The 57,123-nt window shown below is 70.6% G+C and carries 50 protein-coding genes, 1 tRNA gene and 1 pseudogene (1 of these 52 cut by a window edge); 38 read left to right on the forward strand and 14 right to left on the reverse strand.

What is annotated here, in order from left to right:
- From ACZ562_RS23480 to ACZ562_RS23525, 10 genes are all read left to right on the forward strand, one after another.
- On the forward strand, positions 1–1,461 hold the 3' portion of the coding sequence (locus ACZ562_RS23480) for a glycosyltransferase (protein ID WP_471182380.1). The gene continues 732 nt to the left of window position 1, outside the view; only the last 1,461 of its 2,193 coding nucleotides appear in the window; its start codon lies off the left edge, out of view; it ends in the stop codon at positions 1,459–1,461.
- Positions 1,458–2,651 (forward strand): acyltransferase family protein, encoded by a 1,194-nt coding sequence (locus ACZ562_RS23485; RefSeq protein WP_471182383.1) that lies wholly within the window; start codon positions 1,458–1,460, stop codon positions 2,649–2,651. Before ACZ562_RS23480 ends, ACZ562_RS23485 begins: the two co-directional genes overlap by 4 nt.
- A 174-nt stretch (positions 2,652–2,825) precedes the next feature.
- On the forward strand, positions 2,826–4,208 hold the full coding sequence (locus ACZ562_RS23490; protein WP_471182385.1) for a nitrate/nitrite transporter: 1,383 nt from the start codon (positions 2,826–2,828) through the stop codon (positions 4,206–4,208).
- A 120-nt stretch (positions 4,209–4,328) separates the two neighbouring features.
- On the forward strand, positions 4,329–5,480 hold the full coding sequence (locus ACZ562_RS23495; RefSeq protein WP_471182387.1) for a uroporphyrinogen-III synthase: 1,152 nt from the start codon (positions 4,329–4,331) through the stop codon (positions 5,478–5,480).
- Between the two features lie 414 nt (positions 5,481–5,894).
- On the forward strand, positions 5,895–6,488 hold the full coding sequence (locus tag ACZ562_RS23500; RefSeq protein ID WP_471182390.1) for a CGNR zinc finger domain-containing protein: 594 nt from the start codon (positions 5,895–5,897) through the stop codon (positions 6,486–6,488).
- Between the two features lie 339 nt (positions 6,489–6,827).
- Complete coding sequence (locus tag ACZ562_RS23505) at positions 6,828–7,349, forward strand: sigma-70 family RNA polymerase sigma factor (RefSeq protein ID WP_010039908.1); 522 nt, start codon at positions 6,828–6,830, stop codon at positions 7,347–7,349.
- Positions 7,349–8,170, forward strand: coding sequence for a zf-HC2 domain-containing protein (locus ACZ562_RS23510; RefSeq protein ID WP_471182393.1), 822 nt, complete (start codon positions 7,349–7,351; stop codon positions 8,168–8,170). The genes ACZ562_RS23505 and ACZ562_RS23510 overlap by 1 nt, the downstream gene beginning before the upstream one ends.
- Positions 8,171–8,399: 229 nt before the next feature.
- The gene (locus ACZ562_RS23515; protein ID WP_471182395.1) at positions 8,400–10,718 is read left to right on the forward strand and encodes a HelD family protein; all 2,319 of its coding nucleotides are present in this window, start codon (positions 8,400–8,402) and stop codon (positions 10,716–10,718) included.
- A 400-nt stretch (positions 10,719–11,118) separates the two neighbouring features.
- Complete coding sequence (locus ACZ562_RS23520) at positions 11,119–12,534, forward strand: NAD-dependent malic enzyme (RefSeq protein ID WP_471182398.1); 1,416 nt, start codon at positions 11,119–11,121, stop codon at positions 12,532–12,534.
- 339 nt (positions 12,535–12,873) lie between these two features.
- The gene (locus ACZ562_RS23525) at positions 12,874–13,155 is read left to right on the forward strand and encodes an HU family DNA-binding protein (protein WP_007498188.1); all 282 of its coding nucleotides are present in this window, start codon (positions 12,874–12,876) and stop codon (positions 13,153–13,155) included.
- Between the two features lie 135 nt (positions 13,156–13,290).
- On the opposite strand, the gene murA is transcribed toward ACZ562_RS23525, so the two are convergent.
- On the reverse strand, positions 13,291–14,637 hold the full coding sequence (gene murA / locus ACZ562_RS23530) for a UDP-N-acetylglucosamine 1-carboxyvinyltransferase (RefSeq protein ID WP_471182400.1): 1,347 nt from the start codon (positions 14,635–14,637) through the stop codon (positions 13,291–13,293).
- 251 nt (positions 14,638–14,888) lie between these two features.
- Here murA and ACZ562_RS23535 point away from each other — a divergent pair, with 251 nt between their 5' ends.
- The 8 genes and pseudogenes from ACZ562_RS23535 to ACZ562_RS23570 all read left to right on the forward strand — a co-directional run bounded on the left by ACZ562_RS23535 (position 14,889) and on the right by ACZ562_RS23570 (position 24,075).
- Entirely contained in the window at positions 14,889–15,461 is a 573-nt protein-coding gene (locus ACZ562_RS23535; protein WP_471182857.1) for a YqgE/AlgH family protein, read from the forward strand.
- Between the two features lie 30 nt (positions 15,462–15,491).
- The gene (locus ACZ562_RS23540; RefSeq protein ID WP_351570613.1) at positions 15,492–15,776 is read left to right on the forward strand and encodes a DUF3039 domain-containing protein; all 285 of its coding nucleotides are present in this window, start codon (positions 15,492–15,494) and stop codon (positions 15,774–15,776) included.
- A 213-nt stretch (positions 15,777–15,989) separates the two neighbouring features.
- Positions 15,990–16,208 (forward strand): annotated as a pseudogene (locus ACZ562_RS23545) (carbohydrate ABC transporter permease); the annotation flags it as partial.
- Between the two features lies 1 nt (position 16,209).
- Positions 16,210–17,838 (forward strand): beta-N-acetylhexosaminidase, encoded by a 1,629-nt coding sequence (locus ACZ562_RS23550; protein ID WP_471182403.1) that lies wholly within the window; start codon positions 16,210–16,212, stop codon positions 17,836–17,838.
- A gap of 246 nt (positions 17,839–18,084) precedes the next feature.
- A complete protein-coding gene (locus ACZ562_RS23555; protein ID WP_471182406.1) occupies positions 18,085–18,978 on the forward strand; it encodes an FAD binding domain-containing protein in 894 nt (297 codons plus the stop codon).
- Entirely contained in the window at positions 18,975–20,642 is a 1,668-nt protein-coding gene (locus ACZ562_RS23560) for a (2Fe-2S)-binding protein (RefSeq protein WP_471182408.1), read from the forward strand. Before ACZ562_RS23555 ends, ACZ562_RS23560 begins: the two co-directional genes overlap by 4 nt.
- A complete protein-coding gene (locus ACZ562_RS23565; RefSeq protein WP_471182410.1) occupies positions 20,639–22,945 on the forward strand; it encodes a xanthine dehydrogenase family protein molybdopterin-binding subunit in 2,307 nt (768 codons plus the stop codon). The genes ACZ562_RS23560 and ACZ562_RS23565 overlap by 4 nt, the downstream gene beginning before the upstream one ends.
- 275 nt (positions 22,946–23,220) lie before the next feature.
- Positions 23,221–24,075: a hypothetical protein gene (locus ACZ562_RS23570; protein WP_471182412.1), complete on the forward strand. Its 855-nt coding sequence runs from the start codon at positions 23,221–23,223 to the stop codon at positions 24,073–24,075.
- Between the two features lie 172 nt (positions 24,076–24,247).
- Here the strand turns inward: ACZ562_RS23570 and ACZ562_RS23575 are convergent.
- Positions 24,248–24,319: transfer RNA gene (locus ACZ562_RS23575), tRNA-Cys, on the reverse strand.
- Between the two features lie 217 nt (positions 24,320–24,536).
- Between ACZ562_RS23575 and ACZ562_RS23580 the strand changes: the two genes are divergently transcribed.
- From ACZ562_RS23580 to ACZ562_RS23605, 6 genes are all read left to right on the forward strand, one after another.
- A complete protein-coding gene (locus tag ACZ562_RS23580; protein WP_471182414.1) occupies positions 24,537–25,991 on the forward strand; it encodes an MFS transporter in 1,455 nt (484 codons plus the stop codon).
- 32 nt (positions 25,992–26,023) lie between these two features.
- Positions 26,024–26,221 carry a hypothetical protein gene (locus ACZ562_RS23585; RefSeq protein ID WP_449349615.1) on the forward strand — a complete coding sequence of 66 codons (198 nt, stop codon included), beginning with the start codon at positions 26,024–26,026 and terminating at the stop codon, positions 26,219–26,221.
- Positions 26,221–26,589: a type II toxin-antitoxin system death-on-curing family toxin gene (locus ACZ562_RS23590; RefSeq protein WP_471182417.1), complete on the forward strand. Its 369-nt coding sequence runs from the start codon at positions 26,221–26,223 to the stop codon at positions 26,587–26,589. Before ACZ562_RS23585 ends, ACZ562_RS23590 begins: the two co-directional genes overlap by 1 nt.
- Positions 26,590–26,780: 191 nt before the next feature.
- Positions 26,781–28,583 (forward strand): DEAD/DEAH box helicase, encoded by a 1,803-nt coding sequence (locus ACZ562_RS23595; protein WP_471182419.1) that lies wholly within the window; start codon positions 26,781–26,783, stop codon positions 28,581–28,583.
- A 306-nt stretch (positions 28,584–28,889) separates the two neighbouring features.
- Positions 28,890–29,531 (forward strand): IclR family transcriptional regulator, encoded by a 642-nt coding sequence (locus tag ACZ562_RS23600; protein WP_471182421.1) that lies wholly within the window; start codon positions 28,890–28,892, stop codon positions 29,529–29,531.
- Between the two features lie 86 nt (positions 29,532–29,617).
- The gene (locus ACZ562_RS23605; RefSeq protein WP_471182423.1) at positions 29,618–30,409 is read left to right on the forward strand and encodes a S16 family serine protease; all 792 of its coding nucleotides are present in this window, start codon (positions 29,618–29,620) and stop codon (positions 30,407–30,409) included.
- 297 nt (positions 30,410–30,706) lie between these two features.
- Here the strand turns inward: ACZ562_RS23605 and ACZ562_RS23610 are convergent, their stop codons facing one another.
- From ACZ562_RS23610 to ACZ562_RS23625, 4 genes are read right to left on the reverse strand one after another with little or no spacing between them, the layout of a single operon-like run.
- Complete coding sequence (locus ACZ562_RS23610) at positions 30,707–31,519, reverse strand: ABC transporter permease (RefSeq protein WP_471182425.1); 813 nt, start codon at positions 31,517–31,519, stop codon at positions 30,707–30,709.
- Positions 31,516–32,799 (reverse strand): ABC transporter ATP-binding protein, encoded by a 1,284-nt coding sequence (locus tag ACZ562_RS23615; RefSeq protein ID WP_471182428.1) that lies wholly within the window; start codon positions 32,797–32,799, stop codon positions 31,516–31,518. Before ACZ562_RS23615 ends, ACZ562_RS23610 begins: the two co-directional genes overlap by 4 nt.
- Positions 32,792–33,439 (reverse strand): ABC transporter permease, encoded by a 648-nt coding sequence (locus ACZ562_RS23620; RefSeq protein ID WP_471182430.1) that lies wholly within the window; start codon positions 33,437–33,439, stop codon positions 32,792–32,794. The genes ACZ562_RS23615 and ACZ562_RS23620 overlap by 8 nt, the downstream gene beginning before the upstream one ends.
- Before the next feature lie 38 nt (positions 33,440–33,477).
- Complete coding sequence (locus ACZ562_RS23625; RefSeq protein ID WP_471182859.1) at positions 33,478–33,960, reverse strand: Lrp/AsnC family transcriptional regulator; 483 nt, start codon at positions 33,958–33,960, stop codon at positions 33,478–33,480.
- A gap of 122 nt (positions 33,961–34,082) precedes the next feature.
- On the opposite strand from ACZ562_RS23625, the gene hppD reads away from it, so the two are divergent.
- A complete protein-coding gene (hppD, locus tag ACZ562_RS23630) occupies positions 34,083–35,228 on the forward strand; it encodes a 4-hydroxyphenylpyruvate dioxygenase (RefSeq protein ID WP_471182433.1) in 1,146 nt (381 codons plus the stop codon).
- Between the two features lie 192 nt (positions 35,229–35,420).
- Here hppD and ACZ562_RS23635 read toward each other — a convergent pair whose 3' ends face one another.
- On the reverse strand, positions 35,421–36,854 hold the full coding sequence (locus ACZ562_RS23635; RefSeq protein ID WP_471182435.1) for a tetratricopeptide repeat protein: 1,434 nt from the start codon (positions 36,852–36,854) through the stop codon (positions 35,421–35,423).
- A 92-nt stretch (positions 36,855–36,946) separates the two neighbouring features.
- Here ACZ562_RS23635 and ACZ562_RS23640 point away from each other — a divergent pair, with 92 nt between their 5' ends.
- Positions 36,947–38,353: an FAD-binding oxidoreductase gene (locus ACZ562_RS23640; protein ID WP_471182437.1), complete on the forward strand. Its 1,407-nt coding sequence runs from the start codon at positions 36,947–36,949 to the stop codon at positions 38,351–38,353.
- Positions 38,354–38,392: 39 nt separating this feature from the next.
- Here the strand turns inward: ACZ562_RS23640 and ACZ562_RS23645 are convergent, their stop codons facing one another.
- Entirely contained in the window at positions 38,393–38,866 is a 474-nt protein-coding gene (locus ACZ562_RS23645; protein WP_471182440.1) for an SsgA family sporulation/cell division regulator, read from the reverse strand.
- A gap of 285 nt (positions 38,867–39,151) precedes the next feature.
- Between ACZ562_RS23645 and ACZ562_RS23650 the strand changes: the two genes are divergently transcribed.
- Together ACZ562_RS23650 and ACZ562_RS23655 are read left to right on the forward strand one after the other, a co-directional pair.
- Complete coding sequence (locus ACZ562_RS23650) at positions 39,152–41,203, forward strand: RDD family protein (RefSeq protein WP_471182442.1); 2,052 nt, start codon at positions 39,152–39,154, stop codon at positions 41,201–41,203.
- Positions 41,204–41,292: 89 nt separating this feature from the next.
- Positions 41,293–41,955, forward strand: coding sequence for an RDD family protein (locus tag ACZ562_RS23655; RefSeq protein WP_471182444.1), 663 nt, complete (start codon positions 41,293–41,295; stop codon positions 41,953–41,955).
- A 7-nt stretch (positions 41,956–41,962) separates the two neighbouring features.
- On the opposite strand, the gene ACZ562_RS23660 is transcribed toward ACZ562_RS23655, so the two are convergent.
- On the reverse strand, positions 41,963–42,253 hold the full coding sequence (locus tag ACZ562_RS23660) for a hypothetical protein (protein ID WP_471182446.1): 291 nt from the start codon (positions 42,251–42,253) through the stop codon (positions 41,963–41,965).
- Between the two features lie 478 nt (positions 42,254–42,731).
- On the opposite strand from ACZ562_RS23660, the gene ACZ562_RS23665 reads away from it, so the two are divergent.
- Together ACZ562_RS23665 and ACZ562_RS23670 are read left to right on the forward strand one after the other, a co-directional pair.
- On the forward strand, positions 42,732–45,098 hold the full coding sequence (locus ACZ562_RS23665) for an immune inhibitor A domain-containing protein (RefSeq protein ID WP_471182449.1): 2,367 nt from the start codon (positions 42,732–42,734) through the stop codon (positions 45,096–45,098).
- Between the two features lie 121 nt (positions 45,099–45,219).
- Positions 45,220–45,549 carry a hypothetical protein gene (locus tag ACZ562_RS23670; RefSeq protein WP_471182451.1) on the forward strand — a complete coding sequence of 110 codons (330 nt, stop codon included), beginning with the start codon at positions 45,220–45,222 and terminating at the stop codon, positions 45,547–45,549.
- A 38-nt stretch (positions 45,550–45,587) separates the two neighbouring features.
- Here ACZ562_RS23670 and ACZ562_RS23675 read toward each other — a convergent pair whose 3' ends face one another.
- Positions 45,588–46,172 carry an isochorismatase family protein gene (locus tag ACZ562_RS23675; RefSeq protein ID WP_471182454.1) on the reverse strand — a complete coding sequence of 195 codons (585 nt, stop codon included), beginning with the start codon at positions 46,170–46,172 and terminating at the stop codon, positions 45,588–45,590.
- 174 nt (positions 46,173–46,346) lie between these two features.
- Positions 46,347–47,708 (reverse strand): nicotinate phosphoribosyltransferase, encoded by a 1,362-nt coding sequence (locus ACZ562_RS23680; RefSeq protein ID WP_471182456.1) that lies wholly within the window; start codon positions 47,706–47,708, stop codon positions 46,347–46,349.
- 110 nt (positions 47,709–47,818) lie between these two features.
- Here ACZ562_RS23680 and clpS point away from each other — a divergent pair, with 110 nt between their 5' ends.
- The 7 genes from clpS to ACZ562_RS23715 all read left to right on the forward strand — a co-directional run bounded on the left by clpS (position 47,819) and on the right by ACZ562_RS23715 (position 52,642).
- Entirely contained in the window at positions 47,819–48,136 is a 318-nt protein-coding gene (gene clpS / locus ACZ562_RS23685; RefSeq protein ID WP_471182458.1) for an ATP-dependent Clp protease adapter ClpS, read from the forward strand.
- Positions 48,137–48,176: 40 nt separating this feature from the next.
- Positions 48,177–48,776 (forward strand): DUF2017 domain-containing protein, encoded by a 600-nt coding sequence (locus ACZ562_RS23690; RefSeq protein WP_471182461.1) that lies wholly within the window; start codon positions 48,177–48,179, stop codon positions 48,774–48,776.
- 345 nt (positions 48,777–49,121) lie between these two features.
- Complete coding sequence (locus ACZ562_RS23695; protein WP_471182463.1) at positions 49,122–50,555, forward strand: amino acid permease; 1,434 nt, start codon at positions 49,122–49,124, stop codon at positions 50,553–50,555.
- 130 nt (positions 50,556–50,685) lie between these two features.
- The gene (locus ACZ562_RS23700) at positions 50,686–51,108 is read left to right on the forward strand and encodes a M67 family metallopeptidase (protein WP_471182466.1); all 423 of its coding nucleotides are present in this window, start codon (positions 50,686–50,688) and stop codon (positions 51,106–51,108) included.
- Between the two features lie 79 nt (positions 51,109–51,187).
- Positions 51,188–51,283 carry a putative leader peptide gene (locus ACZ562_RS23705; RefSeq protein ID WP_471182468.1) on the forward strand — a complete coding sequence of 32 codons (96 nt, stop codon included), beginning with the start codon at positions 51,188–51,190 and terminating at the stop codon, positions 51,281–51,283.
- A gap of 112 nt (positions 51,284–51,395) precedes the next feature.
- The gene (locus ACZ562_RS23710) at positions 51,396–51,674 is read left to right on the forward strand and encodes a MoaD/ThiS family protein (protein ID WP_471182470.1); all 279 of its coding nucleotides are present in this window, start codon (positions 51,396–51,398) and stop codon (positions 51,672–51,674) included.
- A gap of 17 nt (positions 51,675–51,691) precedes the next feature.
- Entirely contained in the window at positions 51,692–52,642 is a 951-nt protein-coding gene (locus ACZ562_RS23715; RefSeq protein ID WP_471182473.1) for a PLP-dependent cysteine synthase family protein, read from the forward strand.
- Between the two features lie 4 nt (positions 52,643–52,646).
- On the opposite strand, the gene ACZ562_RS23720 is transcribed toward ACZ562_RS23715, so the two are convergent.
- A complete protein-coding gene (locus ACZ562_RS23720) occupies positions 52,647–53,114 on the reverse strand; it encodes a type II toxin-antitoxin system PemK/MazF family toxin (protein ID WP_471182475.1) in 468 nt (155 codons plus the stop codon).
- A gap of 240 nt (positions 53,115–53,354) precedes the next feature.
- Between ACZ562_RS23720 and ACZ562_RS23725 the strand changes: the two genes are divergently transcribed.
- Positions 53,355–54,107 (forward strand): MBL fold metallo-hydrolase, encoded by a 753-nt coding sequence (locus ACZ562_RS23725; RefSeq protein WP_471182477.1) that lies wholly within the window; start codon positions 53,355–53,357, stop codon positions 54,105–54,107.
- A 166-nt stretch (positions 54,108–54,273) separates the two neighbouring features.
- Here ACZ562_RS23725 and ACZ562_RS23730 read toward each other — a convergent pair whose 3' ends face one another.
- Positions 54,274–55,521, reverse strand: a complete 1,248-nt coding sequence (locus ACZ562_RS23730) for a PTS transporter subunit EIIC (protein ID WP_471182479.1) — start codon at positions 55,519–55,521, stop codon at positions 54,274–54,276.
- Positions 55,522–55,702: 181 nt separating this feature from the next.
- Positions 55,703–57,007, reverse strand: a complete 1,305-nt coding sequence (locus tag ACZ562_RS23735) for a PTS transporter subunit EIIC (protein ID WP_471182481.1) — start codon at positions 57,005–57,007, stop codon at positions 55,703–55,705.
- Between the last annotated feature and the right edge of the window lie 116 nt (positions 57,008–57,123).

The raw sequence follows: 57,123 nt of genomic DNA on the forward strand, positions 1-57,123 counted from the left end.
GGGGCGATCGTCCTGATGCACGACTCGGGCGGCGACCGCCACCAGACCGTTCAGGCGCTCGACCGGTTCGTGCCGCAGATGAAGGCCCGGGGCTACGAGTTCGACAACCTCACCGAGGCCCTCGACGCACCCAGCGCACACACCCCGGTCACCGGAGCCGGCCTGTGGAAGGCCCAGGCGTGGATCTTCGTGGTGCGGGCCTCGGACGAGACCACCGGCGTACTGGTGGCCGGCCTCGCGGTCATCGGCTTCCTGGTCATCGCGCGCTTCGGCTTGATGCTCGTCCTGTCCGGCGTCCACGCACGCAGGGTCCGCCGGCCCGGCTTCCGCTGGGGCGCGCCGGTCACCGAACCGGTGTCGGTGCTGGTCCCGGCGTACAACGAGGCCAAGTGCATCGAGAACACGGTCCGTTCACTGACGGCGAGTGAGCACCCGATCGAGGTGATCGTCGTCGACGACGGCTCCGCCGACGGCACCGCACGGATCGTGGAGGCCATGGACCTGCCCGGCGTACGGGTGATCCGCCAGCTCAACGCGGGCAAACCGGCGGCCCTCAACCGCGGTCTGGCGGGCGCCAGGCACGACATCGTCGTGATGATGGACGGCGACACGGTCTTCGAACCGTCCACCGTCCGTGAGCTGGTGCAGCCCTTCGGCGACCCGCGCGTCGGCGCCGTCGCCGGCAACGCCAAGGTCGGCAACCGCGAGACCCTCATCGGCGCCTGGCAGCACATCGAGTACGTGATGGGCTTCAACCTCGACCGCCGTATGTACGACGTCCTGCGCTGCATGCCGACGATCCCGGGCGCGGTGGGCGCCTTCCGGCGCACGGCCCTGGAACGGGTCGGCGGCATGAGCGACGACACGCTCGCCGAGGACACCGACATCACCATGGCGATGCACCGCGACGGCTGGCGCGTCGTCTACGCCGAGAAGGCCCGCGCCTGGACCGAGGCCCCGGAGTCGGTCCAGCAGCTGTGGTCCCAGCGCTACCGCTGGTCGTACGGCACCATGCAGGCGATCTGGAAACACCGCCGCGCCCTGGTCGAACGCGGCCCCTCCGGCCGTTTCGGCCGGGTGGGTCTGCCGCTGGTGTCCCTGTTCATGGTGGTGGCCCCGCTGCTGGCCCCGCTGATCGACGTCTTCCTGCTCTACGGCCTGATCTTCGGCCCCACGGGCAGGACGGTGGCGGCCTGGTTCGGCGTCCTCGCGATCCAGGCGGCCTGCGCGGGCTACTCCTTCCGTCTGGACCGCGAGTCACCGGCCCCGCTGGTCTCGCTGCCCCTGCAGCAGATCCTCTACCGCCAGCTCATGTACGTCGTCCTGCTCCAGTCCTGGATCACCGCCCTCACCGGCGGCCGCCTGCGCTGGCAGAAGCTGCGGCGCAAGGGCCAGGTCGCCGCGCCACCGGGCGTACCCGCCCAGCGTGGTGAGGCCATGGAAGAGAGGCCGGTCCGATGAGCACCCCGCCGTTCACACAGGCCCCCGCACAGCCGGCCGACGAGCGGACCCGGCCGGCACCCGTCCGCGACCGCTACTTCGACCTCCTGCGGGCCGTCGCCCTCTTCCGGGTCGTCTTCTACCACCTGATGGGCTGGGCCTGGCTGCCGGTGGTGTTCCCCTCGATGGGCGTGATGTTCGCGCTCGCCGGCAACCTCATGGCCCGCTCTCTCGGGAAACGGCAGCCCCTGCAGGTCATACGCGGCCGCCTGCGCCGACTGCTGCCCCCGCTGTGGCTGCTCGGCGCGGTCGGCGTGACCGGCATGCTGCTGCAGGGCTGGGGCCCGGACTCCGAAGGGCATCCGGGCTGGTGGTGGCTCCACCTCACCTTCTGGGTCCTGCCGCTGAGCGAGCCGCCCGGCGCCGAGGAACTCCAGGGCATCCACGGCGTCATCGGCGGGGACTGGGCCTCGGAGCTCGCGGTGCCGCTCTGGTACATCCGCGCCTACCTGTGGTTCGTCCTGCTCTCCCCGCTCCTGCTGAAGGCCCTGCGCGCCCTTCCGTGCGCGACGATCCTGGCGCCGGTCGTCCTCTGCGCGGCCCTCGAGTTCGGCTACGTCACCATCCCCAGCCCGCGGCTCGACTCGGCCGTCCTCGACTTCGCCACCTTCGGTGCCTGCTGGATCCTCGGCATGGCCCACCAGGAGGGCATCCTCCAGCGCATCCCCCGCTACGCCGTCCCCTCCGTGGTCCCGGCCGTCGCCCTGCTGGGCCTGTGGTACGCGCTGACGCACGGCTTCAAGGCCGGCCACGACCTCGACGACATCCCCTTCGGCCAGGCCCTGTGGTCCCTCTCGACGGTGCTGCTGCTCCTGCACTTCAGCCCCTCGTGGTCCGAGTGGCCCCGCCGGCTGCGTCCCTGGGACGGGCTGATCACCCTGCTCAATTCCCGCGCCGTGACGATCTATCTCTGGCACAACGTGTGCATCGTCGCCGCCCTGACGATGTGGGACCAGCTGTGGGGCTTCCAGGTACTGGAGCTGCACGTCCCGTGGCTGCTGGAGAGCTCCTGGCCGGTCCTTGCCCTCACCTGGATCCTCGTGGCCGGCTGTATCCTCTGCTTCGGTTGGACGGAGGACGCGGCGGCCGGGCGAAAGCCCCGGTTGTGGCCGAACGGGGTCCGGCGCCGGGGGGCACGCCGAAGGCCTTGACTGCCCGTAGCGAGCCCGCGAACCTCACCTCCCGCTTTCGCGGAAGGTGAGAGCAACGTTCCTTTCCGGTCACTCACAGCCACAGCCAGGAAACGCGCCCTCTCTACCTTCGGGACTCATCACCGCTCAGTACCGGCAAAGAATCACCTAGCCCCGGAGCCCCGTGGAGGCGTCATGACAGCCCCTAGCACAGCCCCCGCACCCCCGAGCAGGGGCCGTCGCTGGATCCAGAAGTGGGATCCGGAGGACGAGACCTTCTGGAACGAGACCGGAGAGAAGGTCGCCCGCCGGAACCTGATCTTCTCCGTCCTCTCGGAGCACATCGGATTCTCGATCTGGACCATGTGGTCCGTGCTGGTGCTCTTCATGGGCCCCGAGTACGGGCTCACGCCGGCGGACAAGTTCCTGCTGACATCGATGGTGACGCTGGTCGGCGCGGTCGTGCGCGTGCCCTACACCTTCGCCATCGCGATCTTCGGTGGCCGGAACTGGACGATCGTCTCGGCCGGCCTCCTGCTCGTCCCGACCATCGCCGCCTTCGCCGTGATGGAGCCGGGAACGTCCTTCAACACCTTCCTGCTTGTCGGTCTGCTGGCCGGCATCGGCGGCGGCAACTTCGCCTCCTCCATGACCAACATCAACGCCTTCTTCCCGCTCAGGAAGAAGGGCTGGGCGCTCGGCCTCAACGCCGGCGGCGGCAACATCGGCGTGCCGGTCATCCAGCTGATCGCGCTCGCGGTCATCGGCGCCAGCGCCGGCCCGCGCGTGCTGCTCGGCATCTACATCCCGCTCATCCTGGTCGCCGCAGTCCTGGCCGCGCTCAAGATGGACAACCTCGCGACGGTGAAGAACGACACCGGCGCCGCCAAGGACGCCGCGAAGGACGCGCACACCTGGATCATGTCCTTCCTCTACATCGGCACCTTCGGCTCCTTCATCGGCTTCGCCTTCGCCTTCGGTCAGGTGCTCCAGGTCCAGTTCGGCCGTACGCCCCTGCAGGCCGCGTATCTGACCTTCATCGGCCCGCTGCTCGGCTCCCTGATCCGACCCGTGGGCGGCTGGCTCGCCGACAAGTACGGCGGCGCGAAGATCACCCTGTACAACTACGTCGGCATGGCCGCCGCGACCACCGCCCTCGTGTTCGCGAGCATGGAGAAGTCGCTGCCGCTGTTCGTCGGAGTGTTCGTCGTCCTGTTCGTCCTCAGCGGCCTCGGCAACGGGTCGACGTACAAGATGATCCCCGGCATCTTCCAGGCGAAGGCTCTCGCCAAGGGACTCCAGGGCGAGGAGGCGGCCATCTACGGGCGCCGGCTCTCCGGTGCCTCCATGGGCCTGATCGGCGCGGTGGGCGCACTCGGCGGCGTCGGCATCAACCTGGCCTTCCGCCAGTCCTTCCTGACCTACGGCTCCGGCACCGGCGCCTTCGTGACCTTCCTCTCCTTCTACGGCCTCTGCTTCGCCGTCACCTGGGCCGTATACCTTCGCCGCCCGGCCGCCAAGGCGGAGGAGACGACCGCCACAGAGGCGAAGCCGCAGCTCAGCTACGCGGAAGTGTGACGTAACACTGCCGACATCAAGCCGAACCGAGCCTGTCACGAGCCGTTGACAGGCTCGTTCGGCATGAGGGTGAGACAACACCACATGTAGTGCAAACGACTCGAGTGCGGGACGAGAGCCATGTACGACGAACAGCAGCGACCGGACCACGGCCCCCTGGCGGGCTTCACCGTGGGAGTGACCGCAGCGCGCCGGGCCGATGAGCTCGGGGCGCTGCTCCAGCGCCGTGGTGCCGCCGTGCTGCACGCCCCCGCCCTGCGCATCGTGCCGCTGGCCGACGACAGTGAGCTGCTCGCCGCGACCAAGGAGGTCATCGACCAGGCTCCGGACGTCGTGGTCGCCGCGACCGCGATCGGCTTCCGGGGCTGGATCGAGGCCGCCGACGGCTGGGGACTCGGCGAGGACCTGCTCACCCGGCTGCGCGGGATCGAGCTGCTCGCCCGCGGACCCAAGGTCAAGGGCGCGATACGGGCCGCCGGCCTGACGGAGGAGTGGTCGCCGTCCTCCGAGTCCATGGCAGAGGTGCTCGACCGGCTCCTGGAGGAGGGCGTCGAAGGCCGCCGGATCGCCCTGCAGCTGCACGGCGAGCCGCTGCCCGGTTTCGTGGAGGCGCTGCGGGCCGCGGGAGCGGAGGTGCTCGGGGTGCCCGTCTACCGGTGGATGCCGCCGGAGGACGTCGCGCCGATGGACCGGCTGCTGGACGCGACGGTCGCGCGCAGCCTGGACGCACTCACCTTCACCAGCGCGCCCGCCGCCGCCTCACTGCTGTCGCGCGCCGAGGAGCGCGGCCTGCTGCCCGAACTGCTCGCCGCCCTCAGCCACGACGTGCTGCCGGCCTGCGTGGGCCCGGTCACCGCACTGCCGCTCCAGTCCCGGGGCGTCGACACGGTCTCGCCCGAGCGCTTCCGGCTCGGTCCCCTCGTCCAGCTGCTGTGCCAGGAACTGCCCGGCCGGGCGCGGTCCTTGCCGATCGCCGGTCACCACGTGGAGATCCGCGGCCACGCGGTGCTGGTGGACGGGGCGCTCCGCCCGGTGCCGCCGGCGGGGATGTCGCTGCTGCGGGCGCTGTCGCGGCGGCCGGGCTGGGTCGTGGCGCGGGCCGATCTGCTGCGGGCGCTGCCGGGATCGGGGCGGGACGAACACGCCGTCGAGACGGCGATGGCCCGGCTCCGCAGCGCGCTCGGCGCGCCGAAGTTGATCCAGACCGTCGTCAAGCGGGGCTATCGGCTGGCGCTGGATCCGGCGGCGGACGCCAAGTATTCGGACGTGTGAGTTCGCACCCTGCGCCGGTGCGTGCGTCGCTCGGGGCTGCGCCCCAGCCCCCTTCGGCCTGAACGGCCTCGTCCTCAAACGCCGGTCGGGCTCGCATTGCCTGCCCTGCGCCGAATCCGGCGTACGGCACCAGCGCCCGCGCCAGGCACACCAGTGCCGGCGTCGACGGCAGCGTCCGAACGACATTCCACGCCACTCACGTTGTGTTCTCCGTCATGCCGATCAGTCAACCGGCGGGAGCACGGGCGGGACATGGCCCGGACGCGCGGCCGCATACGCCGTCGTCCACGTGCGCCCGAGGGGTTCCGGCCGCGCCAGCGGGCATGCACTGTTGGAGGGAACGCTTCACCAGCCCCTCACCGGCAACTCGCCGACCCCTCATGACCGGGGTGACCCCTAGGCGGTGACAGGCACATGGCACTGGGTACGGCCACGGCCTCGTACGAGCTGCGGTTCGATGCCGGGCGGATCTGCCTGGATCTCCTCGCGACCACCCATCCCGAGGAACGGCTCGGCTCCGTCGAGGTCCTGCGCGCCTGGATCACCGCGTCCGGGCTCGTCCCGGCGGACACCCCGCTGGCGCACACGGACGCCGCCTGGCTCGTGGGCTTCCGTGAACTGCGCGGCCTCGTGGGCCGGTTGGTGCCCGGCGGGCTCGCCTCCGAGACCCGCCCGTACGACCTCGCGCTGGCCCGCGTCAACGAGCTCGCCCGGGCGGCGCCACCCGCCCCGCGCGCGGTGCGCGGCGAAGGCGGGACGCTCGTACGGGAGTTGGACGGTCCGCCCGACTGTGCGGGCCTGCTCGGCACGATCGCCCGGGACGCCGTGGAACTGCTCACCGACCCCGTCGCCCGGGCCGGCCTGCGCCAGTGCGAGGGCGACAACTGCCCGATCGTATACGTCGACACATCCAGGGGACGCAGGAGGCGCTGGTGCTCCAGTGAGGTCTGCGGGAACCGCGAAAGGGTGGCCCGACACCGCCGACGAGCGGCCCTCGCCCGTACCTGAGTGAGGCGAGCGACCGCCTGGCGAGCGGTATGCGGCTTCTGTGAATCGACCGTCGAAGTGATTTGGATTACACGCCGTTTACCTTCAGCCTCACGAGGGCAGCGGTCGCGATCTTGCTTGTGCGGTGGAAATGTAAATATCGCGCGGTGGGAATGTGCCCCCATGTCCGAGCTCGTCACGACACCCCGCCGAAAACTGTCGCGCCACATTGAACACACAACTGCCTCCGTCCGTACCCGTGGGCGAGCGACCGACTGGGGGAACCCCGGGACATCGGAGGTGGGCGTGCGCAAGGATTCCGTCGTGGCCAATGAACGTGGATCGAGGGCCCGACATCGCATGTCCCAGCCCTCGGAACCAGATGAGGAGCTGATGCGTGCCCTCTACAGAGAGCACGCCGGACCTCTCCTTGCGTACGTCCTTCGCCTGGTCGCGGGCGACCGCCAGAGAGCCGAGGACGTGGTGCAGGAAACACTCATCCGTGCCTGGAAGAACGCCGGCCAGCTCAATCGAGCGACCGGATCGGTACGCCCCTGGCTGGTGACGGTCGCCCGGCGCATCGTCATCGACGGCCACCGCAGCCGGCAGGCCCGGCCGCAGGAGGTCGATCCGTCGCCGCTGGAGGTCATCCCCGCGGAGGACGAGATCGACAAGGCGCTGTGGCTGATGACGTTGTCCGACGCGCTCGACGACCTGACCCCGGCCCACCGGGAGGTGCTCGTCGAGACGTACTTCAAGGGGCGTACCGTCAATGAGGCGGCCGAGACGCTTGGTATCCCCAGTGGCACGGTGCGCTCACGGGTGTTCTACGCCCTGCGTTCGATGAAGCTGGCACTGGAGGAGCGGGGGGTGACGGCGTGATGAGTGTTTACGGGGGAAACCAGGGATTCGGTACAGGTGGTTCGGGTATGTCTGGCCCCATGATGGGATCTTCGGTGCCGAACGAGCACGAGACCGTCGGCGCCTACGCCCTCGGCATCCTCGACGACGCCGAAGCAACCGCTTTCGAGGCCCATCTCGCCACCTGCGAATGGTGCGCCCAGCAGCTCGACGAACTCTCCGGGATGGAGCCGATGCTGGCCGCTCTCGCGGACCTGCCGGGCTCCGGCACGCCCTCGATCGGCGAGTCGCTGTCCGCCCGGCCCAGCCCACGGCTGGCGGAGAAGCTGGTCGACGAGCTCTCCGAGCGTCGCGCCGTCAAGCGCCGACGCAGCTTCTACCTGGTGGCGGCCGCTGCCGCGCTGATCATCGGCGGCCCGCTGGCCGTGGTCGCGGCGACGGGCGGCGACTCGGACACCGGTAACCAGGCGGCGCCCGCGAGCCCCGCCAAAACCCTCTTCGAGAGCCTGCCCGACAAGGTCACGGCCACGGATCCGACGACCGATGTCACCGGCACGGTCGCCTCGGCGAAGAAGGACTGGGGCACCCAGGCGGTCCTCCAGCTCAAGAACGTCAAGGGTCCGCTCAAGTGCTCCCTGATCGCCGTGGGCAAGAACGGCGAGCGCGAGACCGTCTCGTCCTGGTCCGTCCCGAACTGGGGCTACGGCCTCCCGAACGCCAAGACGGAAGAAGCCAAGAACCCGCTGTACATCGGCGGTGGAGCGGCCTTCAACCCGAACGAGATCGACCACTACGAGGTCATGACCTTCGAGGGCAAGAGGCTCGTCGAGATCGACGCGTAGCCTCGGCCACCGACGGCCACCGACGGCCACCGACGGCCACCGACGGCCACCGACGGCAACGCGGCAGATGGGCGTGCCAGGCCCCGTGTCTCCGGCATGAGCCGCCGGACAGACCCTCAGCACGTGCGACCATCACCTGCCCGGCGGGATACGTCGGGCAGGTCCGTAGCCTCCGGGGGTCCCCTTCGCGTACGGTTGACGGCTGCCCAGCACGTCAGAAGGGGGCCCGGTGGCCGCTCAGGCTCAGCAGGAAACCGCGGTCGGCTCGGTTCAGGACGCCGTACAGGATTCGGTGCGGGACCGAGAGATCAGCGTGGAACAGGAACACCTGGACCGGGTGTACCGGCGGCTCGAGGAGAAGATCCACGAGGCCGAGTTCCTCATGAACGACGCGGCCAAGCGCGGGCACGTCGGCACGCCGGGCGCGCTGGCTGAGCGGGACGCTCAGGTCTTCCGGGCCGGCGTCCACCTCAACCGCCTGAACAACGAGTTCGAGGACTTCCTCTTCGGCCGGATCGACCTGCTGCTCGGCAAGGACGGCAAAAAGGGACCCGACGGCGCCTACACCGCCGTGGAACCCGCGGAAGGGACCGTGCGGCCCGACAACACCGCCGACATCGCCGAGACCCTGCACATCGGCCGCATCGGCGTCCTCGACGAGGACTACGCCCCGCTGGTGATCGACTGGCGGGCACCGGCCGCGGCCCCGTTCTACCGCTCGACCCCCGTCGACCCGGGCCGGGTCGTCCGCCGTCGCGTCATCCGCTCCAAGGGCCGCCGCGTCCTCGGTGTCGAGGACGACCTGATGCGGCCCGAGCTGACCGCGTACCTCGACGGCCACCGGCTGCCCGTCATCGGCGACGGCGCCCTGATGGCCGCCCTCGGCCAGGCCCGCAGCCACACCATGAGGGACATCGTCGCCTCCATCCAGGCCGAACAGGACCTGGTGATCCGCGCCCCCGCCGCCTCCGTGACATACGTGGAGGGCGGCCCCGGCACCGGCAAGACGGCCGTCGCCCTGCACCGGGCGGCCTACCTCCTCTACCAGGACCGGCGCCGGTACGCGGGCGGCATCCTCATCGTCTCGCCGACCCCGCTGCTGGTGGCGTACACCGAGGGCGTGCTGCCCTCTCTCGGTGAGGAGGGCCAGGTCGCCATCCGCGCGATCGGCTCACTCGCCGACGATGCGGCCGGCGCCGAGGCCACGCTGTACGACTCCCCGTCCGTGGCCCGCGCCAAGGGGTCGTACCGCATGCTCAAGGTGCTGCGGAAGGCCGCGCGCGGAGCTCTCGAGCTGAACGATTCACCCGCCCGGCTCCGGGTCGTCGCCTTCGGACGGCGCCTGGAGCTGGAGGCCGAGGAGCTGAACCGCATCCGCCACAGCGCCCTCGGCGGCACCGCGCCGGTCAATCTGCTCCGCCCCCGTGCCCGCAGGCTGCTGCTCGACGCCCTGTGGGCGCAGTCCGGCGCGGCCGGCCGGCACGCGGACCCCGAGCTGGCCGCCGAGCTGCGCTCCTCCTTCGACGAGGACGTCAGCTCGGAGGACAGCTTCATCGGGTTCCTGGACGCCTGGTGGCCCGAGCTGACCCCGAGGGCCGTCCTGGAGACGATGGCCGACGAACGGCGTCTCGGACGCTGGGCCCGGCGCATTCTCAACCCCGGCGAGGTCCGCAGGACGGCCCGCTCGCTCAGGCGCGACGGGTTCTCCGTGCACGACATCGCCATGCTCGACGAGCTCCAGGCGATCCTCGGCTCCCCGGCCCGTCCGAAGAAGCGGCGTGAGCTGGACCCGCTCGACCAGCTCACCGGCCTGGAGGAGCTGATGCCCGTGCGCGAGGAGTCGCAGCGCGAGCGGGCCGAGCGGCTGGCGCAGGAGCGCGTCGAGTACGCCCACGTCATCGTCGACGAGGCCCAGGACCTCACCCCTATGCAGTGGCGCATGGTCGGCCGGCGCGGCCGGCACGCCACCTGGACGATCGTCGGCGACCCGGCCCAGTCCTCGTGGTCCGACCCGGACGAGGCGGCCCAGGCCCGCGACGAGGCCCTGGGCACGCGCCCGCGCCGCCGCTTCGAGCTGACAGTGAACTACCGCAACCCGGCCGAGATCGCCGAGCTGGCGGCGAAGGTGCTGGCGCTGGCGATGCCGGGCTCCCCGTCCCCGTCAGCCGTCCGCTCGACCGGCGTCCGGCCCCACTTCACTGTCGTACGGGATTCCCCGGCGCAGACCGTCCGCGCGGAGGCGGCCCGGCTCCTCGACCTCGTCGACGGCACCGTCGGCGTCGTCGTCGCCATGAACCGCCGCGACGAGGCCAGGCGCTGGCTCGCCGGGCTCGGCGACCGGGTGGTGGCACTGGGCAGCCTGGAGGCGAAGGGCCTGGAGTACGACGCCACGGTCGTCGTCTCCCCGGCCGAGATCGCGGACGAGTCGCCCGCGGGGCTGCGTGTGCTGTACGTGGCGCTCACCCGGGCGACCCAGCAGCTGACGGTCGTCTCCGACAAACGGGATGAACCGGACGCGAGTGGGGTTCCGGATCTCCTCCGGGACTGACCCGCGACAGGTCGGGGGCCGGTCGGGGGCCGGTCGCGGGTTGATCCACACGGACTCCCGGGATGGGAATGGCCTTACGGGATCCGTTTGTTAGCCTGGGTGTGGCACCGGCCCGATCCAAGCCCCCGGGCCCAACCTTCGTCGCTACGAGCGACCACTTGCCGCGAGGCGAGCATGGCGGGTCGGTGTCACTGAGCATCCCGGAGGCCCGCGTCACGATGTGACGCGGGCCTCTTTCGTTGTGAACAAAACGATCGCAACCCCGGGCGGCTTTCACGTACTCAGGGGTAGGTGCGACGATCGGACGGCAACCCGCACCCCACGCGCTACGCGCGGTACAACGCGGCAGCCGCAGTGCACGCAGTGCACGCAGTACACGTGAAAGCAGAGGAAGTCGGCCATGGCAACGGCGCCCAGCGTCTCCTACTCGATGACGGTCCGGCTGGAGGTGCCCGCGAGCGGAACCGCCGTCTCGCAGCTCACCACCGCCGTGGAGTCCTCCGGAGGCTCGGTGACCGGCCTCGACGTCACCGCATCCGGTCACGAGAAGCTCCGGATCGACGTCACCATCGCGGCCACCTCGACCGGCCACGCCGACGAGATCGTCGAGAAGCTGCGCGGCATCGAGGGCGTCACCCTCGGCAAGGTCTCGGACCGTACGTTCCTCATGCACCTCGGCGGCAAGATCGAGATGCAGTCCAAGCACCCCATCCGCAACCGTGACGACCTCTCCATGGTCTACACGCCGGGTGTGGCCCGCGTCTGCATGGCGATCGCCGAGAACCCCGAGGACGCCCGCCGCCTCACCATCAAGCGCAACTCCGTTGCGGTCGTGACGGACGGCTCGGCGGTGCTGGGCCTCGGCAACATCGGCCCCAAGGCCGCGCTGCCGGTCATGGAGGGCAAGGCGGCCCTCTTCAAGCGGTTCGCCGGCATCGACGCGTGGCCGCTGTGCCTGGACACGCAGGACACCGACGCGATCGTCGAGATCGTGAAGGCGATCGCCCCCGGGTTCGCCGGCATCAACCTCGAGGACATCTCCGCGCCCCGCTGCTTCGAGATCGAGGCGCGGCTGCGCGAGGCACTCGACATCCCGGTCTTCCATGACGACCAGCACGGCACGGCGATCGTCGTCCTCGCCGCGCTCACCAACGCACTTCGCGTCGCGGGCAAGGCGATCGAGAACATCCGCGTCGTCATGTCCGGCGCCGGCGCGGCCGGCACGGCCATCCTCAAGCTGCTGATCGCGGCGGGCGTCAAGAACGCCGTCGTCGCCGACATCCACGGTGTCGTTCACGCCGGCCGCGAGGACCTCGTCGAGGCCGCCGCCGACTCGCCGCTGCGCTGGATCGCCGACAACACCAACCCCGAGGGCCTGACGGGCACGCTGAAGGAGGCCGTGCGCGGCGCGGACGTCTTCATCGGTGTCTCCGCCCCGAACGTCCTCGACGGCGACGACGTGGCCGCCATGGCCGACGGTGCGATCGTGTTCGCGCTCGCGAACCCGGACCCCGAGGTCGACCCGGCAATCGCCCGCCAGACGGCGGCGGTTGTCGCCACCGGACGCTCCGACTTCCCGAACCAGATCAACAACGTGCTGGTCTTCCCGGGGGTCTTCCGCGGCCTCCTGGACGCGCAGTCCCGCACGGTCAACACCGAGATGATGCTGGCCGCCGCGACCGCCCTCGCGGACGTGGTGACCGAAGACGAGCTGAACCCGAACTACATCATCCCGAGCGTCTTCAACGACAAGGTCGCGGGAGCGGTCGCCGGGGCGGTCCGGGAAGCGGCGAAGACGGCGTCGGCCGATTCGTAGCCGTCTGGTTGATATGCGGGGGCTGTGAGCATCGCCACGACGGGCCTGAAATCGGCGCGTCGTGGAACCCGGCCCTCGTGGCCGACGTTTATTGTGTCGGCCAGGCTCGGGCCCTCTTTTCGTGTGACTCCCAAGGGTGTTCTCACGACTCCAACGGGTGCCGGATTGGCTTTCCCGCCGCAGGTAGGGGCAGGATGCGTCCCTGGGCGCGAGGGTCTGGCGACGGACCCGGGTCCGGGGCCTGTCCGAGGACCCTGGCAGCATCGGCTTCGCTGTGCCCGACATGCGGCTCCGCCGCGTGGCACGCCTCAACGGTAAGAAGAACACGGGAGTAACAACATGAACCGCAGTGAGCTGGTGGCCGCGCTGGCCGACCGCGCCGAGGTGACCCGCAAGGACGCTGACGCCGTTCTGGCCGCGTTCGCCGAGACCGTCGGCGAGGTCGTCGCCAAGGGCGACGAGAAGGTCACCATCCCCGGCTTCCTGACCTTCGAGCGCACCCACCGTGCCGCTCGCACCGCGCGCAACCCGCAGACCGGCGACCCGATCCAGATCCCGGCCGGCTACAGCGTCAAGGTCTCCGCGGGCTCGAAGCTCAAGGAAGCGGCCAAGGGCAAGTGACCTTGCCGTCCGTATGCCACGGGACGGCGTACGGCTCGTAGGTAACGCTGATGGGGCGGCACCCGGATTCGATTCCGGGTGCCGCCCCATCGTGGTCGCTCCCACACCTGGCCTCGAACGCCGGCCGGGCCGGACCTACCCGAGCGCTTTGCCCGGCAGCTCGACCTTCGCGCCCAGCTCAACGAGCTTCTCCATGAAGTTCTCGTAGCCGCGGTTGATGAGGTCGATGCCGTGGACGCGGGACGTGCCCTGGGCGGCCAGTGCGGCGATGAGGTACGAGAAGCCGCCGCGGAGGTCGGGGATGACCAGGTCGGCGCCCTGGAGCTTGGTCGGGCCCGAGACGACGGCCGAGTGGAGGAAGTTGCGCTGGCCGAAGCGGCAGTCGGAGCCGCCGAGGCACTCGCGGTAGAGCTGGATGTGGGCGCCCATCTGGTTGAGCGCGGAGGTGAAGCCGAGGCGGGACTCGTAGACCGTCTCGTGGATGATGGACAGCCCCGTCGCCTGCGTCAGGGCGACGACCAGCGGCTGCTGCCAGTCCGTCTGGAAGCCGGGGTGGACGTCCGTCTCCAGCGCGATGGACTTCAAGTGGCCGCCGGGGTGCCAGAAGCGGATGCCCTCGTCCGCTATCTCGAAGGCGCCGCCCACCTTCCGGTAGGTGTTCAGGAACGTCATCATCGAGCGCTGCTGGGCGCCGCGGACGTATATGTCGCCCTCGGTCGCGAGCGCCGCGGACGCCCAGGAGGCGGCCTCCAGGCGGTCCGGGAGGGCGCGGTGGGTGTAGCCGCCGAGCCTGTCCACACCGGTGATGCGGATGGTGCGGTCGGTGTCCATCGCGATGATGGCACCCATCTTCTGCAGCACGCAGATGAGATCCTCGATCTCCGGCTCCACGGCCGCGTTCGAGAGCTCGGTGACGCCCTCCGCGAGGACGGCCGTCAGGAGCACCTGCTCGGTGGCGCCCACGGACGGGTAGGGCAGCTGGATCTTCGTGCCGCGCAGCCGCTGCGGAGCCTCCAGGTACTGGCCGTCCTCCCGCTTCTCGATCCGCGCGCCGAACTGCCGCAGCACCTCGAAGTGGAAGTCGATCGGCCGCCCGCCGATGTCGCAGCCGCCGAGACCGGGGATGAACGCGTGCCCCAGACGGTGCAGCAGGGGACCGCAGAACAGGATCGGGATACGGCTCGAACCCGCGTGCGCGTCGATGTCCGCGACGTCCGCGCTCTCCACGTTCGACGGGTCCATCACCAGCTCACCCGGCTCGTCACCCGGACGGACCGTCACCCCGTGCAATTGCAGGAGGCCGCGTACGACTCGCACGTCTCGGATGTCCGGAACGTTGCGCAGCCGACTCGGCTCATCGCCCAGCAGGGCGGCGACCATGGCCTTCGGTACGAGGTTCTTCGCACCACGGACACGGATCTCGCCCTCCAGCGGGGATCCGCCGTGGACAAGCAGTACGTCGTCAGAGCCGTTGACGGTCATGTATCTCGCGTTCCGGTAAGTGGGGCAGGGCCAGAAGGGAAAGGGTAATCGCCGCCCACCCCCCTTCAGTAAGCCCGGGGACGACCCAGAAACGTCATAGCTGTGTCACAACACGAACCGTTCCGCTCCGGGCACATGGGGTCACCGGGTGGTCCGTGCGCCGGGGACGCTTCCTTCCGCCCTGAGCTGCGTTCACTCCCGTACCCCCATTGCCTCCCCCTTTGACGGGAAGATGCGGGATCATGTCTGCCATGACCGAGGTGTCCTCGCTCACAGGGCGGCTGCTCGTGGCAACGCCCGCCCTGGCGGACCCGAACTTCGACCGTGCGGTGGTGCTCCTTCTCGACCACGACGAGGAGGGCTCCCTCGGTGTCGTCCTCAACCGTCCCACCCCGGTGGACGTCGGAGACATCCTGGAGGGCTGGGCGCAGCTGACGGGTGAACCCGGCGTCGTCTTCCAGGGCGGCCCGGTGTCCCTGGACTCGGCCCTCGGGGTCGCCGTCATCCCGGGGGGCGCGACCGTCGACGGGGCTCCACTGGGCTGGCGCCGGGTGCACGGCGCGATCGGTCTGGTCGACCTGGAGGCCCCGCCGGAACTCCTGGCCTCCGCGGTCGGCTCGCTGCGCATCTTCGCCGGATACGCCGGCTGGGGCCCCGGCCAGCTGGAGGACGAGCTGGTGGAGGGCGCCTGGTACGTCGTCGAGTCGGAGCCCGGCGACGTCTCCTCCCCGTCGCCGGAACGACTCTGGCGCGAGGTCCTGCGCCGTCAGCGCAACGAACTGGCGATGGTGGCCACGTATCCGGACGACGCTTCGCTCAACTGATGCACGTGAGCTTTCAGTACCCTGGCTTCTATGAGCACTCTTGAGCCCGAGCGCGGGACTGGTACGGGGACCCTCGTAGAGCCGACGCCACAGGTGTCCCACGGCGACGGCGATCACGAGCGCTTCGCCCACTACGTCCAGAAGGACAAGATCATGGCGAGCGCCCTGGACGGGACTCCCGTCGTGGCGCTGTGCGGCAAGGTGTGGGTGCCGGGCCGCGACCCGAAGAAGTACCCCGTGTGTCCCATGTGCAAGGAGATCTACGAGTCCATGGGTGCCGGCGGTGGCGACAAGGGCAAGGGCGGCGACAAGTAGTCCTTCCTCCCCTCCGAGATCCGCGAGGCCCTCTGGGCGCGTTTTGACGCGCTTCGGGGGCCTTTGCCGTTTCCGTCGTTGCACGGGTGCGTCGCGGGGTCACAGAGTGATGGAGACCTCTTGTCGGCATGTTCGTCCAGTCCCCAGCCTCCAGAGTGTTGTGCAGAGCAAAACGGCCATTGCGTATGTTGCAACGCCCGGAGGGTCGCTCCACACGACTTCCTGTTCGCCAAGTCCTTCATCATCAGCGACACGTCCCAGCCGACCCTGCCGATGCCCTTGCTGGTGTTCTTCGAGCCGGACGAGCCGGACGAGCCGGACCGGGGCGGTGTGATGGCCGCGTCGACGGTGATGACGATTCCGGTGCTGGTCTTCTTCGTACTCGTACAGCGACGGCTGGTCTCCGGGCTGGGCGGAGCGGTTAAGGACTGACGTGGTGGACGTGATTCCCGGGCCCGGTCAGGTGACGACCCGCGGAGCCCGTTGCTTCGAACTGAGTCCGGAAACCGGGCTGGCCGCGGGCGACGGCACGCAGCGGACGGAACGCTGGCTGCGGGCCACGCTGGGCGCGGCCACCGGCCTCCCGCTCGCCCCTGGCGCGGGGGAGGGGGACGACGTCATCCGCCTGTCCATCGACCCGGCGGTCACCGAGGACCTCGGTGACGAGGGATACCGTCTCGCCGTCATGCCCACAGGCGTGCACCTGGTGGGCGGCGGCCGGGCCGGCCTCTTCTGGGGCGCCCAGACACTGCGTCAACTGCTCGGCCCGGATGCCTTCCGGCGCGCGCCGCTGCCGGGCGGCAACCGGCGGCTGCCGCTCATCAACGTCCGGGATTCCCCCCGCTTCCGCTGGCGCGGTCTCATGCTCGACGTGGCCCGGCACTTCATGCCCAAGGACGGCGTGCTGCGCTACCTGGACCTGATGGCCGTGCACAAACTGAACGTCTTCCACTTCCATCTCACGGACGACCAGGGCTGGCGCGTCGAGATCAAGCGCCACCCGAAGCTCACCGAGACCGGGTCCTGGCGGGCGCGCACGAAATTCGGTCATCGTGCCTCGCCGCTGTGGGAGGAGAAGCCGCACGGTGGCTTCTACACCCAGGACGACATCCGGGAGATCGTCGCCTACGCCGCCGACCGGCATATCACCGTCGTCCCGGAAATCGACGTGCCCGGGCACTCGCAGGCCGCCATCGCCGCGTACCCGGAACTGGGCAACACCGACGTCATCGACACCAACTCCCTCTCCGTCCTGGACAACTGGGGGATCTCTCCGAACGTACTCGCCCCCACTGACAACACCCTGCGCTTCTACGAGGGGGTGTTCGAGGAAATCCTCGGCCTGTTCCCTTCGGAGTTCGTTCACGTCGGGGGTGACGAATGCCTCAAGGACCAGTGGCGGCAGTCCCCGGCCGCGCAGGCGCGGATCAAGGAACTCGGGCTCGCGGACGAGGACGGACTGCAGTCGTGGTTCATCGGCCACTTCGACAAGTGGCTGGCCGCGCGCGGGCGCAGGCTCATCGGCTGGGACGAGATCCTGGAGGGCGGCCTCGCCGAAGGGGCTGCCGTGTCGTCCTGGCGCGGGTACCAGGGCGGCATCGCCGCCGCGAGGGCCGGCCACGACGTCGTCATGTGCCCCGAGCAGCAGGTGTACCTGGACCACCGGCAGGACGGCGGCGCGGACGAGCCGGTGCCCATCGGGTACGTGCGCACCCTGGAGGACGTCTACCGGTTTGAACCCGTCCCACCGGAGCTGACTCCGGAGGAGGCCGGGCACGTGCTGGGCACGCAGGCCAACGTGTGGACCGAGGTGATGGAGGACCACGCGCGGGTGGACTACCAGACGTTCCCCCGGCTCGCGGCCTTCGCCGAGGTGGCCTGGAGTCCGCTGCCGGCCCCCGGCGAGCGGGACTTCGCCGACTTCGAGCGGCGGATGGCCGCCCATTACCGGCGACTTGACGCCCTGGGCGTCGCCTACCGGCCGCCCACCGGCCCCCTGCCGTGGCAGAAGCGGCCCGGGGTGACAGGCCGCCCGATCGAGGGGCCGCCCCCGAACAGGTAGGGGAACAGGCACTGGAAAAAGCCCCCAAGGGTCACCGAAGAGTGTCAATCGGAACGCACGGGTGATGGCGTGCGAAAACGGACTATCTCCCTGGTGAGGGGGGCGAATGCCGCCTAGCGGACCCCTGTCTTCGGGTCTTGCGAAGATGTGCCAGAGTTGCCACGTCCGCCCTGTCAGCACGTACCGTACGGCAACACAGGTGGGACCAGATGGGACCAGGTGGGGCAGCGGGAAGGGGCAGCCGGTTTGACCACGCACGCACCGCAGGCGGCGCAGGCCGTCACGCTGCCCACGACGCTGGACGAGGCAGTGGCGGCACTCGCCGCCATGCCCGCCGCCGTGCCCGTGGCGGGCGGCACCGACCTCATGGCCGCCGTCAACTCCGGGCAGCTCAGGCCCGCCGCCCTGGTCGGCCTCGGCCGGATCAGCGAGATCCGCGGCTGGCAGTACCAGGACGGTCACGCCCTCCTCGGCGCGGGCCTCACACACGCGCGGATGGGCCGCCCCGACTTCGCCGCGCTCATCCCGGCGCTCGCGGCCGGCGCGCGCGCCGCGGGCCCGCCGCAGATCCGCAACGCGGGCACCCTGGGCGGCAACATCGCCTCGGCGGCCCCCACCGGGGACACGCTCCCGGTTCTGGCCGCCCTGGAGGCGACACTGATCATCGCGGGCCAGGGCGGAGCCCGCCGGGAGATCCCGGTGTCGCATCTGCTGGCCGGCGTCGACATGCTGCGCGGCGGCGAACTCATCGGCTACGTGCGCGTGCCGCTGCTGCACGCGCCGCAGGTCTTCCTGAAGGCGACCGGCCGCACCGGTCCGGGGCGCGCCATGGCGTCCGTCGCGCTGGTCCTCGACCCGGCCCGGCGCGGAGTCAGGTGCGCCGTCGGCGCCATAGCGCCGATGCCCCTGCGGCCCCTGGAGGCCGAACAGTGGGTGGCCCGGCTCATCGACTGGGACAACAACCGCGCGATCGTCCCGGAGGCACTGAGCGCGTTCGGGGAGTACGTCGCCGCGGCATGCATCCCCGACCCGGTCCCCGCCGAGGACGGCTCCGTGGAACAGCTTCCGCCCGCCGTACTGCACCTGCGGCGCACCGTCGCCGCGCTGGCCCGACGAGCACTGGGGAGGGCGCTGTCGTGACCGACGACCAGCACGGAGAGGACACACCCAGGAGCGGCGCCCGCTGGGACCCGCTGCCCCAGGGTGACTACGACGACGGCGCCACCGCCTTCGTGAAACTCCCCGAAGGGGGCATCGACGCCCTCCTGGCCTCCGCCGACAGTCCGCTCGCAGCGCCGGGCCACGGATACGTGCCGCCCCAGATAACGGTCGCTCCCGCCACGAGCGCCGGGACAGACCCGGCGGCCACGGGGACCTGGACGATGCCCGCCGGCGGAACCCAGTGGCCCGACCCGAACGCGGTGCCCCAGGACGGACAGGGCGCCGGGAACGACCGGTTCGCGTACAACCCGGGGACCACCGGCCAGTGGACCTTCGAGGAGGCCGCGCCGGACGAGACCCGGGAGGCGCCGGGTCACGACGTCACCGGCCAGTGGTCGATCCCCGTCGCGGGCGGCGACATCCCGGACGAATCCGGCGAGTTCACCACGTCCTCGCTGGTCGAACAGTGGGGCGGCACACCCCCCGCCACGCTCCCCGGCGGCGCGCCCGCGCCCTGGGCGACGCAGGCGGGGCAGCCCTGGGGGCAGCAGACCCCGGCGGCCGAGCAGGCCACCGAGGCGGGACCCGGGCACACGCACACCACGGATCCCGAGCACGCGCACGCCCCGCCGACGGACGCCGGACACGCACCCGAGCCGGCGGCCCACACCGGTGGCCGGCCGGTCCAGCACATGCCGGAGCAGCCCGCGGAGCGGGGCCCGGCGGCGGACGCCTCCGAGCAGCCGCGGGCGCACGACTCCGAGCCGTACGCGGTCACACCCGCCGAAGCCGCCGTGGACGGCTCACAGGCCGCCCACGGGACCGGTGACGCTCCGGAGCACGCCGAGGCCGCCCAACGGGACGCAGAGGGCACTGAGGGGGCCGCCGAGCCGCTCGCGGGGCCCGGCCCGGCAGCCGACGGCGCGGAATCCGGACCGGAGGCCGCCGAGGAGCCCGTGGAGGACGCCGAGTCCGCGGCTCCGGACGACGCCCCCGCGCCCCCGGGCGAAGAACACCCCCTGGCCTCCTACGTGCTGAGTGTCAACGGCACCGAACGGCCCGTCAGCGACGCCTGGGTCGGCGAGTCGCTGCTCTACGTGCTGCGCGAGCGGCTCGGTCTCGCGGGCGCCAAGGACGGCTGCTCACAGGGCGAGTGCGGGGCCTGCAACGTCCAGGTCGACGGACGGCTCGTCGCGTCCTGCCTGGTGCCGGCCGTGACCGCGGCCGGCAGCGAGGTCCGTACCGTCGAAGGCCTGGCCGTGGACGGTCAGCCCTCGGACGTGCAGCGGGCGCTCGCCGAGTGCGGCGCGGTGCAGTGCGGTTTCTGCGTGCCGGGCATGGCGATGACCGTGCACGACCTCCTGGAGGGCAACCCGGCGCCGACCGAGCTGGAGACCCGCCAGGCCCTGTGCGGCAACCTGTGCCGCTGCTCCGGCTACCGGGGCGTCGTCGAGGCCGTCAAGGAGGTCGTCGCCGAACGCGAGGCGTACGGCAAGGCCGGCGCACCCGGACAGGACGACGAGGTACGGATCCCCCACCAGGCGGGCCCGGGAGCCGGCGGCGTCAACCCGTCGGCTTTCGAGCCGCCCGGGTCCCGGGGACCGCATGACCAGGCGTACGGACCGGACGGAGGCCAGGCGTGAGCAACGAAGCCGCCACCGCGACCACCGCGGAGGCAGCCCCCGCCCCCGACGCGATCCCGCACGGCATCGGCGCCTCACTGCCCCCCGCCGACGCCCGCGCCAAGACCGAGGGCACCTTCCCGTACGCGGCCGACCTGTGGGCCGAGGGCCTGCTCTGGGCGGCCGTGCTGCGCTCCCCGCACGCGCACGCGCGCATCGTGTCCATCGACACCACCCACGCGCGCGAGATGCCCGGCGTACGGGCCGTCATCACGCACGAGGACGTTCCCGGCAGCCCGCAGCACGGCCGCGGCAAGGCCGACCGTCCCCTGTTCGCCTCCGAGGTCGTACGCCACCACGGGGAGCCCATCGCGGCCGTCGCCGCGGACCACCCCGACACCGCGCGCATGGCCGCCGCCGCCGTCATCGTCGAATACGAAGTACTCGACCCGGTGACCGACCCCGAGCAGGCCTTCGAGGCCGAGCCGCTGCACCCCGACGGCAACCTGATCCGGCACATCCCGCTGCACCACGGCGACCCGGAGGCGGCCGGCGACGTCGTCGTCGAGGGCCTGTACCGCATCGGCCGCCAGGACCCGGCACCCATCGGCGCCGAGGCCGGCCTCGCCGTGCCCCGTCCCGACGGCGGCGTCGAGCTGTACCTGGCCTCCACGGACCCGCACACCGACCGCGACGCGGCCGCCGCCTGCTACGGCCTGGAGCCCGAGCGCGTGAAGGTCGTCGTCACCGGTGTGCCCGGCGCCACCGCCGACCGCGAGGACCAGGGCTTCCAGCTCCCGCTCGGTCTGCTGGCGCTCAGGACCGGCTGCCCGGTGAAGCTGACCGCGACACGCGAAGAGTCCTTCCTGGGACACGCGCACCGGCATCCCACCCTGCTCCGCTACCGGCACCACGCGGACGCCGAGGGCCGACTGGTGAAGGTCGAGGCACAGATCCTGCTGGACGCGGGCGCGTACGCGGACACCTCGTCGGAGGCGCTGGCCGCCGCCGTGGCGTTCGCCTGCGGGCCGTACGTCGTCCCGAACGCGTTCATCGAGGGCTGGGCCGTACGCACCAACAACCCGCCCTCCGGCCATGTGCGCGGTGAGGGTGCCATGCAGGTGTGCGCCGCCTACGAGGCGCAGATGGACAAGCTGGCGAAGAAGCTCGCCCTCGACCCGGCCGAACTGCGTCTGCGCAACGCCATGGCCACGGGCGACGTGCTCCCGACCGGCCAGACGGTGACCTGCCCGGCACCGGTCGCCGAACTCCTGCAGGCGGTACGGGACTTCCCTCTCCCGGCGCTGCCCAAGGACACCCCCGAGGACGAGTGGCTGCTGCCCGGAGGTCCCGAGGGCGCGGGCGAACCGGGTGCGGTGCGCCGGGGCGTCGGCTACGGCCTGGGCATGGTTCACATGCTGGGCGCGGAGGGCGCGGACGAGGTCTCGACGGCGACGGTGAAGGTCCACGACGGGGCCGCGACCGTGCTCTGCGCGGCCGTGGAGACCGGCCAGGGCTTCACCACGCTCGCGCGCCAGATCGTGCAGGAGACCCTCGGCATCGACGAGGTGCACGTGGTACCGGTCGACACCGACCAGCCACCGGCCGGCGCGGGCTGCCGCGGACGCCACACCTGGGTGTCCGGCGGCGCCGTGGAACGGGCCGCCAAGATGGTCCGCACGCAACTGCTCCAGCCCCTGGCGCACAAGTTCGGCATGTCCACCGAACTGCTCCAGATCACCGACGGCAAGATCACGTCGTACGACGGTGTGCTGTCGACCACGGTCACCGAGGCCATGGACGGCAAGGAGCTGTGGGCCACCGCCCAGTGCCGCCCGCACCCGACCGAACCGCTGGACGCGGCCGGCCAGGGCGACGCCTTCGTGGGCCTGGCCTTCTGCGCGATCCGTGCCGTGGTGGACGTCGACATCGAACTGGGCTCGGTACGGGTGGTCGAGCTGGCGCTCGCCCAGGACGTCGGCCGAGTGCTCAACCCCACCCAGCTGGCGGCCCGTATCGAGGCGGGCGTCACCCAGGGCGTGGGCATCGCGCTGACGGAGCACCTGCGCTCCGCGCGCGGGCTGGTCCGCCACCCCGACCTCACCGGGTACGCGCTGCCCACCGCGCTCGACGCTCCCGACGTCCGGATCGTCAAGCTGGTGGAGGAACGGGACGTCGTCGCCCCCTTCGGCGCGAAGTCGGTGAGCGCGGTGCCGGTCGTGACCTCTCCGGCCGCGATCGCCTCCGCCGTTCGGGCCGCCACGGGCCGGCCCGTGAACCGGCTGCCGATCCGGCCGCAGGCCGCCGTCGTGACGGGCCAGTGAGCGCCGCAGTCCCCGTCGGTTGACCGCCCCGGACAGGCGACAGCCCCCGGGGCACAAAGCTGGATCATTGGGGAGGATGCCACTGCGGCAACTCCGCGGCCGGCGAACATACGTAGCCGATTGCGTAGTTCTACCCATTTCTTCGGCGTCCACTTGATCGAGGATGGACCGTGCGTCACCGGAGAGCCACTGCGCACAGGCCGGGACGATGACGTTGCCGGAGTCCGCGGGAGACCGGGTAGGTCCGCGCCGTCACCCTGGAGGGAAACCCAGAAGTGAGCTACAACCAGCCGGGCCCGTACGGCGGACAGCCCCAGCAGCCCGGACCGTACGGCCACCAGTTGCCCTACGCCCACGCCCCGTACGGCGGACAGCCCCAGCAGCCCGGACCGTACGGCCACCAGTTGCCCTACGCCCACGCCCCGTACGGCGGCGCGCCGATGCCTCCGGCCCCGCGTGGCGGCAAGTGGACAGGCCTCATCATCGGCGCGGTGGCGGTCATGGCGACGATCGCGGTCGGCGCTTACTTCGTGATAGGCGGCAGCGGCAGCGGTTCGGATATCGCGGACGACGGACCGCACAAGCTGACGACGCCTGCGACGCTGCTTTCCGAGTACAAGAGAGTGCAAAGCGACGTCTTCGACAAGAAGGACAAGCAGGAGGCGGCGAAGTACGGCGTCAAGAACGCCCATGGCGTGAACGCCAACTACGAGGCCGGGGACGTGGACCATCCGGGGACCCTGCGTACGCTCCAGCTCTCGGGCGCCTACGGCGAGATCGACGACCCCGAGGCGGTCATCGACGCCTTCTTCGACGAGATGAAGAAAAACGACACGGCGGATGACGGGAGCGACCTCGTCGGCAGCCCGAAGGCCTACACACCCGGTGAGCTCGATGGCGCGGTCCTCAAGTGCCAGGAGAACAGGCTCAAGGGCGCTTCTGTGGCTGAGGACTCCCCGGGTAAATCGAAAGACGTCAGCGTGCCGGTGTGCATCTGGGGCGACAACAGCACTCTGGGTGTCGTGATACACGTCGAAACGGCGAGAGCGACGCTCGGCATGCCCGTCGACATGGAATACGCGGCAGAGCAGACCGCCAGGGTCCGCAAGGAAGTCCGCGTCAGGATCTGAGACCGGAGCAGGGCCGGGGACGCGGTGGCTGACGCTCCGTTTCCAGGGTCCGGCGGCGGCACCCCCTGGGCGCCCTCGTACCGGCCAACTGAGACGGGTACTGAGACGGACGACCGGAAGGGCGGCACCCTCCGAGGGTGCCGCCCTTTGTTGTGCCTGGTCAAGGCAGTTGAGACCGTGGCGGGATTCGAACCCACGTAACTCGCTTTGCAGGCGAGCCCCTGAACCACTCGGGCACACGGTCAAGTCGGTGGAGCTCGGCACTCCGTTCCGAACTCCGTGAAACGACCGTACGGCGGGGCGGGGAGAGGGCTCAAGGGCGGCGCGGGGGCTGCAATGGGACTGCCATACGGCGTTCACAAAGGAGGTCGTGTCCCTCCTTGGTCGTACGACCAAGGTCTCAGGCGGAGGCAGACCACCGACAGGGGTCACAGTGGGTCTTGGCCCTTACGCTGGCGACCATGGCCGTCCTGGAACCCCGTGGCACCGATGTCGCGGACACCCCTGACCCGCGCTCGGACGCCGAGCGCGACGAGAGCGTGCTCGGTCGTTCGTATCGGGCGCTGAGCATCGGGATCGTCTCCGTCGTGCTGCTCATCGCGTTCGAGGCGACCGCCGTGGGGACGGCGATGCCGGTCGCGGCACGGGAGTTGGACGGGGTACCGCTGTACGCGTTCGCGTTCTCCGGGTACTTCACGACGAGCCTGTTCGGGATGGTGCTCTCCGGTCAGTGGTCGGACCGGCGAGGGCCACTAGGTGCGCTGACCACGGGCATCGCAGCCTTCGCCGCCGGACTGCTGCTCGCGGGGACCGCGACCGCGATGTGGCTGTTCATCGCCGGAAGGGCCGTGCAGGGGCTCGGCGGCGGTCTGGTGATCGTCGCGCTGTACGTCGTCGTCGGGCGCGCCTATCCGGAGCGGCTGCGACCGTCGATCATGGCGGCGTTCGCGGCGAGTTGGGTCGTTCCCTCGGTCGTCGGTCCGCTCGCGGCGGGCGCGGTGACCGAACACCTCGGCTGGCGCTGGGTGTTCATCGGGATCCCCGGGCTCGTGGTGTTCCCGCTGGCGCTGGCCCTGCCGCAGATACGGCGCCGGGCGTCCGGGGCCGTGGACGGCTGCGCCGAGGGCACCTCCTTCGGCCGGCGTCGTACTCGGCTGGCCCTCGGTATCTCCCTCGGCGCCGGGCTGCTCCAGTACGCCGCCCAGGACCTGCGGTGGCTGTCGCTGCTGCCCGCCGTCGCGGGGGCCGCGCTGCTCGTGCCGGCCGTGCTGGGGCTGCTGCCGCGCGGCACCTGGCGGGCGGCGCGCGGGCTGCCGTCGGTGGTGCTGCTGCGCGGTGTCGCCGCGGGCTCCTTCATCGCCGCCGAGTCCTTCGTGCCGCTGATGCTGGTCACCCAGCGGGGGCTGTCCCCGACGCTCGCCGGGTTCTCGCTCGCGGCCGGCGGGGGCACGTGGGCGCTGGGCTCATGGGTGCAGTCGCGGGCGCGGCTGGAGCCGTACCGGGAGCGCCTGATGGCGCTGGGCATGCTCCTGGTGGCCGGCGCGATCGCCGCCGCGCCGAGTGTGCTGATCGACTCCGTGCCCGCCTGGACCGTGGCCGTCGCCTGGGGCTTCGGCTGTTTCGGGATGGGCCTGGTGGTCTCCTCCACCAGCGTTCTTCTGCTGCAGCTCTCCGCGCCCGCGGAGGCCGGCTCCAACTCGGCCGCCCTGCAGATCTCCGACGGTCTCTCCAATGTGCTGCTGCTGGCTGCGGGCGGCGCGGCGTTCGCGGCCCTCGGCGGCGGCACCGTCACCCACGCGGCGACCGAAGCCTCCGGTTCGCATCCGGCCGCCTTCGTAGCGGTGTTCCTGCCGATGGCGGGGGTGGCGCTGGTGGGGGCTTGGGTGACGACGCGGCTGCGGGCGGAATCCCGGTGACACCGCGTGGTACCGCGCAGTACCGTCGAGGCATGGCTGGACTGAACCTGCGGTTCACGGACGAGGAACTCGACGCGCTGCGTGAGCGTGCGGCGGCGGAGGGCCGCAGCATGCAGGCCTTCGCGCACGACGCGGTGATCGCGGCCGTAAACGAACACTCGCGGCTGTTCGACGAGGCCGCCGAGCATGTGCTGAAGGCCAGCGCCGAGCTGAACCGGAGGCTCGCCTGATGCACCACCTCACGCTGCCCGAGCTGCTGAACCTCGCTCAGCGGCTCGGGGCGGACGAGGTACGCGACTACGGGCTGCTGGACTCGGCCCTCGCACGTCCACAGTCGAGCGTTTTCGGGCAGGACGCCTATCCGGACGTGTGGCAGAAAGCCGCGGCACTGATGGAGTCCCTGGCCCGCAATCACGCCCTCGTCGACGGCAACAAGCGCATCGCCTGGTACGCGACCTGGGTCTTTCTGCACCTGAACGGTCACCCACTGGACCCGGGTTTCGACGTCGACGAGGCCGAGCGGTTCGTGCTGGACGGCTGCCAGGGCGCCTTGGACGTACCCAAGATCGCAACCCGGTTGCCGCGCTTCGCACGCTGACTCGGCGCCGCACGCGCTCTGTGACGTGGGTCCCACCCGTGGGCCGCACAGCCTCGTCCGTGCCTTGGCGGCGGCGGGCCGCCGGTAGGGTGGCCCGGTTGTCATACCCAGCCGAGCCGCCCGCCCGTCACCCACCGCCCTGCCCGACGCGCTGCGCGCGGCCCCTTTGATTCGACCCCCAAACGGAGACCGTGACTACCACCGCCGCCTCCTCCACCTCACACTCCCACCACCTCTCTCCCGCCTTCCCCGGCCGTGCCCCCTGGGGCACCGCCAGCAAGCTGCGTGCCTGGCAGCAGGGTGCGATGGAGAAGTACGTCCAGGAGCAGCCGCGTGACTTCCTCGCGGTCGCGACGCCCGGCGCCGGGAAGACGACCTTCGCGCTGACGCTCGCCTCCTGGCTGCTGCACCACCACGTCGTGCAGCAGGTGACCGTGGTCGCGCCGACCGAGCACCTGAAGAAGCAGTGGGCCGAGGCGGCCGGCCGGATAGGCATCCGGCTGGACCCCGAGTACAGCGCGGGTCCGCTCGGCAAGGCGTACCAGGGCGTCGCCGTCACGTACGCGGGTGTGGGGGTGCGGCCCATGCTGCACCGCAACCGGGTCGAGCAGCGCAAGACCCTGGTGATTCTCGACGAGATCCATCACGCCGGTGACTCGAAGTCGTGGGGCGAGGCCTGCCTGGAGGCCTTCGAGCCCGCCACCCGGCGCCTCGCGCTCACCGGTACGCCGTTCCGGTCCGACACCAACCCCATCCCCTTCGTGACGTACGAGGAAGGGAACGACGGGATCCGGCGGTCCGCCGCCGACTACACCTACGGGTACGGGAACGCGCTGGCCGACCACGTCGTCCGGCCTGTCATCTTCCTGTCCTACAGCGGCAACATGCGGTGGCGGACCAAGGCCGGCGACGAGATCGCCGCCCGGCTCGGCGAGCCCATGACCAAGGACGCCGTCAGCCAGGCCTGGCGCACCGCCCTCGACCCGCGCGGCGAGTGGATGCCGAGCGTGCTGCGCGCCGCCGACCAGCGGCTGACCGAGGTCCGCAAGGGCATCCCGGACGCCGGCGCGCTCGTCATCGCCTCGGACCAGGACTCGGCCCGGGCGTACGCCAAGCTCATCCGTGAGATCACCGGCCACAGGGCGACCCTCGTCCTGTCCGACGACGCCGGCGCGTCCGACCGGATCGACGAGTTCAGCAGCAGCAACGACCGCTGGATGGTCGCCGTCCGCATGGTCTCCGAGGGCGTGGACGTGCCCCGGCTGGCGGTGGGCGTGTACGCCACCACGATCTCGACCCCCCTGTTCTTCGCGCAGGCCGTCGGCCGATTCGTGCGGTCCCGGCGGCGCGGGGAGACCGCCTCCGTCTTCCTGCCGACCGTTCCCGACCTGCTGACCTTCGCGAACGAGATGGAGGTCGAGCGGGACCACGCCCTCGACAAGCCGAGGAAGGAGGGCGAGGAGGACCCGTACGCCGAGTCCGAGAAGGAGATGGAGGAGGCGAACAAGGAACAGGACGAGGACACCGGCGAGCAGGAGCAGTTCGCCTTCGAGGCCCTGGAGTCCGAGGCCGTCTTCGACCGCGTCCTCTACGACGGCGCCGAGTTCGGCATGCAGGCCCGCCCGGGAAGCGAGGAGGAGCAGGACTACCTCGGGATTCCGGGGCTCCTCGAGCCCGACCAGGTCCAGCTGCTGCTGCAGAAGCGGCAGGCCCGGCAGATCGCGCACAGCCGCAAGAAGCCGGACACCGAGGCCGACCTGCTCGAACTGCCGGCCGAGCGCCGGCCGGTGGTCACGCACAAGGAGCTGATGGAGCTGCGCAAGCAGCTCAACACGATGGTCGGCGCGTACGTCCACCAGAGCGGCAAGCCGCACGGGGTCATCCACACCGAGCTGCGGCGCGTGTGCGGGGGCCCGCCGAGCGCCGAGGCCACGGCCGGGCAGCTGCGGCAGCGGATCGCGAAGGTGCAGGAGTGGGCCACGCGCATGCGGTGACGGTTGTTACCCGGAGTAATGAACCGCGCGTATGCCGTACATACAGGGGCAAACGGAGCGAGTCCGCGCTGAGTGCTGCCCGGATTCTGGACGGAGCCTTCCGCTCAGCGAACCTGCTTCGCTACTGTCCCGCTACGCACACGCCCCGTGGCAGCGCCGCCGCGGAGCGCAGCCGTGAAGCGACGCGGTCCGGACAAGGCCGGGCCGCCAGCCGATCGGCGGCCTCTGACGCGCGTCACTGACGGGACTCCGTGACGCAACCGCCGCGGCGGAGGCTGCCGACCTCACCACTAAGGAGTGGGCGTCGTGACCGCGGAGACCTCTCAGACGCTCGACCGGGGACTGCGCGTCCTCAAGCTGCTCGCCGATACGGACCACGGGCTGACCGTCACCGAGCTTTCCCACAAACTGGGCGTGAACCGGACCGTTGTGTACCGGTTGCTCGCCACACTGGAACAACATGCCCTCGTACGGCGTGACCTGGGCGGACGTGCCCGGGTCGGGCTCGGCGTGCTGGGGCTCGGCCGCCAGGTGCACCCTCTGGTACGTGAGGCGGCGCTGCCCGCGCTCAGGTCTCTCGCCGAGGACATAGGGGCGACCGCTCACCTGACGCTGGTGGACGGGGCGGACGCGCTCGCCGTGGCCGTCGTGGAGCCGTCGTGGACGGACTACCACGTGGCATACCGGGCCGGGTTCCGGCATTCACTGGACCGGGGGGCCGCGGGCAGGGCGATCCTCTCCGCCCGGCAGAAGCCGCCGCAGGACCCCGGCTACACGCTGACGCACGGTGAGCTGGAGGCGGGAGCGAGCGGGGCGGCCGCGCCGCTGCTCGGTGTCGCGGGTGTCGAGGGCAGCGTCGGTGTCGTGATGCTGGCGGACGCCGTGCCGGAGCGGGTGGGGCCGAGGGTCGTCGACGCCGCGCGGGAGGTCGCCGAGGCGCTGCGCTGAAGCGGCCGGCCCCGCAGGAGCTCGACCGGCCGGGGATGAACGGACCGGCCCCGGGCCGGCCGTCATCGCCACGTTAGATTGATCCCGTGCTCTCTCGCCTCACACGCCCCCAGGCCGTCGCCGTCTGCGCCCTGCCCGTCGTGGCCCTGCTCGCCACGGCGGCGTTCGTGCCGCTGCCGTTCTCGCTGGCGCAGCCCGGCATCACGGCGAACGTCCTCGGCGAGAACAAGGGCACCCCGGTGATCACCATCTCCGGCGCGCCGGCCCGCAAGACGAGCGGGCAGCTGCGGATGACGACCATCGAGGCGACCAGCCCCGACGCGCACGTGGCGCTCGGCGACGTGATCGACGCCTGGTTCGCCACGGACCAGGCGGTCATGCCGCGTGACTCGGTCTACCCGAGCGGCCAGACCACCAAGGAGATCGAGCGGCACAACACCGAGCAGATGAAGCAGTCCCAGGACGCCGCCACCGAGGCCGCGCTGAACTATCTCGGCCTCAGCGACGAGAACGTCAAGGTCACGCTGAAGCTCGCCGACGTCGGCGGCCCCAGCGCCGGACTCCTGTTCACCCTCGGCATCATCGACAAACTGGACGGCGACGGCAGCGGCGGCGACCTGACGGGCGGCCGCACCATCGCCGGTACGGGCACGATCGACGCCGACGGAAGGGTCGGCGCGGTCGGGGGCGTGGCGTTGAAGACGCAGGCCGCGCGGCGGGACGGGGCGACGGTGTTCCTGGTGCCGAAGGCCGAGTGCGACGACGCCGAGTCCGAACTGCCCAAGGGACTGCGGCTGATCCCGGTGACGACTCTGAAGAGCGCGGTGAACTCACTGGTGGCGCTGGAGCAGGGGAAGGGTTCCGTACCGAGCTGCTAGGACTGTCCGGCCGATCACGGCGGAGACGCGGGGTGTGGCACGCACATCTGCCGCGTTGTTGGCGGTTTCCGACCCTCCGCGTCGACGCCCTCCTCCGCCTTCCAGCTGCACGCATCACACCCCGCTCACCGGAACCGACAGGGCGCCGCCGCCTTCCTCCGCCGTGATGGCCCGGACAGGTCCCAGGCCTGTCCGGCCGGTCATGCCGCGGACGTGGGGTCCGGCGCGCCACTCTCGGGCTGGTTCCACCGCGCGAGCCACGGCTTCGGAACGACGGCGAGGCAGGCCGACCGCGCGTCACATCCCCGCCCCCAGCCCCCGTGGCCGCAGCAGCAGTTGGGCCAGTGAGGCGAGCCAGTCCAGCAGCAGGGCCAGGGCCGCGGTGAGGATCGAGCCGAGGGCGAGTACCGGCATCCGGTCGGTGGTGATGCCGGTCGCGATCAGTTCACCGAGGCCGCCGCCTCCGCCGAACGCCGCAAGGGTCGCCGTACCGACGTCGAGGACCAGGGCCGTTCGGACGCCCGCCAGGATCAGTGGGACGGCGAGCGGCAGTTCGACCCGTGTCAGCACCTCCCGCGGGGACATGCCGATGCCGCGGGCGGTCTCCAGCAGCGTGGGGTCGTTCGCCTCCAGGCCCGCGACGGTGTTCGACAGCACCGGCAGGACGGCATAGATGATCATGGCGATCAGGGCGGCCCTCCTTCCGGTGCCCAGCCAGATCACCAGCAGGCCGAGGAGTCCGATCGCCGGGGCCGTCCGGCCCAGGCGGGCGAGGGTCATCACCGCCGGGGTCGCCTTCCGGAACGTCCCGCGGGTGAGCACGATGCCCAGCGGGATCGCGAAGGCGAGCACGAAGAAGGTGGAGATCAGGGTCAGTGCGACGTGCTGCCACAGCGCCTCGGCCACCCGGCCGTTCGACAGCGCACGCTCGGCGACCGGGTCCAGATCGGCCTGCCGGAACCACAGCCAGGTCGCGAGCAGCAACGCCACCAGCAAAGCGGGCAGGAAGGTCAGCTTCTGCCAGGTGACACGTCGTTCGGGTGGAGCCGGCGGCGGGGCTTCGCCGTCTTCCAGTTCCTCTCGTTCCCTCTGCCACTCGGGAGTGCTCACTCCTTCTCCCCTCCGCTCTCGCCCTCCTGCTCGGCGTGGGTCTGGGCGGCCCGCATGTCCTCCAGCGCGTGCCGCGCCTCCATCGCCTCCAGCCGGTCGGCCTCCAGCAGCTCGTGCACCGAGTTCATGAGCGTCTCCACGTCGACGACCCCGGCGTACTCGCCGCGCCTCCCGGTCACCGCGACCCGCCCCGCACTGTCGGTCAGCACCGCCTCCAGGGCGTCCCGCAGGGTCGCGTCCCGGGTGACCGTGTCGTTCACCAGCGTCCCGGCCCGGGCCAGCGAGCCCTTGGCGCGCATCAGGTCGCCCCGTCTGAGCCACTTGTAGGGGCGCCCGCGCTGGTCGAGCAGCAGGATCTCCTTCGTCCCGCTGGTCCGGAGCTTGTTGAAGATCTCCTGCAGCGGGTCGTCGACCGTCAGCGTCGGATATGCGGGGATCTCCACCTCCCGTACGCGGGTCAGGCTCAGCCGCTTCAGCGCGGCCCCGGCGCCGATGAAACCGGACACGAAGTCGTCGGCCGGGTTGGTGAGAATGGCCTCCGGGGTGTCGAACTGCGCGATGTGCGAGCGTTCGCGCAGCACGGCGATCCGGTCGCCCAGCCTGATCGCCTCGTCGAAGTCGTGGGTGACGAAGACGATCGTCTTGTGCAGTGCGCTCTGCAGCCTGATCAGCTCGTCCTGGAGGTGATCGCGGGTGATCGGGTCGACCGCGCCGAACGGCTCGTCCATCAGCAGTACCGGCGGATCCGCCGCCAACGCCCTCGCCAGGCCCACGCGTCGCTGCTGACCGCCGGAGAGCCGGCGCGGATAACGGCCCCACAGATCGCCGGGGTCGAGGCCGACCAGGTCGAGCGTCTCTTCCACCCGTGTCCTGATCCGCGCCTTCGGCCAGCCGGTCATCTCCGGGACGAGCGCGATGTTCTGGGCGACCGTCATATGCGGGAACAGACCGCTCGACCGGATCACGTACCCGACCCTCCGCCGCAGCTTCACCGGGTCCATGGCGCTGACATCGGCCCCGTCGACGCGGACGCGGCCGCCGCTCGGTTCGACCAGCCGGTTGATCATCTTGAGGATCGTGGACTTGCCGCATCCGGACGGGCCGACCAGGACGACGATCTTGCCTGCCTCGATGGTCAAGGTGACGTTGTCGACGGCGGGCTGCGGACTCCCGGGGTACCGCTTGGTCAGGTGCTCCAGCTCGACGGCCGCTCCGGTGGGGGGCCCGGTGCCGGGTCCGGTGGGGGGTCCGGTGCCAGGTCCCGTGGTGTCCTCAGACACGGATCCCCCTCGAAATCGTCAGCCGCCCGACCAGGACGTACACGCCGTCGAACAGCAGGGCCAGGACGACGATCCCGAGCGTGCCCGCGAGCACCTCGTTGAGCGCGTTCGCGCTGTCCGGGGAGGCGAGGCCGCGGAAGATCTCCTTGCCGAGTCCGGGGCCGGAGGCGTACGCGGCGATCGCCGCGATGCCCATCAGCATCCGCGTCGAGACCCGGATCCCGGTCAGGACCCGCGGCCACGCCAGCGGCAGCTCGACCCGCGCCAGCCGCATCGGCCGGGACATCCCGATGCCGTTCGCCGCCTCCACCAGCGCCGGGTCGACCCCGCGCAGGCCGGCGACAGAGGTGCGCACGATCGGCATCAGCCCGAACAGGGTGAGCGCGATCACCGTGGGCGGTGTGCCGAGTCCCACGACCGGGACGAGCAGACCGATCACGGCGAGCGACGGAACAGCCAGGACGCCCGACGAGGCCGTGGTCGCCAGGCGGCAGGCCCACTCGCTGCGACGGGTGACGAGGCCGATCAGCACGCCGAGCAGCGTCGCCGCGACGATGCACACGAAGACGACGGTCGCGTGCTGGTAGGCGTCCGTCAGCAGCTCTCGGTGGCGGTCGCCCAGGTACTCCCAGAAGCTCATATCCGCTCACCCCAGGTGCGAGGGCCTGACCGGCCGGTTCACTCCCGTCCGTCGCGGTCCTCCGCCGCCTGCTCCACCAGCGGGATGATCCGCAGCGGAACAGGGTTCTCCATCACGATCGCGGTGGCGGCCCGGACGATCCCATCAAAACCGACGACACGGTCGATGACGCGCTGGAGATCGGCGTTGGAGCGGGCCACGAGCCGGCACAGCATGTCCCCGCTGCCGGTGGTCGTGTGCAGTTCCAGCACCTCCGGCACGGTAGTCAAGTGGGCCCGGACGTCCGGCCCTTGCCCCTGCCGGATCTGCAGCGTCGCGAACGCGGTGACCGGATAGCCGAGCGCCGCCGGATCCACCTGGGGCCCGAACCCGCGGATGACGCCATTCGACTGAAGCCGGTCCAGGCGCGCCTGCACGGTTCCCCGGGCGACGCCCAGCCGCCGGGACATCTCCAGCACCCCGATGCGCGGCTCCCGCGCCAGCAACAGGATGATCCGCCCGTCCAGATGATCGATCGCCATGGCCCGCCTCCTGGTGGTCATCTTGTACAGAAAGCCCGTCGGATCGGGCATTGTGCTGCTCATGTTGTTCAGTCAACACGCAAACTATTGCGCACCTTGCGAGGCGGAGCGAGGCTTCGGCTATGACGCAGACCACTCACCACACTCCCGACACCGCCCGGCAGGCCGACCCCTTCCCGGTCAAGGGAATGGACGCGGTCGTCTTCGCCGTGGGCAACGCCAAGCAGGCGGCGCACTACTACTCCACCGCCTTCGGCATGAAGCTGGTCGCCTACTCCGGCCCGGAGACCGGCAGCCGTGAGACCGCCTCGTACGTGCTGGCCAACGGCTCGGCACGCTTCGTCCTCACCTCGGTCATCAAGCCGGTCACCCCCTGGGGCCACTTCCTCGCCCAGCACGTGGCCGAGCACGGCGACGGCGTCGTCGACCTGGCCATCGAGGTCCCGGACGCCCGCGCCGCCTACGCGTACGCGATCGAGCACGGGGCGCGCGCGGTGGCCGAGCCGTACGAACTGAAGGACGAGCACGGCACGGTCGTCCTCGCCGCGATCGCCACCTACGGCGAGACCCGTCACACCCTGGTCGAGCGGACGGGGTACGACGGCCCGTACCTCCCGGACTTCGTCGCGGCCGCCCCGATGGTCGAACCGCCCGCCCACCGCACCTTCCAGGCCATCGACCACTGCGTCGGCAATGTCGAACTCGGCCGTATGAACGAGTGGGTCGGCTTCTACAACAAGGTCATGGGCTTCACCAACATGAAGGAGTTCGTGGGCGACGACATCGCGACCGAGTACAGCGCCCTGATGTCGAAGGTCGTCGCCGACGGCACGCTCAAGGTCAAGTTCCCGATCAACGAGCCCGCCATCGCCAGGAAGAAGTCCCAGATCGACGAGTATCTGGAGTTCTACGGCGGCGCCGGCGTCCAGCACATCGCGCTCAACACCAACGACATCGTGCGGACGGTACGGACGATGCGGGCGGCCGGCGTGCAGTTCCTCGACACCCCCGACTCGTACTACGACACGCTGGGGGAGTGGGTGGGCGACACCCGGGTCCCCGTCGAGACGCTGCGCGAGCTGAAGATCCTCGCCGACCGCGACGAGGACGGCTATCTGCTGCAGATCTTCACCAAGCCCGTCCAGGACCGGCCGACCGTCTTCTTCGAGATCATCGAACGACACGGCTCCATGGGCTTCGGCAAGGGCAACTTCAAGGCCCTGTTCGAGGCGATCGAGCGGGAGCAGGCGAAGCGCGGCAATCTCTAGTGCCGCGTCAGCCAAGGTTTGCCCGTCAAGGAGCGGCGTCCGGTGCGTGCTCTCGGCGTGCCGGCCGGAAGTTCTCGTACTGGACGTACTCGGGCTTTCGGCCGGTGCGGCGAGAGGGCGTGCCGGGCGTCGCGACGGGGCGAACCTCGGCTGACGCGGCACTAGTGCCGCGGCGATCTCCGCCTGCAATCCCTAAAGCTCGTCGTCCGCGGGCGGGCCCTCTGCCGGGGGCTCGCCCAGCTCCGCCAGCGCCGCGCGAGCCCGGGGCGCCCACAGCGGTGAGAAGTACGGGTTGATCCGCAAGGCCTCCTGCAGATGCCGCCGCGCCGGCCCGTACTGCTCCAACACCCGTTCGATCATGCCCCGGTGGTAGGTGTACAAGGCGCTGCGCACCCCGCCCCCATGCACCTTGTCCGTGGCCGCCGTGGCGAACTTCAGCGCCTCCTCGTCCTGCCCGGCCCGGTGCAGCGCCCAGCCCAGCGCGTCGGCCACCGCGATCCCGGGCTGCCGCCGCCACTCCGCCCGCAGCCGCCGCACCGCGGCCTGCGCGTCGCCGTGGTCCGCCTCGAACTGCCCGAGGACCAACTCCTCGTCGACCCCGCCCGCGGCGGCGCTGCGCACCCGCTCCCGCAGCAGGTCGTACTGCACCCGCGCCGGCTGCCGCAGCCCCAGCGACTCGTACAGTTCGCCCAGCTCCAGCGCGTACTGAGGCAACGGCTGCTTCTCGAGCGCGACGCGGTACACGTTCAGCGCCTCCGTCGTCCGCCCCAGCGCCGCCAGCACCCTGGCCTGACCGGCCTGCGCGGCCCGCTGGTCGGGATCGGCGCGCACCGCCTCCCGGAAGTACCGCAGCGCGTCGTGCCGGTCGCCGCGCTCCCAGGCGAGCTGTCCGGCCCGCTCCAGCCATGCCGCCCGCTCGGCGGGCGCCTGAGCCGCCGCCGCAGCGTCGTACAGCGCGGCCGCCGCGTCCTCGCGCCGGCCACGGTCGCGGTAGACGGCCGCGGCCCGCGCCAGCACGTCCGGCGCGGAGCGCAGCTCCAGCAGCTTGCCGAGGGCCCGCTCGGTGGCTTTGTGATCGCCGAGCCCCGTGCAGGCGTCGATCAGCAGCGGATACGTCGTCCACCGCTTCGGGTCCAGCTTCCGGGCCGCCTCGGCCCACTTCCGCGCGGCGGGGAAGTCGCGGCGGGCGTTCGCCAGCGCCGCCATGCCGCCGAGCGCCTCCGCGTTCCCGTGCGCGCGCACCTTCAGCGACCTTCGCAGCGCCTGGTCGGCCTTCGGGTAGTACGCGGCGTCCGCGGTCCGCCGCCCCTGCTCCACATATGCCGCACCGAGCACCGCCCACGACAGCGCGTCCCCGGGGTGCGCCCGCAGGTGGGACTCACGCTCGTCGATCAGCACCGCAAGGCCGGGCAGCGCGGCGGGCACCCCGGCGGTCACCGCCGTCAGCGCCTGTGCACCGGCGGCAGGACCGGGCGCCCGGTCCCCCGTCCCGCCCCAGAGCAGCAGCGTCAGTGCCCCGCCGAGCACGGCGCACCCGGCGACCGAGGCGGTGATCAGACCCCGCCTGCCCCTCGGCCCGGGTGCGGGCGCGGGTGTGGGTGCGGGAGCCTCCTCGTGGTTCTCCATGGCGTTCACTGTGCGTCCGTACGACGACCTCCCCCTGGCATACGGCGGTCGGCGCAGACGGGGTTCACACCGATGGCCCCGGGTGCGACGCTGTGATCATGAGCCGTATCGAAGCGCCTCGCGACGAAGTGACAGGCAACCTCGTCGACCGTCTGCTGAGCGGTCTTCCGGCCGAAGCGGTGCTCACCGACCCGGACGTCACGGCCTCCTACGCCAACGACATGGCCAGCTTCTGCCCGGCCGGCTCCCCGGCGGTCGTCGTGCTCCCGCGCACGGTCGAACAGGTCCGGCACGTCATGCGCACCGCCACCGGGCTACGCGTCCCGGTCGTCCCGCAGGGCGCCCGTACCGGCCTGTCGGGCGGGGCCAACGCCTCCGACGGCTGCATCGCGCTGTCCCTGACGAGGATGGACCGGATCCTCGAGATCAATCCCGTCGACCGCATCGCCGTCGTCGAGCCGGGCGTCATCAACGCCGCCCTGTCCCGCGCGGTCGGTGAACACGGCCTCTGCTATCCGCCCGACCCCTCCAGCTGGGAGATGTGCACGATCGGCGGCAACATCGGCACCGCCTCCGGCGGCCTGTGCTGCGTGAAGTACGGGGTGACGGCCGAGTACGTCCTCGGCCTTGACGTGGTGCTGGCCGACGGGCGGCTCATGTCCACCGGCCGCCGCACGGCCAAGGGAGTCGCCGGGTACGACCTCACCCGCCTGTTCGTCGGCTCCGAGGGTTCGCTCGGCATCGTCGTACGGGCGATCCTGGCCCTCAGGCCGAAGCCGCCCGGGCAGCTGGTGCTCGCGGCCGAGTTCGCGTCCGCGGCCGCCGCCTGCGACGCCGTGTGCCGGATCATGGCGGGCGGCCATGTGCCGTCCCTGCTCGAACTGATGGACAGCACGACGGTCAAGGCGGTCAACGACCTCGCGCACATGGGCCTGCCGGAGAGCACGGAGGCGCTGCTGCTCGCGGCCTTCGACACCCCGGACCCGGCCGCCGACCTCGCCGCAGTCGGCGCGCTGTGCGAGGCCGCCGGCGCCACCGAGGTCGTACCGGCCGACGACCCGGCCGAGTCCGAACTGCTCCTCCAGGCACGGCGGCTGTCCCTCACCGCGCTGGAGGCGGTCAGCGGAACGACGATGATCGACGACGTGTGCGTGCCCCGGTCGAGGCTCGGCGACATGCTCGAAGGAGTCGAGCGGATCGCCGAGAAGTACCAGCTCACGATCGGGGTCGTCGCGCACGCCGGCGACGGCAACACCCACCCGACCGTCTGTTTCGACGCCCAGGACCCCGACGAGTCGCGGCGCGCCCGTGAGTCCTTCGACGAGATCATGGCCCTCGGCCTGGAACTCGACGGCACGATCACCGGCGAGCACGGTGTGGGCGTCCTGAAGAAGGAGTGGCTGGCGCGCGAGATCGGCCCGGTGGGGGTGGAGATGCAGCGGGCGATCAAGGCGGCCTTCGACCCGCTGGGCATCCTCAACCCGGGCAAGTTGTTCTGACGCACCGCCGCGTCTGTTCCGAAGCACGGGCGATACGTCTCACTCCCCGTCCGCCGCGTCGTCCGACGGCCGGGGCTCGCACAGCCACAGGTCGTCGGCCGGGGTCGGCGTGAGCAGCTCGGCCAGCACGTCGTCGATGCCGAGCTGATCGGCCTCGGTGCCCGGGGGGACCGCATGCAGCGTGTGCTCCAGCCAGGCCGACACCTGCGCCGCCGGGGCCTCCAGGAGTGCTTCCCCGCCTGGCGAACTCAGCGCCATCAGAACGACGCTGCGCCCCGCCACCTTCGTCGGCCACACCCGCACGTCCCCGTGCCCGCACGGCCCGAACACCCCCTCCAGCAGCAGTTCCCGGGCGAACGTCCAGCTCACGGGGTGGTCGGAGTCTATGTGGAAGGTGATGTGGACGGCGTACGGGTCGTCGCCGAGGTAGCTCAGCCGCGCCGGGACGGGGACGCTGCGCTCCGCCGACAGGATGAGTCTGAGCTCCAGTTCCCGCTCTACAACGGTGTCCATGTCGTGGGTTCCTCTCTCGCTCTCTCGCTCTCTCGTGACTCCTGTACGAGCGCTGCGCGGGCCCGTACGAGTGGAGAGGGGGCGGGGCGCGAAGCATTACGCGGGTTCGAGGAACTTTTTTTCCGACCGTGTTGGGACTGTTCCGCGGGCGCTCCGGTCGTGAGAGGTACGTGTATGAGGTTGCCCGGAAAGGGTGGGTCCGGTGGGACTGTCGGTGGGGGTTGCGCCGGTCTGATAGATGTGGAGGCCGCCATTTGACCCCCGAGCAGATACGGGACGACGGACATGAGCGCCCCAACCCCGGCCCCCGGTGACGACAGGCCCCGCGAAGGGTATTACCCGGACCCCTCCATTCCTGGATATGTCCGGTACTGGAACGGTGCCGCCTGGGTGCCGGGCACCAGCAGGCCTGCACCGACGGCCGGCGAGCCGCTCGCCCCGCCGTCCGCGGCCGCGGCCGCTCCCGCTCCCGTTTCCGCCCCGGTGGAGGAAACGGGCCCGCACTTCTTCGACGAGGATCCGACCGGCCCGCCCTCGGCGGCGGACGCCCAGCACGGCAGCCGCCCCGAGCCCGCGTCCGCCTGGGGCGCCGACCGCTCCCAGCAGTCCGGCTTCGGCGGCGACCAGGACCGGCGGGTGTCCTGGGGCGCCCCGCAGACCGCCGGCCCGCGGCGATCCGCCCAGCCGGACGGCCGCTCCGACGGCACCGACGGCACGGCGACGATCCCTCCCGCGGACACGGCGGACGCCAACGCGATCGCCTCCGCGGGCACGTTCGTGTTCCGCCGCCCCACGACCGACCCGAGCGACGCCAACCCTGCCGCGGACGCCCGGGGCGACGCGGGCGGTTCCGGCTCTGCGGACGGCGGCATTCCCGGCGCGGACGTACCTGGTCCGGCGGGCGGCGCCCAGCAGCGCCCTGGCCCGGCGGGCGCCGGTGGCGGATTCGGTGCGGGCGGCTCCGGGGGCATCGGCCCGGCGGGCGGCGGATTCGGTGCGGGCGGTTCCGCGGGCACTGGATCGTCGGGCGGCGGCGCCCCCGGCGCGCTCGCTCCTGGCGTGACCGGTCCGTCGGACGGCGGCCCTGCCGGCGGCGGATTCGGTGGCGGCCCGGTGGGCGGCGGCGATGTCGGCGGTGGCTCTGGCGTGGGGGCTCCCGGCGTCCCGGGCCCGGCGGACGGTGGCGGCGTGCCCGCCGGTTCCGGCCCGGTGGGCAGTGGCGCCGCGGGAGTCCCCCGGATCCCCGGCCCGGCGAGCGGAAGTGGTGTCGGCGGCACAGCCGGCTCGGGGGCCTCAGGTGCACCCGTCGGCGATGAGGGCACCATGACCTTCCGCGCGCTGGCCCCGCGCACGGGGCAGCAGCACGCGGGGCCAGGGGCGCAGCCGGGGCGTACGAGTGCGACGCCGCCGGCCGCGCGGGCGGGCGGTGCCGGTGTGGCCGGAGCGGCAGATGCCGGGCAGGCTTCGGACGGCGGCTCCGGCGCTCCCGGCTTCGGGGCCGGGAAGGCCGCCGCCGCCCGTACCGCGGCGGCTCAGCCAGGGGCGGGCGGCGGGGCCGCCCCGGCTTTCCCCGCCGCCCCGGCGGCCCTCTCCGGCCCGCAGCAGGCGCATTCGGCCGCCGGCCCGCAGTCGGCGGCCCCCGTGCAGCGGACCGCCGCCCCGGCGGTGCCCGCTCAGCCCGGCGCACCGCAGCCGGGAGCCGCCACAACCCCGATGACCAGTGGCCCCGGCGGCGGTCAGCCCTCCTGGGCCCAGCAGGTGCACCAACTGGCCGGGGGCGGGGACGAGCAGCCCGTCGCGCCCTGGAAGCCGCCGGTCGAGGACGTGTTCCAGGCAGCCGCCCGGCGCCAGGCGGCGGCCAGACCCGCCGGACTCGGCAAGCGGCTGACCGCCCGGCTGATCGACACCGTCGTCCTCGCGGGCGTCACCGCGGTGGCCGCCGTACCGCTCGGCACGCGGGCGATCGACCATGTCAACGAGAAGATCGACGCGGCCAAGCTCTCCGGCGAGACCGTGACCGTCTGGCTGCTCGACGGCACGACGTCGGTGTACCTCGGCATCGTCCTGGCCGTCCTGCTCGTCTTCGGCGTCCTCTACGAGGCGCTGCCCACGGCCAAGTGGGGCCGCACCCTCGGCAAGAAGCTGCTCGGTCTGGAGGTGCGGGACATCGAGGCCCACGAGCCCCCGACCTTCGGTGAGTCGCTGCGTCGCTGGCTCGTCTACAGCGTGCCCGGTCTGCTCGTCGTCGGTGTCGTGGGAGTCGTGTGGTGCCTGTTCGACCGGCCGTGGCGCCAGTGCTGGCACGACAAGGCCGCGCATACGTTCGTGGCGGGATGACCGCACACGCCGTCCGGAGCACCTGATTCGGTACTCCGGACGGCCGCTCGCCGGATGCGGAGCCGGGGCGTTCGCGGTCGACTCGGGCCATGAGCAGCGAACCGCCTCCCGGCTCCGGTCAGCAGCCACCGGAGGACGACCCGTTCCGGAAGAAGCCCCCGTCCGGCACTCCCGGAGAGGGCTCGGGCTCGCCGTACGACGCGCCGCACGGCGGCCAGCCCCCGCCCTACCAGGGCGGGCCCTACGGCGGTGACCCCTATGGCGGTGGCGGCGGCGGTCCCCACCCCGCCGACCCGCTGGCCGGCATGCCGCCGCTCGCCGACAACGGCAAGCGCACCCTCGCCCGGATCATCGACATGATCCTCGTGGGCATCGTCGTCTGGCTGCTCACCTGGGCCTTCAACGTCCGCGAGTACGAGGTGGACAGCGACAGGATCGAGGTCGGCAAGTCCTTCGCGCAGTCGGTCGTCGCCGCCGTCCTCTACATCGGCTACGACACCGTCATGATCGCCAGGTCGGGGCAGACACTCGGCAAGAAATGGCTGGGTATGCGGGTGGCCAACCTCGACAACGGCGCCACGCCCTCCGTGCAGGCCACGCTGATGCGCTCGGCGGTGCTGTGGATTCCGTTCGCGTTCTGCTGCGCCTGCGTCTGGACCGCGATCTCGGGCGGCTGGAGCTTCTTCGACAAGCCATACAAGCAGGGCCTGCACGACAAGGCGGCCAAGACGGTGGTCGTCACCGTGACTTGACGTCGCGTCAGGAAGCGGCGCTCTCGTGCACGGGCTCGGTCGCCGCCGCCGCCGAAGCCACCGAGGCCGGCACCGGCGTCTGTGCCGGCTGCGCGGCGGCGGGCCGGGCTGCGTCGGCGACGCGCTGCCTGGGCAGCGGCACCGTCATGGCGACCAGGAGCCCGAGGGCGAGCGCCGCGACGGAGATGACGGCGATCCCCACGCCCGAACTCGTCTGTGACAGCAGCAGCATGGCGAGTGTCGAGAAGATCACGGTGCACGAACCGTAGGCGAGCTGTGCGGCAGTCGGACGAGGCATGGCAATCGTGTCCTCGGAATTGGGGATCCACGGGGGGCGTCGGCCTGGCTTTGCGCCGATGTCCCGGCGTTCCGCCAATCGACTCTAATCGGCTGAATGCCCGAGTGGAACGAACAGTAAGCGTGACCTAACCAACAGTGCCGGTGCATTGGGGGCGCACGGAGTCATGGCGTCCATCACGTGGACGCGTCCGCGCGCCCGTTGCCCAGGTTCGACGCAGCGTGCAGCCCGCCTCGATCACGGTCGTCGGCGACACGTCGGCTGATGCGGCGAAGGTCCGTCCGGAAGGCTGGAGGTCCACCACCCCCCTGAAGGGCCTCTGCATAGTGCACTTGTCCTGTGCAAGTCAAGGTCTGTCTTTTCTTATGAACCTCTAGTCAAATGACGTCACTTGACTACACGCGTTGATCACGCGCGCGCGGACCTTGCCTGACCACCACCCTCCGTCCGCGCGCCCGGACGCGGGGGAGGATCTCAAGTGACCAGCAGACCCTGGACGTTCAGAGCGGCCGCGATCGGTATCGCGCTCGCGGCGGCCACCGCCACGTTCTCGACGTTCACCGTGGCCCAGGCCGCCGACCCGGCCGCCGCACAGCCCACCGCCGTCGACCGGCACGACCCACGGCCGGCCAAGGCCGACACCGAGCACGATCTCGACGGCCCGCTGTCCAAGACCCAGGAGGCCCAGCGCGAGGAAGCCCTCAACCAGGTCCTGTCCGGCGACGCCACGGTCAAGGACCGTGACGGCTCACAGGTCGTCCGGCTCAAGAGCCGTAAGGGCGACAGCAAGTACGTCGAGCTCGGCCGGGAGAAGACCGACCAGATCTTCACGATCCTGGTCGAGTTCGGCGACCAGATCGACAGCCGGTACGGCGGCACCGCCGGCCCGCTGCACAACCGGATAGCCCAGCCCGACCGGGCGAGCGACAACAGCACGGCCTGGCAGGCGGACTACAACCAGGCGCACTTCCAGGACCTCTACTTCGGCACCGGCAAGGGTGTCGAGTCCATGAAGAAGTACTACGAGAAGCAGTCCTCGGGCCGCTACTCGATCGAGGGCGAGGTCACCGACTGGGTCAGGGTTCCCTACAACGAGGCCCGTTACGGCAACAACGCCTGCGGTGACAAGAACTGCCCGAGCGTGTGGAACGTCGTCAGCGACGGCGTGACCGCGTGGGTCGCCGCGCAGAAGGCGGCCGGCAAGTCCGACGCCGACATCAAGGCGGACCTGGCCCACTACGACCAGTGGGACCGCTACGACTACGACGGCGACGGCGACTTCAACGAGTCCGACGGCTACATCGACCACTTCCAGATCGTCCACGCCGGCGAGGACGAGTCGGCCGGCGGCGGTGTGCAGGGCGAGGACGCGATCTGGGCCCACCGCTGGTACGCGTTCGGCACCGACGCCGGTGCCACCGGCCCCGGCAACAACAAGCTGGGCGGCGCGCAGATCGGCGACACCGGCATCTGGGTCGGCGACTACACCATCCAGCCGGAGAACGGCGGACTCGGCGTCTTCGCCCACGAGTACGGCCACGACCTCGGCCTGCCGGACCACTACGACACCACCGGCGGCGGCGAGAACTCCACCGGCTTCTGGACGCTGATGTCCTCCGGTTCCTGGCTCGGCACCGGCAAGGAGGCCATCGGCGACCTGCCCGGCGACATGACCGCCTGGGACAAGCTGCAGCTGGGCTGGCTCGACTACGGCAAGGCGAAGGCCGGGAAGAAGTCCAGGCACAAGCTGGGCGTCGCCGAGTACAACACCCGCAACAAGCAGGCCCTCGTGGTCTCGCTGCCCGACAAGGCGGTCACCACCGAACTCGTCACCCCGGCACAGGGTGCGACCCAGTGGTGGAGCGGCAGCGGCAACAACCTGAAGAACAGCCTGGCCCGTTCCGTGGACCTGACCGGCAAGTCCTCGGCGACGCTGACCCTGGACGGCTGGTGGGCCGCCGAGGCGAACTACGACTACGTCTACACCGAGGTCTCGACGGACGGCGGCGCCAACTGGACGCCGATCGACGGCACGGCCGACGGTACGGCGATCCCGCGCGACGGCAGCGGCAACCCCGCGCTCACCGGTTTCTCTGAGGCGTACAAGAAGCTGGCCTTCCCGCTCGACGCCTACGCGGGGAAGAAGATCGACCTGCGCTTCCGCTACGCCACCGACGGCGGAGTCGCGGAGGCCGGTTTCGCGGCCGACCAGATCACCGTGACCGCCGACGGCGCGGCCCTGTTCTCGGACAACGCCGAGAGCGCGGACGCGGCCTGGACGGCGAACGGCTTCACCCGCGTCGGCGCGTCCTTCACCAAGGACTACGCGCAGTACTACATCGCGGAGAACCGCCAGTACGTGTCGTACGACAAGACCCTCAAGGTCGGCCCGTACAACTTCGGCTTCCTGACGACCGCGCGCCCGGACTGGGTGGAGCACTTCCCGTACCAGAACGGCCTGTTGGTCTGGAAGTGGGACACCTCCCAGGCGGACAACAACACCAGCGCCCACCCGGGCGTCGGCCTGGTCCTCCCGGTCGACTCGCACCCGAAGGCGCTGAAGTGGTCCGACGGCACGCTGATGCGCAGCCGCGTCCAGTCGTACGACTCGCCGTTCAGCCTGTACCGCACGGACGGCATCACGCTGCACAACGCGGGCGTCAAGACGAGGATCCCGTCGTCGAAGGGGGTGCCGGTCTTCAACGACCACACCAGCACCTACTACGACGCGGCGACCCCGTTCGCCGGCGTCAAGATCACTGACACCAACACCAAGATCAAGATCGCCAGGGAGTCCAAGACCGGCTCGGTGATCTTCCTTGAGGTCGGTCCCGCAGTGAAGTAGTCGACGTTTTACCAGGTCAGAGCATGATCGGTGGCAGCCCCCTGGCGGGTTGCCGCCGATCGTGTTTAGGTGCGTCCTGTGCTTCTCTTATTGACACCGACTCGCACGGGGGTGTGACCGCATGGCCGCAGGAGGTTTCTGCAAGCTGCCGACAGGCAGCGTGGTGGTGGCGCTGAACCTGCCCAGCCCCGCCGCCGACGGCTCGTCCGGCGTCCGCGTGCTCGTCCACGCGCGGAACCGGGCACGTGCCCTGACCAGGCTGCGCAACGTGGGCATGCGCGCGGTCTACCTGAGGGGCAACGCCGAGCCTCCGACCCCGGACGAGATCACGGCGGTCCTGCACCACCCGGACGGCCTGATATGGCGCACGGCACCCGACAACGGTGTCATCGCGACGGGGCTGTGGCGTCCGATCAGGGCCCTGCCGAGGCCGCCGAAGACACCGGCGTAGCCCCTGAGGAGCCCCTCGGGGGCCCGGACACATCGGACCTAGACCACGGGCTTCCCGGAAAGCGCCACGCCGGCCTCCCGCAGCTCCTCGAGCGCCCGCTGGGTGGTGTCCTCCGCCACCCCGGCGGTGAGGTCGAGGAGGACCTGCGTACGGAAGCCCTCCCGCGCGGCGTCCAGCGCGGTGGCACGTACGCAGTGGTCGGTCGCGATGCCCACGACGTCCACCTCGTCGACCTCCCGGGCCCGCAGCCAGTCGCCCAGCGCGACCCCGTTCTCGTCGAGGCCCTCGAAGCCGCTGTACGCCGCCGCGTACGCCCCCTTGTCGAAGACGGCGTCGATCGCGCCGGAGGCGACGGCCGGGGCGAAGTTCGGGTGGAAGCCCACGCCCTCGGTGCCGGCCACGCAGTGCGCGGGCCAGGAGTGCACGAAGTCGGGGTTGTCGGCGAAGTGACCGCCCGGGGCGATGTGATGGTCGCGGGTCGCCACCACGTGCCGGTAGCCGGCGGGCGCCTGCCCGATCAGCTCGGTGATCGCGGCGGCCACATCGGCACCCCCGGCCACCGCGAGGCTGCCCCCCTCGCAGAAGTCGTTCTGCACGTCTACGACGATCAAGGCGCGGCGCATGGTGGGTGTCCTTCTGTATGGGGTCTTCGCTGAGGAAGGGGGCGGGCAGGCCGTGAACTTCCGAGCCTAGAGACTTCCCGGGCGCTAGGGGAGGGGGCACTGCGAGGCGCACACGAGGCGCGACCGTCACCCGCCCCGACGGCCGCCCAGGCCCCTCCCCCCACTGGGCGTCCGCTATCCGTGCTGGCCGTGGACGTCCGACTGTCCGTGGACGTACTCGGTCGGAAGGACGGGCTCCCCGCGCGAGAGCTGGGTCGCCGACAGCGGCAGGTTGGCGCGGGCGGCCGTGTGCCGCTCGCGGGGCACGTCGAGCGGCTCACGGGCGACCACCTCGCCGCCCTTGACTAGTTCGACCAGGAGCTGCCGGTCGGCGAGTTCGGACGGGACCGTTCCGGTGCCGATGACCTCCGCCTCCGCCACTCCGTACGCGTCCAGCCGCCGCGCGGCCCACTTGCGGCCGCCGATGGACGTCTTGCCGCCGCTGGACTTCTTCGCCACGGGGAGCAGCGGCGCGTTCGGGTCGGCGGACTCGGCGCGCGCGACCAGCTTGTAGACCATCGAGCAGGTCGGGTGGCCGGACCCGGTGACCAGCTGGGTGCCGACGCCGTACGCGTCCACGGGCGCCGCGGCCAGCGAGGCGATCGCGTACTCATCCAGGTCCGAGGTCACGATGATCTTCGTGTCGACCGCGCCCAGTACGTCCAGCTGCTGCCGCACGCGGTGCGCGACCAGCAGCAGGTCACCGGAGTCGATCCGCACGGCACCGAGCTCGGGCCCGGCGATCTCGACGGCCGCGCGGACCGCCTCGGCGACGTCGTACGTGTCGACGAGCAGGGTCGTGCCCCGGCCCAGCGAGTCGACCTGTGCCCGGAAGGCGTCGCGCTCGCGGTCGTGCAGCAGGGTGAACGCGTGGGCGCTCGTCCCGACCGTCGGGATGCCGTAGCGGAACCCGGCCGCCAGGTCGGAGGTGGTGGTGAAGCCGCCGACGTACGCGGCGCGCGCGGCGGCCACCGCGGCCAGTTCGTGAGTGCGCCGGGCGCCCATCTCGATCAGCGGGCGGTCGCCGGCGGCGGAGGCCATGCGGGATGCGGCCGCGGCGATCGCCGAGTCGTGGTTGAGGATGGACAGGATCACGGTCTCCAGGAGCACGCACTCGGCGAAGGAGCCCTCGACCCGCATGATCGGCGAGCCCGGGAAGTACGCCTCGCCCTCCGGGTAGCCCCAGATGTCACCGGAGAAGCGGTAGGAGGAGAGCCACTCCAGGGTCGCGGCGTCGACGATCTGCCGCTGGCGCAGGAAGCCGAGGACGCCCGCGTCGAAGCGGAAGTTCTCGACGGCGTCCAGCACGCGTCCGGTGCCCGCCACCACGCCGTAGCGGCGCCCGTCCGGCAGCCGCCGGGTGAAGACCTCGAAGACGCTGCGCCGCCCGGCGGTGCCCGCCTTGAGCGCGGCCTGCAGCATCGTGAGCTCGTACTGGTCCGTGAAGAGCGCCGTCGAGGGAACGTCCACCGGCAGCCCAAGGTCCGCTGTGTTCATGACGGCGATGGTACCCCCATTTCGTCACTCTGACGATTTCGGTCCGCGGCGGCCCCCGACGTGCCCGTTCGTGGTGCCCGTTTGTGCGACCACCCCCCTCGGGTGGCAGCATGGGCACTGTGACGTCACCCGCTCCCCTTGAGATCGAACGCACCGAGTCGGCGGAGGAGGTCTTCGCCGTACCCGAGCCGGACGTCCCCTGGGTCACGATCGTCCACAACGACCCGGTCAACCTCATGAGCTATGTGACGTACGTCTTCCAGACGTACTTCGGCTACACCAAGGACAAGGCCACCAAGCTCATGCTCGACGTCCACCACAAGGGCCGGGCGGTCGTCTCCAGCGGCACCCGCGAGGAGATGGAACGCGACGTGCAGGCCATGCACGGCTACGGTCTGTGGGCCACCCTCCAGCAGGACCGGAAATGAACCCACCCAGCGCGCAGGACCGGAAGTAGCGACTTTCTCCATGCCCGGACAATTCGAACCGCTCCCCGGCGGCGGCGCGGCCGTCGCCCTCGACGACGTCGAGATCTCCATCATCCGGTCGCTGGCCGTCCAGCTCCTGGAACTCATCGGCCCCGGCCCCGCCGAGGACGCCCCGGACGACCCGCTCGCCGAGCTGTTCGCCGAGGGCCCGAGCGAACCGCCCGCCGACCCCGTGCTGCGCCGCCTCTTCCCCGACGCCTACGGCGACCCGGAGGAGACCCCGGGGTCCGAGGCGGCCGAGGAGCGGCGGGCGTACTCCGCCGAGTTCCGCCGCTACACCGAGAACGACCTGCGTTCCGGCAAGCGTGAGAACGCCCTCGCGGTGATCCGCTCCCTGGACGCGCTGACGTCGCCGGGTGACTCGGGGGTGGTGCTCAAGCTGTCGGCGGAGGAGTCGAAACAGTGGCTGAGCGCCCTCAACGACCTGCGCCTGGCGATCGGGTCCCGCCTGGAGATCACCGACGAGGACGACACCGAACTCCTCTACCGGCTCCCGGACGAGGACCCGCGCAAGCCGATGGTGATGGCGTACCTGTGGCTGGGCGGGCTCCAGGAGACCCTCGTCACGACGCTTTTGTAATGGCTTGTGACGGTGGTGTGTTCGCTCAGCGGACGCTCAAATCCGGATAACGATCACGTTACTACTGCGGCCGGGTGTGCCCCGCTTCTGTCCGCTTCGTCCTGTTCTCTCTGTGACGTGCGCCATATCTCCCCCAGATGATCCATGCCGCGGCCGTGATAGATCTTCACGACCGCCCGGCGAACACCACCCATGTTCAGCCGGGTGCGCCACCGAGCCGGCGGATCGCCGGCCAGGCAGGGGCGGGCTCCCCGAGCCCGCTCAGCTCCATCAATCCGGGGGGATCGAGACCCGATCCGGGGCCGACGAGAGGCCCGGGTCGGCATGGAGAAAGGCGCACCACACATGACCTCCGTTCAGGTCGGCACGGAGAAGGCCCCAAAGGAGTCAGAGGAGGGCTACGAGCGCGGACTCGGCAGCCGCCAGGTCCAGATGATCGCGATCGGCGGCGCCATCGGTGTCGGCCTCTTCCTGGGGGCGGGGGCGAACATCGCCAAGGCCGGTCCCAGCCTCATCCTGATGTACGCCCTCGCGGGCGCCATCGTCTTCTTCATCATGCGGGCGCTCGGCGAGCTCCTGCTGTACCGCCCGGTCTCGGGCTCCTTCGCGGAGTACTCCCGCGAGTTCCTCGGCCCGTTCTTCGGCTACTTCACGGGCTGGACGTACTGGCTGATGTGGGTCGTCACCGGCATGGCCGAGCTGACGGCCGCCGCGATCTATGTCAACTACTGGTTCCCGTCCATCCCGCAGTGGGTGACGGCCCTGGTCTTCCTGGTGATCCTCTTCGGCGTGAACCTGATCTCCGTGAAGCTCTTCGGTGAGCTGGAGTTCTGGTTCTCGATGGTCAAGGTCACCGCCCTCATCGGCATGATCGTCATCGGCCTGGGCGTCCTGACCTTCGGCTTCAGCTCCGCCGGTGACACCGCGGCCGTCTCCAACCTCTGGGCCTTCGACGGGTTCTTCCCCAAGGGCGTCGGCTCGTCCCTGATGACCCTGCAGGGCGTCATGTTCGCCTACCTCGCCGTCGAGCTGGTCGGCGTCACGGCCGGCGAGTCCGAGGACCCGGAGAAGACCCTCCCCAAGGCGATCAACACCCTGCCCTGGCGCATCGCGCTGTTCTACGTCGGTGCCCTCACCGTCATCCTGTGCGTGGTGAAGTGGACCGAGTTCGCGCCGGGCGTCAGCCCGTTCGTCGCGGCCTTCGCGAAGATCGGCATCCCGGCCGGCGCCGGCATCGTCAACTTCGTCGTCCTGACCGCGGCCCTGTCCTCCTGCAACTCCGGTATGTACTCCACGGGCCGTATGCTGCGGAACCTGGCCGACAGCGGCGAGGCCCCCGCGGTCTTCAGGAAGCTGTCCGCGTCCAAGACGCCGGCGTTCGGCATCACCGTCTCCGTGCTCTTCATGGGCATCGGCGTGGTCCTGAACTACATCGTCCCGGAGAAGGCCTTCGGCTACGTCACCTCCGTGGCCACCGCGGCCGGCATCTGGACCTGGCTGATGATCCTCATCAGCCATGTCCTCTACCGCCGCGCGGTCGACGCGGGCCGACTGCCTGCCTCGTCCTTCCCGGCGCCGGGCGGCGCGGTGTGCTCCTACATCGCCATCGTGTTCCTGCTCTTCGTCACCGGTCTGATCGCGTACGACGCCGACTCCCGCGTCTGCCTGTACGTGATGGCCGGCTGGGCCGCCGCCCTCGCCGTCGGCTGGGCGGTCCTCAAGGCCCGCGACCCGCGGGTCACGGAGCGCCGCGAGCCGGAGCTCGAGAAGGCCGGCTGACCGTCTCCCCGGACGTCCGGCCGCGGGGGCTCTCGTGGCGCCCCCGCGGCTGCCGCTCAGGACGTCCGGCATCTGGGCCGTTCCGTACCATCCCTCGGTACGGGACGGCCCTTCTGCTTATCCTGACCGCATGCTCACCATCACCCAGGACCTCTACGACAAGATCGTCGCGCACGCCCGCGCGGACCACCCGGACGAGGCGTGCGGTGCCATCGCGGGCCCTGAGGACAGCGACCGGCCCGAACGCTTCATCCCCATGCTCAACGCGGCCCGTTCGCCCTCGTTCTATGAGTACAGCTCCGACGATCTGCGTGACCTGTACAAGGAGATGGGTGCCCGGGACGAGGTGCCCATCGTCTACTACCACTCGCACACCGCGACCGAGGCCTACCCCTCGCGCACCGACATCTCGTACGCCAACGAACCGTTCACGCACTACGTGATCGTGTCCACGGCCGATACCGAGGGACTCGGCGACTTCCAGTTCCGCTCGTTCCGCATCGTGGAGGGCGAGGTCACGGAGGAGGAGGTCAAGGTCGTGGAGACCTACTGATCCCGCATTTCGGTCAGAATTCATCCACGATGCGAGATCACACTCCGGGACCCGGACCGGGAATCGATACGATGAGCCCATGGTTGTGAACGACGTGAGCGACAAGGCGCCGAGCGTACTGCTCGTGGCGCGGCTGCACGTCGACCTGTGCAGGCTTAACAGCGCCATCTGTTGACGTTCCCTGCCGCCGTACGGCCGTCGCCGCGGCGCTCCCCCAGTGCGAAAGCCTGGGGGGACCCCCATCGCGCGTCCACCGACCAGACACTTCCCGACAGGAGCCCGCCACCATGGCCATCGAGGTCCGCATCCCCACCATCCTCCGCCAGTACACCGACGGCCAGAAGGCGGTGGACGGCAACGGGGACACCCTCGCCGAGCTCTTCGCCGACCTCGAGACCCGGCACGCCGGCATCCAGGCCCGCATCGTCGACGGCGGCGAGCTGCGCCGCTTCGTCAACGTCTACCTGAACGACGAGGACGTCCGCTTCCTCGACGGCATCAGCACCAAGCTCGCCGACGGCGACAACGTGACCATCCTGCCGGCCGTGGCCGGCGGCATGGTCTGACCGGCCACCGCGCGCTCATGCGTTACGACTCCCCGCTGGCCGCGGTGGGCAACACCCCTCTGGTGTGCCTGCCGCGGCTGTCGCCGTCCGCCGACGTCCGTATCTGGGCCAAGCTGGAGGACCGCAACCCGACCGGCTCGATCAAGGACCGCCCGGCCCTGCACATGATCGAACAGGCGGAGAAGGACGGCCGCCTGACGCCGGGCTGCACCATCCTGGAGCCGACCTCCGGCAACACCGGCATCTCCCTGGCCATGGCCGCCAAGCTCAAGGGCTACCGCATCGTGTGCGTGATGCCCGAGAACACCTCCCAGGAGCGCCGCGACCTGCTGCGCATGTGGGGCGCCGAGATCATCTCGTCCCCGGCCGCGGGCGGCTCCAACACCGCCGTACGCGTCGCCAAGGAACTGGCGGCGGAGCACCCCGACTGGGTGATGCTCTACCAGTACGGCAACCCGGACAACGCCGGCGCCCACTACGCCACCACGGGTCCGGAGATCCTGGCCGACCTCCCGTCCGTCACCCACTTCGTCGCCGGCCTCGGCACCACGGGCACGCTCATGGGCGTGGGCCGCTACCTGCGCGAGAACAAGCCGGACGTCAGGATCGTCGCCGCCGAGCCGCGCTACGACGACCTCGTCTACGGCCTGCGCAACCTCGACGAGGGCTTCGTACCGGAGCTGTACGACGCCTCCGTCCTCACCACCCGCTTCTCGGTCGGCTCCGCCGACGCGGTCACCCGTACCCGCGAGCTGCTCCAGCAGGAGGGCATCTTCGCGGGCGTGTCCACCGGCGCGGCGCTGCACGCGGCGATCGGCGTCGGCAACAAGGCCGTCAAGGCGGGCGAGAGCGCGGACATCGTGTTCGTCGTCGCCGACGGCGGCTGGAAGTACCTCTCGACGGGCGTCTACACGGCCGCCACCACGGAGGAAGCCATTGAGACGTTGCAGGGCCAGCTCTGGGCGTGAGGGCCTAGCCGGCGAGGTGACGGACCTGGTCCCACAGGATCGGGTCCACCACCCCCACCCGGCGGCGGAAGTCCCCCACCGGGACCTCGCGCAGCTCGTCCGTCTCCAGGAAGCTGGGGCGGCCGCGGGCGTCTCCCACGGCGCCCGGCGGCAGCGGGATCACACCGGCCCGCTCGTCGTGGTACCTGCTGGTGATCTTCGCGACGGTCGCCCGCCGCCCGCGCACCGCGAGGACCAGACACGGCCGGTCCTTCGCTCCGGGGCCGTCCTCGTAGGGCACGTTCGCCCACCAGATCTCCGTCGGCAGCGGCACCGCGGCCCGCCCGCCCCGCGCGGTCGTCCGCCCCGTCGCCCGCCCCGGCGGCCGACTCCTGCGGCCCTCCGGCCGGCGGCTTCCCCAGCCGTCGACGAGCGTGGCGACCAGCGCCAGCAGAACCACCGCCGCGAGCGCGAGCCACCAGGACGTGTCCATGAGGACGACGTTACCGGCGTGCAATCCCCGTCGCGCGCCCTCTCGGCGGTATCCGTCAGCGCCTCCGCCGCGGGTTCACACGGGCCCGGGACCAGCCGAACCGGTGACAGCACAGGTGAGTTCGCCCACAACAGCCCATGGTGGAGGAGCGACCCGGGGTTTTGCGCCTTACGCTCGACGGACCGCACGACCCCCGTCTTCCCTCTCGAAAAGTTTCCCGCCAGCGGAGGTTTCTGCTTTATGAAGCTCACCGTCGTCGGCTGCTCGGGGTCGTTCCCGTCCGCGGAATCGGCCTGCTCGAGCTACCTCGTCGAGGCCGACGGCTTCCGGCTGCTTCTCGACATGGGCAACGGTGCCCTGGGCGAGCTGCAGCGCCACTGCGGTCTCTACGACCTCGACGCGATCTTCCTCAGCCATCTGCACGCCGACCACTGCATCGACATGTGCGCGTACTTCGTCGCGCGCTACTACCGCCACGACGGCGGCCGCTGCGCTCCGCTCCCCGTCTACGGGCCCGAGGGCACGGAACACCGGCTGACCACCGCCTACGCCGACACCCCCACCGCCTCCTCCATGAGCGAGGTCTTCGACTTCCACACGGTCAAGCCGTCCACCTTCGAGATCGGCCCGCTCACGGTCCACACCGAACGCGTGGCGCACCCCGTGGAGGCGTACGGCATCCGCGTCGAGCACGGCGGCAAGTCCCTGACGTACTCCGGTGACACGGGCGTCAGTCCCGCGCTGGACGAACTCGCCCGCGACACCGACCTGTTCCTCTGCGAGGCCGCCTTCACCCACGGCAAGGAGGACATCCCCGACCTGCACCTCAACGGCCGCGAGGCGGGCGAGACCGCGGCCCGGGCGGGCGCCCGCCGCCTGGTCCTCACCCACATCCCCCCGTGGACCGACCCGCAGGTCAACCTGGCCGACGCGCGCGCAGTCTTCGGCGGCCCGGTAGAAGTGGCGGCGCCGGGGGTGTCGTACGAGATCTAGTGCCGCGTCAGCCAGGGTTGCCGTCAAGGAGCGGTGCGCCGGGCGTCGCGACGGGGCGAACCTTGGCCGACGCGGCACCGGTGCCGCGTGCAGAGCCGGCCCATACGCACACGAAGGCCCCGGAACCTTTCGTTCCGGGGCCTTCGTCACGCCGTACGGCGACGGCTCACGCCTTGGTGAGGTCCTCGAGTTCCTCCTCGGGCTCGCGGCCCGGGGTGGGGAGGTTGAACTTGGTGATGGCGAAGCGGAAGACGGTGTAGTAGATCGCGGCGAAGACCAGGCCGATCGGGATGATGAGCCAGGGCTTGGTGGCGAGGTTCCAGTTGAGCGCGTAGTCGATGAAGCCCGCGGAGAAGGTGAAGCCCGCGTGGACGCCGAGGGCCCAGGTGATCGCCATCGACAGGGCGGTCAGGACCGCGTGGATCACGTACAGGATCGGGGCGATGAACATGAACGCGAACTCGATCGGCTCGGTCACACCGGTCACGAAGGACGTCAGCGCGAGCGAGATCATCATGCCCATCACGGCCTTGCGGCGCTCGGGGCGGGCACTGTGGGCGATGGCGATCGCCGCGGCCGGGAGGCCGAACATCATGATCGGGAAGAAGCCCGACATGAACTGACCGGCAGTCGGGTCACCGGCGAAGAAGCGGTTGAGGTCGCCGTGGACGACCTGGCCGGCCGCGTCCTTGAAGTCGCCGATCTGGAACCAGGAGACGGTGTTCACGAACTGGTGCATGCCGACCGGGATCAGCGCACGGTTGATCAGACCGAACAGGGCCGCACCGAAGGCGCCGAGACCGGTGATCCACTCACCGAAGTTCGCGATGCCCTCACCGATCGGCTCCCACACCAGGCCGAAGAAGACACCCATGACCGTGCCGACGAAGGCCATGATGATCGGCACCAGACGGCGGCCGTTGAAGAAGCCGAGCCAGTCGACCAGCTTGGTGCGATGGAAGCGCTGCCAGATCACGGCGCTCAGCAGACCCATGACGATGCCGCCGAGGACACCCGGGTTGTTGTAGGTCGCGGCCGCGTCCGCGCCGGCCTGGACCTTGGCCTCGGTGACGGGGAACGCCTTCAGGACGTTGCTGTAGACCAGGAAACCGACCAGCGCGGCCAGCGCGGTCGAGCCGTCCGACTTCTTGGCGAAACCGATGGCGACACCGATACAGAACAGCATCGGCAGGTTGTCGAAGATCGCGCCGCCCGCCGTGGCGAAGACCGCCGTCACCCTGTCGGGCAGGTGCAGTTTGTCGTGGACGTCCTGCTGGCCGAATCGGAGCAGAAGACCCGCCGCCGGCAGTACGGCGATCGGGAGCTGCAGGCTTCGGCCGACCTTCTGCAGGCCTTGGAACAGGCCTGATCCCCGCTTCTTCGCTGGGGCCGCGGTTGCGGTGGCGGAGCTCATACTTCCTCCATCGGGCGGTGCATGGTCTATACCACTTAGTGGTGTAGACCTGTTGTAGCACGATGAAGGTGAGATAAGGAACCCGCGGATCCTGTAAAAAGACCGCTACCTGGAGTGACCGCGGTCAGGCATGGCAAAAGGCCCTCCGACCAGCGGATGGAGGGCCAACTCGGCTGTGGGGTCAGACCTTTGTGACGTCCTCGACGTCCTCCTCCGGCTCCCGGCCCGGAGTCTTCAGGTCGAACTTCGTGATCGCGAAGCGGAACACCGCGTAGTACACCGCCGCGAAGCACAGGCCGATCGGAACGATCGCCCACGGCTTCGTCGCCAGGTTCCAGTTGATGATGTAGTCGATCAAGCCCGCCGAGAAGCTGAAACCGTCGTGCACCCCCAGCCCCCACGTCACCGCCATCGACACACCCGTCAACACCGCGTGCACCACATACAGCAGCGGCGCGACGAACAGGAACGAGTACTCGATCGGCTCGGTGATACCCGTGACGAACGACGTCAGCGCCACCGACAGCATCAGACCGCCGACCTCCTTGCGGCGGCCCGGCCTCGCGCAGTGCGTGATCGCGAGCGCCGCCGCCGGCAGCGCGAACATCATGATCGGGAAGAAGCCCGAGGTGAACAGCCCCGCGTTCGGGTCGCCCGCCAGGAACATGTTGATGTCACCGTGCACCTCGGTGCCGTCCGGCTTGACGTAGGTGCCGAACTGGAACCAGATGGGGACGTTCAGGAACTGGTGCAGACCGATCACCAGCAGCGCACGGTTCGCGACACCGAACACCCCGGCACCCCAGGCGCCCAGACCGCTCATCCAGTCGCTGAAGTTCTCCAGCGCGCCACCGACCGGCGGCCAGATCCACAGACACAGCGCCGCGAAGGCGATCGCCACGAACGCCATGATGATCGGTACCAGTCGGCGCCCGTTGAAGAACCCCAGCCAGTCCACCAGCCTGGTGCGGTGGAAGCGTGCCCAGAAGAACGCGGACATCAGCCCCATGAGGATCCCGCCGAAGACGCCCGGATTCTGGTAGGTGAACGCCGTCACCGTTCCGTCGATCACCTGGCAGCCCGTCGCCACCGCCTTCGAGCCCTCCGGGCAGTCCTCAGGGAACTGGTGCAGCACATTGAAGTAGACGAGGAAGCCCACGACCGCCGCGAGCGCCGTCGACCCGTCGGCCTTCTTCGCCATGCCGATGGCCACGCCCACACAGAACAACATGGGCAGACCCAGCGTGCCGTCCAGCAGCGCGCCACCCGCGCCCGCCATCACCTTCGAGACGTCGGTCCAGCCCAGACCCTCGTCCCCGAACACGTCCGGCTGGCCCAGCCGGTTGAGGATGCCGGCGGCCGGGAGTACCGCGATGGGGAGCTGGAGGCTGCGCCCCATCTTCTGCAGGCCCTGGAACGCTCTGTTCCAACGGGCCCGCGCGGGGCTGACGCCACCGGCGGCGGTGGCGGCGCTGTCGGCACTCATCGGGCTCCTCCCGGCAGGACCGGGCTTGGCGACCGCCCACCGGGTGGTGTAGACCAGTTGGCGTGACGGTCCCGCTGTCGTGAACGCCATCCTTCGGCACCCACGACAAGACCGCT

The organism is Streptomyces sp. NPDC040410 (genome assembly GCF_055595715.1).

Excerpts from the sequence above, each read along its gene's own strand:
- ACZ562_RS23485 (WP_471182383.1), top strand. The coding sequence starts at position 1,458 with ATGAGCACCCCGCCGTTCACACAGGCCCCCGCACAGCCGGCCGACGAG.
- ACZ562_RS23490 (WP_471182385.1), top strand. The coding sequence starts at position 2,826 with ATGACAGCCCCTAGCACAGCCCCCGCACCCCCGAGCAGGGGCCGTCGC.
- ACZ562_RS23495 (WP_471182387.1), top strand. The coding sequence starts at position 4,329 with ATGTACGACGAACAGCAGCGACCGGACCACGGCCCCCTGGCGGGCTTC.
- ACZ562_RS23500 (WP_471182390.1), top strand. The coding sequence starts at position 5,895 with ATGGCACTGGGTACGGCCACGGCCTCGTACGAGCTGCGGTTCGATGCC.
- ACZ562_RS23505 (WP_010039908.1), top strand. The coding sequence starts at position 6,828 with ATGTCCCAGCCCTCGGAACCAGATGAGGAGCTGATGCGTGCCCTCTAC.
- ACZ562_RS23510 (WP_471182393.1), top strand. The coding sequence starts at position 7,349 with ATGAGTGTTTACGGGGGAAACCAGGGATTCGGTACAGGTGGTTCGGGT.
- ACZ562_RS23520 (WP_471182398.1), top strand. The coding sequence starts at position 11,119 with ATGGCAACGGCGCCCAGCGTCTCCTACTCGATGACGGTCCGGCTGGAG.
- ACZ562_RS23525 (WP_007498188.1), top strand. The coding sequence starts at position 12,874 with ATGAACCGCAGTGAGCTGGTGGCCGCGCTGGCCGACCGCGCCGAGGTG.
- murA (WP_471182400.1), bottom strand. The coding sequence starts at position 14,637 with ATGACCGTCAACGGCTCTGACGACGTACTGCTTGTCCACGGCGGATCC.
- ACZ562_RS23535 (WP_471182857.1), top strand. The coding sequence starts at position 14,889 with ATGACCGAGGTGTCCTCGCTCACAGGGCGGCTGCTCGTGGCAACGCCC.
- ACZ562_RS23540 (WP_351570613.1), top strand. The coding sequence starts at position 15,492 with ATGAGCACTCTTGAGCCCGAGCGCGGGACTGGTACGGGGACCCTCGTA.
- ACZ562_RS23580 (WP_471182414.1), top strand. The coding sequence starts at position 24,537 with ATGGCCGTCCTGGAACCCCGTGGCACCGATGTCGCGGACACCCCTGAC.
- ACZ562_RS23585 (WP_449349615.1), top strand. The coding sequence starts at position 26,024 with ATGGCTGGACTGAACCTGCGGTTCACGGACGAGGAACTCGACGCGCTG.
- ACZ562_RS23590 (WP_471182417.1), top strand. The coding sequence starts at position 26,221 with ATGCACCACCTCACGCTGCCCGAGCTGCTGAACCTCGCTCAGCGGCTC.
- ACZ562_RS23620 (WP_471182430.1), bottom strand. The coding sequence starts at position 33,439 with ATGAGCTTCTGGGAGTACCTGGGCGACCGCCACCGAGAGCTGCTGACG.
- ACZ562_RS23625 (WP_471182859.1), bottom strand. The coding sequence starts at position 33,960 with ATGGCGATCGATCATCTGGACGGGCGGATCATCCTGTTGCTGGCGCGG.
- hppD (WP_471182433.1), top strand. The coding sequence starts at position 34,083 with ATGACGCAGACCACTCACCACACTCCCGACACCGCCCGGCAGGCCGAC.
- ACZ562_RS23635 (WP_471182435.1), bottom strand. The coding sequence starts at position 36,854 with ATGGAGAACCACGAGGAGGCTCCCGCACCCACACCCGCGCCCGCACCC.
- ACZ562_RS23645 (WP_471182440.1), bottom strand. The coding sequence starts at position 38,866 with ATGGACACCGTTGTAGAGCGGGAACTGGAGCTCAGACTCATCCTGTCG.
- ACZ562_RS23650 (WP_471182442.1), top strand. The coding sequence starts at position 39,152 with ATGAGCGCCCCAACCCCGGCCCCCGGTGACGACAGGCCCCGCGAAGGG.
- ACZ562_RS23655 (WP_471182444.1), top strand. The coding sequence starts at position 41,293 with ATGAGCAGCGAACCGCCTCCCGGCTCCGGTCAGCAGCCACCGGAGGAC.
- ACZ562_RS23660 (WP_471182446.1), bottom strand. The coding sequence starts at position 42,253 with ATGCCTCGTCCGACTGCCGCACAGCTCGCCTACGGTTCGTGCACCGTG.
- ACZ562_RS23670 (WP_471182451.1), top strand. The coding sequence starts at position 45,220 with ATGGCCGCAGGAGGTTTCTGCAAGCTGCCGACAGGCAGCGTGGTGGTG.
- ACZ562_RS23675 (WP_471182454.1), bottom strand. The coding sequence starts at position 46,172 with ATGCGCCGCGCCTTGATCGTCGTAGACGTGCAGAACGACTTCTGCGAG.
- ACZ562_RS23680 (WP_471182456.1), bottom strand. The coding sequence starts at position 47,708 with ATGAACACAGCGGACCTTGGGCTGCCGGTGGACGTTCCCTCGACGGCG.
- clpS (WP_471182458.1), top strand. The coding sequence starts at position 47,819 with ATGGGCACTGTGACGTCACCCGCTCCCCTTGAGATCGAACGCACCGAG.
- ACZ562_RS23690 (WP_471182461.1), top strand. The coding sequence starts at position 48,177 with ATGCCCGGACAATTCGAACCGCTCCCCGGCGGCGGCGCGGCCGTCGCC.
- ACZ562_RS23695 (WP_471182463.1), top strand. The coding sequence starts at position 49,122 with ATGACCTCCGTTCAGGTCGGCACGGAGAAGGCCCCAAAGGAGTCAGAG.
- ACZ562_RS23700 (WP_471182466.1), top strand. The coding sequence starts at position 50,686 with ATGCTCACCATCACCCAGGACCTCTACGACAAGATCGTCGCGCACGCC.
- ACZ562_RS23705 (WP_471182468.1), top strand. The coding sequence starts at position 51,188 with ATGGTTGTGAACGACGTGAGCGACAAGGCGCCGAGCGTACTGCTCGTG.
- ACZ562_RS23710 (WP_471182470.1), top strand. The coding sequence starts at position 51,396 with ATGGCCATCGAGGTCCGCATCCCCACCATCCTCCGCCAGTACACCGAC.
- ACZ562_RS23715 (WP_471182473.1), top strand. The coding sequence starts at position 51,692 with ATGCGTTACGACTCCCCGCTGGCCGCGGTGGGCAACACCCCTCTGGTG.
- ACZ562_RS23720 (WP_471182475.1), bottom strand. The coding sequence starts at position 53,114 with ATGGACACGTCCTGGTGGCTCGCGCTCGCGGCGGTGGTTCTGCTGGCG.
- ACZ562_RS23725 (WP_471182477.1), top strand. The coding sequence starts at position 53,355 with ATGAAGCTCACCGTCGTCGGCTGCTCGGGGTCGTTCCCGTCCGCGGAA.
- ACZ562_RS23730 (WP_471182479.1), bottom strand. The coding sequence starts at position 55,521 with ATGAGCTCCGCCACCGCAACCGCGGCCCCAGCGAAGAAGCGGGGATCA.
- ACZ562_RS23735 (WP_471182481.1), bottom strand. The coding sequence starts at position 57,007 with ATGAGTGCCGACAGCGCCGCCACCGCCGCCGGTGGCGTCAGCCCCGCG.